Genomic DNA, 57671 nt, shown 5'->3' on the forward strand with positions numbered 1-57671 from the left:
GTCTATCAGCGCATAATGTTTCACGGGCCGCGCCTGCAGGCCGTGAAGTCTATGCATGTTGCTACACCCACCGCTGCCGAAGGTGTGTTGATCGGGTTGCCTCAAGACGATCTTCTTGCCGCCACGCGCATGCCGGAATTCGAAATTGATGCCATAACGCTGGATGCCGTCGGTCAATTGGTTGGTGTCTGGTCAGCGGACCAATTGGATACGGCCTTTCACATTTTCCCGTTCCGTGTGGAGCACGTTGAGATCTTCCGCCAGATGCTTGCCCCTGACGAAGAGGCGACATGCCGCTGTGAAATAAAGCTTTTGAGCACCGATGAGATGCGGTCGGACATCGATGTGGTGACGGCAGACGGACATCTTATGTGCCGCATCAAGGGTTGGTGGGACAAACGCTTTAACCTACCGGATCCGTTCTTCCACGCACGGTTGGACCCTGCTGGAAATGCGCTGTCGCGGATCATTGAGGTCGCACCGCTTGACGGTTTGAAAATCGTGATCACGGAATGCATCAGCGACGGTTTGCTGGCCAACAGCGGGGGAATTTGGGCAGGTGTGTTAGCTGGGCTCGTCCTGTCAGACAGCGAGGCGGCGATTTTGCGCGCCCATAGCGGCTCGGAAACCGAAAGGTTCGACTGGTTGCGCCAGCGGGTCGCGGCCAAGGATGCCATTCGCGCCTGGCTAAGTTCGGGACTATGTCCGGCGGACATCGAGATTGAAAATGTTTCTAACAATCAAATGCGCGTGGCAGCGGGCTGGCCTGCAGATTGGGGGACAGCTCCGCGGATCGTGAGCGCGTGTGTCGGGCAGATGGCTGTCGCTGTCGCGACAGATCCCGGCGAATATGCCAACCTGTACATGGGGGTCGCCAGCCTTGCCGCAGATGGAATGACGGCGGATTTGAGTGCCGCTGACGTGGCCCTGCTGCCGTCCGAGCCAAACCTTCGCGCATCTGCGATTTCCTGCCTGCGCGCCTTGCGACAGGCGATGGGGCAGGGCGCACGTATCACGCAACTCAACACTGCGAAGGAGTATGCCGTTGTGCAAAGACCCGGCACCACCGACCCGCTGAAAGTCCGTTTCGTTGAGGACGGAAAGTCAGGCGTCGTCATCGCCCTTCTCGCAGAAACACATCGAATAAAGGAAAAGGAGTGAGTCCAATGCCAGTTGCCATTGAAACGGCCAAGACTGCGATGCGCGAAATTTTCCATGATCTGGCAGAGGACTTGGAGGAGGAGCCGGTTGAATTCACCGCCGATACCAAACTGGTGGATCTGGGCGTGGAGTCGATCAGCCTGATCTATCTCATCTCGGAACTGCAGCAACACTTCAATCTTGAGGAGCGGTTGTTCCAACACCTGCGTGAAACCGAGCGGCTTCTGGTGGACATGCAAGTTAGCGACATTCTCAACGGTGTTGTCGCGGCATCTGCCGGTCAGGAGGTGAGCAATGCCTGAGAGACTTGTCAAAACGCTGCTCATCGGCCTTGATGGGGCGACCTATGATATCCTCGATCCGCTTGTGTCCGAAGGCGTAATGCCCAATCTCGGTCGGTTGATGGAAGGTGGTAGCCGGGGCATTCTGCGCTCGACAATGCACCCTCTCACACCGCCTGCTTGGGCGACGCTCATGACCGGGCGATCACCCGGCAACCATGGCGTATTCGACTTTATCCGGGTGGACCGGACAAACAGCACGCCGACCTACACCCTTACCACATCCGCCGACCTCAAGGTGCCAACAATCTGGCAGATCGCGTCCGAAGCAGGCATGCGGGTCACGACATTGAACTACCCCACCATGTTCCCGGCCAAACCGATCGATGGTGTGGTCATCCCGGGTTATGTGCCGTGGTCCTATCTTGGCCGTGCAATCTATCCCCGCGAAACATACAAAATGCTGAAAGAAGAAGGCGTTTTCAAAGCACGCGAGATGTCAACTGATTGGCAGCACGAGCGCAAAGCCGTGCAGGGGCTCGCGGAAAATGACCTGCAGGATTGGGTTCAGTTCCATATCACGCGCGAGCGACGCTGGTTCGAGATCACTCTGAAGCTGATGGAACGCGTGCCGAGTGAACTGACATCCGTTCTTTTTGATGGTGTCGACCGTATTCAGCACCTCTGTTACCACCTCATCGATCCGGCGACGCGTGGCGACTATACATCTCAGAGTTCGGTCAGGGCGCGCGACTTGGCGCTGCAGTATTTCCGTGATGTGGATAACTATATTGCCCAGATGGTCGCAAAAGCGGGTGATCAGGCAAGCGTAATCATTGCCTCGGATCATGGGTTTACGCGGTCCGGTGCGCGAATTTTCTATGCGAACAGCTGGCTGGAAAGCTTGGGTTTGTTGAAATGGAAACCCGATGTGCCTTTTGACAATCAAGGGCGTGTGGCACTTGATGAAAATACTGAAGCGACAACGCTTATCGATTGGGGCCCAACCAAAGCCTATGCGCTCAGTTCCTCAAGCAATGCGATCTTCATCCGAGTAGCTTCGGAAGACGATCCGGATGGAGTACCCCCCGAGCAATATGAAGCCTTTCGCGATGATCTGATTTCCAAGCTAAAGAGCCTTGTTGATTCCGCTTCTGGAAAACCGGTCGTTCGCGATGTGTTCACGCGCGAGATGGCGTTCCCAGGCACAGAAAGCGCGCGGGCCCCTGATCTGACCCTGCAGATGGCGGATTATTCCTTTCTTTCTGTGTTGCGCGCGGATGAGCCGGTCAAGGACCGGAAGATCCCTTATGCAACGCATCACCCGGATGGGGTCATAATTGCCAGCGGCCCGGCTATCAAATCATCTGGACGGGTCGAGCCGATGCGCATCGTCGATGTGGCTCCGACGGTGCTTTATTCCTTGGGCCTCGATATTCCGAGCAGCTTCGAGGGCCGGGTGGGTACGGACCTCTTTGATCCTGCATATGTCGCGACTCACGTGCCGGAGATTTCCGATACTGCTGGCAAAGAGTCTGGAACAGACAGCAGCGAAACGCTGAGCGGCGACGCTGAAGAGCAGATTAGAGCGCGTCTTAAAGCGCTTGGATATTTGTGATGATGCCATGCCACGCATAGAAATAGACGGGACAAAACTCCATTATCAGCAAATTGGATCCGGGTCCAATTTGCTGCTTGTCCACGGTCTGTTTTCAAGCATTGGGTTCTGGTGGGGTCCTCTGGCGTTCACATTGGCCAAGAACCATCGCGTCACAGCTCTTGATCTGCGCGGGCATGGGCTGTCAGGCATGACCCAGCGGGGCTACAGCGCAAATGATTTGGCAAAGGACATTCTTGCCTTGGCAGACCATCTGGGCTTGCGAGATATTCATGTTGTTGGACATAGCTATGGCGGTGCGATTGCGCTAGCCGCAGCACTTCAGGCCAGAGATAAGATCATACGCATCACTCTTGCAGATGCCTGGGTCCCCGCCTTGCAGGCTCAGACTTATACTCCCAATCTCAGAAAATGGTCGGCTCTTAAAGAGAAGCTGAAATTGAAGGGCCTACAAGGAGAGGGCGACTGGCCGATGGTGGCGATGGCTTTCCTTGAAGAAATTGCGGAAGCGCCGGACGACACCCTCGCAAATATGCAACGCGGGCAGTATGGGCGTGGCTGGATGCCGACAAAGCACAATTCCAACGCCATACGGCGCTGGCGGCGACTGATGGCAACAACACACGCCTGGAAGGAGTTCTATGCGACAAGCGTGCTAACGAGCGCAGCGCTTCGGAAACTCGAGACACCCGTCCATATAATTTACGGCAAAAAGTCTGGCTACCACCAAACCCGGGACGCATTGCTGAAACACCTGCCGAATGCGACCAATCACGAAGTATCAGGTGGTCACTACTTCCCGCTTCTACAGCCGCGCGGGCTTACTGATCTGATCGCGAACCCGCCGAAAACAGCCGCGCCAAGCGTTCAATTTCATTCGCGTAGAGAGTTGGTCGATCAGTCAATGGAATATGACCGTGGCTAAGGATAACTCATTCGACACACCTGCCGGAAGCGGCGACGGGCTGAACAGCGGAAATTTCCGCCAGTTGGCAAAGAACGGCATAGGCGATCCCGACAATGCTTATGTTCACGGAATGGATTTTTTCGAAGGACGTCTATACTGCGGTATGACGCGCAACTCATTTAAGTTGCTCAGACTTTTCCCGCCGATTGATCCGCCTGCGCTGGATCCCTGGCCCGTGGACGTGCCACCAAAGGTGCAGGACTTGGATATGCAGGGCCAAATCTGGCGTTGGACACCTGGTGAAGACACTTGGGAGATGGCGTACCGTTCACCGATGATCCCAGGCAAGCAAGGCGAGCCTGCACCTCGGGATTTGGGGTATCGCGGCATGACCGTTTTTCAGGGGGACTCTGACCCGAAACCCGTGCTGTACGTTTCAACTATGTCGACAGTGCTGCGCGGGTGCGCAGCCCATGTCTTGCGATCCGAAGACGGGTTGAATTTTGAGCCAGCATCCGAACCCGGGATCGGCAACGACAGGATTTCGACCTTCCGCGAGTTGGTCTCTTTTGACGGTTACCTTTATGCCCCGCCTGCGGGTGAGGGTATCCAGTTCAATTCAAACAGAACTGGCGTGATCAAGCGTTCGAGAGACCCAAAGCCCGGAAACTGGGAAGTGGCCATGGATGTGGGATTTGGCGATCCCAATAACAACGGCGTCTTCATGATGACCCAGGCGAACGGTCAACTCTACGCAGGCACTTTCAATCACTTCCAAGGCTACCAGATTTGGACCACGCCACCTTGCGGTGACGGGCCGTTGCAATGGCGCAAGGTCATAGACCGAGGTGCGTACCGGGGGCCTTTGTCGGAAATCGCAATGGGCATGTGCGAGTTCAACGGGGCCTTGTATGTCGGCAGTTCGATCCAGAACGGCGGGTATGATCGCACCAATCTGGTTGGACCAGGCGCGGGCGAGATTATCCGGATTTGGCCAGATGACAGCTGGGATCTGCTGGTCGGCATGCCGCGCGAGACGCCGGACGGTGTTAAGTACCCGCTCTCCGGGATCGGGCCCGGCTTTGACAACCTGTTTTCTGGTTACACTTGGCGGATGTGCGTGCATGACGGGTGGTTGTATGTTTCGACCTTCGATTGGAGCGTCTTTCTGCAGTATGCGCACCGGCCATCGCCTACATCGCGGCGACTTGTGAATGGTATCGGTTTCGAGCAGCTCGCTCAGATCGGGGGCGGGTTTGAGCTTTGGCGGACCAAGGATGGGATCACGTGGGTTCCGGTCACAATAAACGGGATGAACAACCCCTATAATTATGGCGGGCGAACGATGGTCTCGACACCTGTGGGTCTGTGCGTGGGCACGGCTAACCCGTTCGGGGGTTTGAGCCCGGCGCGCTTTGCATCGCGATGGGAGTATCATGAAAACCCCGACGGAGGAACGGAGGTTTTCCTCGGAAATACTAGTCACGAATCCTACACTGTGCCCGACGCCGCGAAAACCACGGAGGAGGCCTCGGATCAGCAGGCCAGCTCTTTTACCGAGGTGGACTTCGCGATTACCGGCTGCACCGGCTATATCGGCAAACATCTCGTTCCGAAGTTGTTGGAGCGCGGCTATCGGGTGCGGTGCCTGGTTCTTGCAGGCACAGAGACGGAGTTGCCGGAAAGCGATCAGATTGAATTGATCGTCGGAGATTTGGCTAATGTGGATGCGCTGAAACGCTTGGTAAATGGCGCGCGCATCGTTCTCCATATGGCGGCGCGTTTGGCCGGGTCCTGCACGGTACCGGAGCTTCGCGCGACGAACGTGCAGGGTACGCACGACCTGTTGCGCGCTTGCTCTGACTCGCCGGTGCTGGAGCGGTTCGTCTTTTGCAGTTCTGTGGCTGTCTATCAGAACCAGTTCAGTCCGAAAGACTGGCCGATCCACGAATCTCATGCGTTGCGCATAGATGGTGGTCACGACCTCGCCGACTATGGAATGTCCAAGATCGCGGGCGAAAACCTTGTCCGGCATTACGCCAAACATGATGGCTATGCAGGGACTATTTTACGGTTCGCCCTGGTTTATGGTGTTGGCGATCCGATGTTTGATAAAATGGTGCGTGAGTCTGCTCCGGCGCCTTTTTTTGGCAAGGGACAGCAAGGGGATCAGCAACGCCAATTCGTCCATGTGACAGACGCTGTCGAGGCGATACTGCGGGCCTGCTTCGAAGAGAACGCAAAAAACAATGTCTTCAACGTCGCTGGACCGGATGTCGTGACCTATCGTGCGATCGGACGTTTGACCCGCGTATCGATCGGCGCAGCAGTGCGCGAAGACCTGGTACCAGACCAGACCCGAACCTGGAGCCGATACGTGCAGCAATACGACATTTCTACCGCGAAACGTGACCTTGGGTTCTATCCAAATGTTACGACTTTCGAAGGGTTACGAGAAATAATTGAGGCCGCGCAATCGGACGGAGACCTTCCCATTCCCCGATACGAAGCGGGGCACACAGCGCTCCTGACCCAATACGGGATCGGTGGTCTGGCCATGGCACGCGACCCGTTAACGTCATCGTTTGGTCCTGAAACCGGCAATGTGCGGGAAGGGCAAAAGAGATGATGAAATCGAACTCATTAAGACCTCGGTCGGCAGCAGCCGCCAGCACAAGCAAGGAGGAAGTATGATGCCCACTACGAACCAGCAAGGACAATGGGAGCCAAGAGTTGCCCAAGTTCCCCAAAACGATCGTCAGCGAGTGCGGTTCATTCGCGGGCTATTGGCTGATGGTCGTGTCGCAGAAGCTCAGTCCGAATTGATTGGGATGATACAGCATGAACCGAAAAATACACGTCTGAGGGTGATGCTTGCGATCAGCTATATGCGGCAGAACCAGTTGGATGAAGCGGCCAATACCCTTGAAGAGGCGATGCAAACAGATCCGAAGAACCGTTTGGCTCCGTTGCTTGCGGCTTATGTCGGCATGCAGGGCAACGACCCGTCATATTCGGAAAAGAACTTCCACAAGGCGCTGGACCTCAATCCAACCTCCATACAGGCGCTGAGCGGCCTTGCGTCCCTGCACGAGCAGCAAAAGCGTCCGGATGCGGCTATCGAAGTACTTGACCGCGCCTTGGAAACTGATCCGCAATCGGCGGTCGTTCGCCGTCGTATCGCTTCGGTGCTGGCGCGCCAGGACCGCTATGACGAGGCTAAGGCGCATCTGAAATTCGCGCTGGAAGCCAACCCGGCAGACCCGCGGACGACGCTGCAACTTGCAAGGTTGCTACAGCGTGAAGACGACTACGCTTCGGCGATCAAACTCGTCGAAACGGCGCTTGCAAAGAAAGCGGGGAATCCGCTGCTGCTGCAACGATTGGGAGAACTCAAGATTTCGCAAAAGGACTATCAAGGAGCAGAAGCAGCACTCACCGAGCTTGTAGGGAAAGAGAAGGGGCGTCGTCGAAATTCCAATGCCCGGCTGTCGCTTTCGCGGGCGCTGATTGCTCAGAAGAAATTGGAAGCCGCGCGCGAAGTTCTTAGCAAACTTAACCGCCCCGTCCTACGGGGAGCCGTGCAGCGTCTTCATGGAGATGCCTTTGCTGCAGAGGACAGAGGTGACGCCGCTGAGCGCAGCTATCGTGCAGCGATGATGCACATCCGCGATGGGCAGTCTGCGTTGGAAAGGGTCGACCTTGCCAAGGCTGATCTGAAAAAAGTGTCGCAGAATAACAAAGAAGTACTGGCGCTATACATCGCCGAATTCGACGCTCTGCGGGAGGCAAGAAAAGCACGCGCAGAAGGGCAGGCGGAGAAAGGTCCGAACCAGGAACAGTTGGAAGCTCGCGCTCAGAGGCGCCAACGGCGGCGCACGATGCGCCAGCGAATGGTTATGGCCCGTGCGCGAGGTGCACGTAATAGTGGCGGCGGAGGGTTCCAACCCAATTTAGACAACGGATGATTTGGGGTATCGTTAACCGTCAAGCCAGATGTGGCAGTTGAGATGAAAGTACTTGTTACCGGACCTTCAGGAGCCGTTGGTCAATACGTGCTCGAAGCATTGATGCGGACAGACCACCAGGTCCGTGTCTTCGCTTTGCCGGACTCGATGCACCGCATCAATTATCGTGACAGGATTGAAATGGCGCCAGGTGAACTCGCCGACCCGGCGGCCCTGTACGACGCGTTGAAAGATGTTGAGCTGGTCTTTCATACCGCATTGATCAGCCCGCCGCCTGCCATTGATGCGGAGATCCTGGACCACGTGAATGTCGAGGGAACACGCAGTTTGGTTAATGCCTGCCGTGGCAAGGTTTCCCGGCTGGTGATGATGTCGTCCAACAACGTCTACGTGCCGCATCGAACGCCGGATCTCTGGCCTCTGACTGACGACGCACCAAGAGAAGCACATGGCAACCCAGCGCAGCAGGCGCTGGGTGAGAGTCTGATACGCGCGGAGGATATTGTATTTGAGGCCGCCGAGACCGGCGCGTTTGACTACGCGATGCTCAGGCCCACGATCGTCTCCGGTCGCAAAAGCCCATTTGTCGAGAACCTGATCACTCAGTTGATCCGTAATGCCGAAGCGGCTGAATCTTTGCGCCGTATGTGGGACACAATGCAGTGGACGCATGGGGTCGACATCGGCAGCGCGGCCTTGCTTGCTGCAGAGCATCCCGACCTGCGCAATCAAAGAATGCTAGTGGCAAGCGATGAGCCAATCACGGCCTATGACGTTGTCTCATTAATGTGGGAGATCATGAATGTCGGGCGTGATGACAATCCTTATGCCGAAATAGCCTCGCAAAACAATGTTGGTTTGCCAAAGTTCTATCCGGCCAGACTACGCGCGGCTGGTTGGTCTGCGCGCATGACGGCCAAAGACTGCATCCGGGAGGTTCTCGGAAGGCTGGAGTTCTATCATTCCACGGCTGCGAATTTCCCAGCTTATCTGCAGGTGGAATAGATTCTGAGATTACGGAGCGTTGAATTCGGAGTGGACGCATGAAGGTCGTTATATTGGATCGCGGATCGACGCTCGGCGCTATGTTGCAGGCCGCGCTGGAACCGTTGCATTTTAAAGTGGAACGGCATGAACTGCTGGCTGGTCAATCGGTCATCGACGAGATCGACGAAATCCTGTCCGGAGCCAATGCAGTCTTCATTCTCCATCCCGGTGCGAACCTGCCGCACGAAAAGGTGGAAGCGCGGATGACCGAAATCATGTCCGCAGCCGCGCGCGCGGGTGTGCGCCGGGCTATTCTGTTGAGCAACACGGTCGTCTATTCTGACACGGCATCGGGCGACGGTACGATCCGGGAAACTGCACCGATCCATGAAGACGACGAGACGGCGTCCGATGCTGCACGCTTTGCTGTCCGGATTGAGAATGCCTTTTTCGCGGCGGCAGATGACGATCTGGAACGGGTCACTCTACGGGTTCCAACGCTTTATGACCGGGCGGATCCCGATGCAATTTCCGAATTGCGGTCCATTATGATCGAGGGAAAGAAGGCCTGCTTGCCCGGTGCCTTTCAGAGACTGCATCCGGCCGATCTTTGTTCAGCGCTTGTGTCGGCCATGCGTGTATCAAGCGCCAGCGGGCATATTTTTAACATTGCTGAAACGACGGCAATCTCTCCGGACGTGTTGGTCGCCGAATTGCAGCGACTTGGCCGTCTTTTGTCGGATCCGAACGCGACAGAAGATCGAGTCCGCCCGTCTTATCCGTTCGAGGAGCCGAGATTCGCCACTGACAAGGCGAGCCGAATTCTGGATTTCAGGCCGCAGCGCAGCACTTGGTCTTCACTAGCGGAATGTGCGCAGGAGATTATCTTTGACTTGCGCCGGGAGGGTCACGTCGTAGACAACACGCCGAAGTTGCCCGCTGTCATCGCTGCAATTGAGACGCGAAGCAAACCGCTGGAAGGGAAGGTCTGCGTCGTGACCGGAGCAACCTCTGGAATTGGGCGCGAACTGGCCGTACTGCTTTCAAGACTTGGGGCGCATGTTGTTGCGGTTGGCCGAAATACCGAAGCTGGCGCCAGTTTGCTGCAAGAACTCGACGACCGGCCGACCTGCACTCCGGGAGAGTTCTACGCCGCAGACTTGTCCCGATCATCCGAAGTCAAGAAGCTCGCTGAGGCTCTGGTCGAGCGCCATACCGATATCCACGCGCTTTTCAACAATGCCGGGGCATTGTTTGGTTCGCGGGTCATGACACCGGAAGGGATTGAAGCCACTTTCGCCGTGAATTATCTGGCAGCCTTTCACCTGACGACGCGCATTCTTAAGGTCATTTCCAAAGAAGGGCACATCGTCAATCTTTGTTCGGAAGCCCACAGAAGATCCGGGCTGGACTTCGGCGATCTGTTCTCATCGGCCAATTACCAGCCGCTGGAGGCTTATGCGCGTGCGAAGTTTGCGTTGATGATGTTTTCCAACGCATTGACGCAGCGTCTGGAACGGAATGGACCAAGAGTTTTGACCATTAGTCCTGGTGCCGTTCGCACCGAGATACTCAATAGAAATGATTTGAAGGACCGGCCTGAACTTGCGGTATTCAACCGTGCGCGCAATCGCATGATATCGCCAGAAAGGGCGGCAAGTTTCGTCGCTAACCTGATCATTGATCAAGACCTGCGTGCCAAGACAGGGATATACATGGATCAGGACAAAAAGGTTGAGATCGCTCCTGCGACGACCGATCCAGCCGCATGCGCACATCTATGGCGGGTCAGCGAGGCCCTTGTCGAGATGACACTTACCGAACCTGTTCCTGAGGTCAGCTAGTTTTACCAATATGGTAGGCTCGCAGGAAATGATCCATCGCGTCGAGTGTGTTTGGATTGTTCCACTGGACGAATTCGCCGGTCAAACCTTCTGTTTCGGGTGCATTCAGCCACAGTAACAGCCGCGCGGCCAACTCGGGCGGGCGTGCTACCGAAGTCATCATTGCGCTTGGCGCGTTGCGCCCCAGCGTTTCTGAAACCTGCCCGAACAAAGGCGTATCGATCGGACCGGGGTTGAAAGCATTCACTGTTATTCCGGTGCCATTCAATTCAAGTGCGAGCGTTTGAACCATCTGGTTTACAGCCGCCTTGGTCGCTGCGTATGCACCGGTGTCAGGTTGTGGACTAAACGTTGCTGGCGACGACAAAAAAAGCATCCGTCCGTAATGTTGTGCCTGCATGGGCGGAACGATATGTCTGACTAGGTTCAAGGCACCGGTAATGTTCGTCGCGCAGAGCCTCTGCCAGGTTTCTGGTGGTGTTTCCCATAGCTTTTGACCAATGGTTTCTGCCGAACCAGCGATGTTAATAAGGCTGTCAATTCTACCAGTCGCATTAAGTGTTTCCGAGACGAGCGCTTCAGTTGCTGCCTCATCGGACACATCCGCAGCAATTGCCAAAGCTTTGGCACCTTCATCGCGTATTCCGCGAACAACTAGATCAAGTGCCGCGGCATCACGTGCAGTGGCGATCACAACTGCCCCGGCACGCGCCATAACCCGTGCAGTTGCTGCTCCAAGCCCTTGACTGGCTCCGGTCACCAATACGACGCGGCCACTAAGAAACGGTCTCAAATTTTGATCTCCCGTAAAAAAACGACGGTTTACCGAAAGAAGCCTTTGTATTTATGACGGATTTCGAGGCTAAAAAACAAGCGTACTGGGTGAGGTTCGGGGAAAAGCTTGCCTTGATGGGGGAGTCAGATAGACTCTGCAATGAATAAGTGCAGGAGGCTCGGATTTCACCGGTGTTTTGGTAAAAAATGCACCAGTAAATTATTCATTATTCCAAGCCTTCGTAGGGCATGTTGGTTCGTTTAAGTAGGCGTCTTTAACACGAGTTTCAGCGTAGTATGAGCGTATAGATGACAACGATTGATACTACTGTCAACAAACATCCCGACGGCTCCCGGCGATATCATTTAGGAAAAAATGCGCTTGTAAGTTTGATTTCGGATGCCGGAAGTGACGGCGTGGTCGCATTCGTTAAGAACACCGAGACCGGCGCGCTATATCGGATGGGAGAAGAAGAGTTCCTTTTGCTGAATGGGCTCACAAAAGGGTTCTCCCACGAAGGCCTGGCGACAGCGCTCAGTTCGCACTTTCGAATTGTGGTTAATGCTTCGACAGTTGCGCAGTTTGCGGAACAGATGGTTCAAAACGGTATTTTGGTCGCGGTATTGGATTCTGGAATGAAGCCTCCACTTCATCTGGCTCAGTCAATGAAGGTCGCAGCGGAAGATTCAATAGAAGACAGTGACCTCGCGGCCAGCGACTGGACGCTTGATGAAGAGGACGGTTCGCTTGGAGCCACTGTTCAGCCGGATAATTTTCAAGACGAAAACATCTTTTCTGATGATACTGACTTTGACTGGGATGACGACGACGGTTTCGAAGACCGAATATTCGGCGATGAAGACTTGGTCGGCGTCGAGGACATTCCGGCCGAGCCGCAGATATCAAGAGAAGGTACAAGTTCTAAACGCTACGCGATCGCCAACGATGCTGTTACCGAGCGCCAACAGAGTTTTGAACGGGCGAAGAAAGAGCAGCCGAAGATCAAGGACATGGACATTGTTCTGTTCGATCCAACGGGCCTGTTACGTTTTCTGAACCGCTTTTTTGGCTTCGCGGCCTCGATCCTCGCGGGTATCACCGTGCCGCTGGGAATTTTCGCCATTGTTGCTATTTTTCATCGCTTGGACGAGGTGCTCGATACCATTTACGCGTCGCGCCGGGTTATCGGTATCGTTGGCATTCTGGCGATCTCGATGCTTTCGGTTAGTCTTGTGTCGCGACTAGTGATCGGGGCTGTGTTGCAACGTAACGGCAGCGACGTAAAACGCTTTGGCATCAATTTTCTGTTCTTTCTCATCCCCCGGTTCGCAATCGATATGATTGGTGTCAGCAAGTTGGACCGCCATGGAAAAATACAAGTCTATGCCTCTGCTCTACGAACACGTTTTCTGATCTTCGCTCTTTGCACATTGATTTGGGCATTCACTCGTCAATCGGGAAGCAGTCTTTCTCAAGTCGCCGCGATAATCGGGCAGTTTGGACTCTTATCCTTTTTGATAAGTGGTTTTCCTCTCATCAACGGCGAAGGTTATCGGTTGATGTGTGTGTGTTTCAGTCAGCCGATGTTGAGAGAACGTTCAATGGCTTACCTGTTTGGTGTCCGTCGCAAAAATTTTGGGCCGGAAACACCGGGCGAACGCTGGACTTTCATCCTTTACGGCATTGGTTCGCTGCTTACGTCAGCGTTCCTGGTGACGCTTGTCGCGGCTTATGTTTCGACAATGCTAGAAGCCCGTTTCGGTGGCACAGGAGTCATTGTATTTCTCAGCCTCATTGCATTGATCCTAGCCTGGTTCGTTGTAACACGCGGCCGCAGCAAACGTATCCGTCAACAAGTCACGGCCGAAATGGTTGAAGAAAAAAAGGCGGAAGCCATCGCGTTCAAGAGGGTAGGGCGCGGGCAGAACCTTCCTGTGCCGATACCCGCTGGGTTGGAACCGGAGAGAGTGCAAAACCAGCTTCCCGCGAAGGTGCCGAGCCGGAGGATAACGCTCTACCGGCCATTACCCGACGTTTATGGAACCAAAGCAAAGAACAACCGACGCGGAATCTGGCTGCGTCGAATAGTGGTTCTATCGCTGGTTTTGGGCGCTATTTACGTCGCCTTTCTTCCCTACAATTACCAATCAGGCGGCGACTTTGTGATCCTTGCCGATGACAGGGTTAAGGTTGTGGCGCGCGTGCCAAACGAGCTGACCGCCGTAATGGTTGAAGAAGGCGATATCGTAGAAAGTGGCGACATCTTAGCCCTGCAGGATAGTGTTCGTGAAGAACATGCTCTGGCAGTGACAAGGGCCGAACTTGCGAAAGCGCGCGCGCAACTGGAGCGGCTTGAACTTGGCGCGACAGAAGAAGAAATTCAGGTTGCAATAGAGCAGATTGAGCGGATCAGAAGCGAACTGCCATTCTTGGAGGCCGAAGCAGATCGGGCCCAGAAACTGCTGGAACGAGGTGCAATTCCAACTTCACAAGCGGAACGTACGATAAGCAACTTCAATGTTGCAAAGGCCGAATTGCGGTCAGCCGAGGCCAATCTGAACCGGGTTGCTGCCGAAGCTGAAGCATCCGAAATAGCCATGGTACAGGCCGATGTAAACCGATTGCAGTCGGAGCTGGCCTTTAACGAAACCAAGCTGGGCTACACTAAGATTGTTGCGCCGGTTGCCGGGCGCGTGGTCTTTCAAAGTGAGGAGCCAGTGCCCGGGCAATTCCTGGAAACCGGCGATCTGCTGATGGAAATCGAAGACCACACCGTCGCACGCGCCGAAATCAAGGTGCCTGAGGCTGATGTGAGCCTGATTGAGGTTGGTGAAAAGGTACGACTGAAGGCTTGGGCAATGCCGGACGAAGAACGTGAGGGGGTGGTCTCTGCCATCGCACCTGTCGCCGAGACCGAAGAGTTCGGGCAGGTCGTGCGTATAAAAACATTCATGTCCAATGAGAATGGGTTGTTCCGGCCGGGCATGACTGGATATGCCAAGATCGACGGCGAAGAGATGCGGGTTTGGGAAGCCTATTCGCGTTTGCTCGTGCGGTTCTTCCTCATAGAGATTTGGGGGTGGATTCCGTAGGTGCAGACCGGTTATTCCCGGTTTCGGTAAAGCGCGGGATCGACAACCTGCGCCATCGCGTGTTTGTCGAGGTCAGCCCCCAGAAATTCGGAGATTTTGGTAACCTCCTCAAATGGGTCTTTCAGGATATTTCCGTAGTCCGCCACGTGCATTTCGATGTTCTGCTGCGTCGCTACCCAGTTTCGGAAATTGATGACCTCGGACTGAAACAGCTGAATGATCGTTTGGCGCTGTTCTCGGCCGCTATCCAGCCCCTCGCGTTCCAGCATCTTTTCCTGCGAGCGTACGACCTCGGCCAGGTCGCGCTGCATGAATAGGATCCGATATGGTACGTCGTGCGGAAGATCATAGACGAGTTTGTAGATGATTTTCAGCGCCTTGCCGTGCATCCCCGGCACCCAACTAGAATCCTTCTGCAAATCTTTTACCGGCTCGAATTCGTAGTAGCCCAACGGATTGTCATCGTTCGGCCGACGCAATTTGTCGGTGACCGGAGGAATGCCCCCGGCTTCCAACATGCGCATCATCATGGACGTGCCAGAGCGCGGTAATCCGGAAACCACGGTCAAGAAACCTAATGATGAGTTCATCAAATTGTCCTCAGATCACTTAATACTTGGCTACTGGCAACTCGAATCCACGCCGAAGCGTGTCATGTCTGGCGATCATGGATAGCCAAATAGCCGCCTGCTTGCTAGTCTGTCAGCAGTTCCAAGTCATTTTAGGTCGTAAACATGAACAATGATTCAGCGGAAAATGATTTTGATGAAGACCAGCCTATAGACCCTGAAGCGCTGCGATCTGGCGCGGCAGGACAAGGCTATGTCGGATTCGACAGCAGTATCGGAACTCAGGGGAGCGCCAGAGGGGAGCGTCGGTTCGCAGGGGCAACGCCGGGTAGTTTCGGCAGGCAACCCCAGGGCGGTGGTTTCCAAGGCGCCGGCGGCGGCTTTGGCGGACGTGGTTTTGGGATGGGCGCGGGCGCAGGCGGTTTTGGCGGCAGGCAACCCCAGGGCGGTGGTTTCCAAGGCGCGGGCGGTGGCTTTGGCGGACGTGGTTTTGGCCTGGGCGCAGGCGGTTTTGGCGGTAGGCAACCCCAGAGCGGCGGTTTCCAAGGCGCAGGCGGCGGCTTTGGCGGACGCGGTTTTGGGATGGGCGCGGGCGCAGGCGGTTTTGGCGGTAGGCAACCCCAGAGCGGCGGCTTCCAAGGCGCAGGCGGTGGCTTTGGCGGACGTGGTTTTGGGATGGGCGCGGGCGCAGGCGGTTTTGGCGGCAGGCAACCCCAGGGCGGTGGTTTCCAAGGCACAGGCGGCGGCTTTGGCGGACGCGGTTTTGGCCCGGGCGCGGGCGAAGGTGGCTTCGGCGGCAGGCAACCCCAGGGCGGTGGTCTCCAAGGCGCGGGCGGTGGCTTTGGCGGGCAAAGTACTCCGGCTGGTCGAGGTGGTGACGCCTGGGTCGGGCCGCAACAGGGCAACGTCGGCCCGGGAAGACGACGTGCATTCTTTCTTTGGCTGATGTCGCGCAGGCGCGCCGGAGCGAACGCACGAGCTGGATTTGATGGGCCGCAAGGACCAGGTTCTGCGACAGAGTTTGGCAGGCAACAGGACGCCAATCAGGGCGGTGGACATTTTGGCGCGCCACGATTTGTCAGTGCCCAAGCAGGATTTCGTGCGCGTGCCGCCCAAAATGGCGCGATTGATGACAACCTTCGCGGGTTCGAAGATCAGATTATCGAAGGTGACCTGGGCCCGGAGAATTGATTTTTAGCATCGGCGGCAGCTGTGCTCTCAAATCAGCCTCTAAGCTAGATCAGGAAACGAACCAGAAGTGTCCGCGTTTGATCGGGTCCAACGTCGACAGGCACCCGAGTTGCATCGAATACATCAATCGGACGTTTTCTCGTAATGCTGGTGTATTGGAGTTGATGATATGAAACAGATTAGCAAGCTGTCATCAAGCGTCAGACTTCGAGATGCATTTCCGCGTTTTACGTTGGCGCTAATAGCGTTAGCGCTTGCGTTTTTGGCTACGCAAGCATCCGCGCGCCAACTCGATTTCAACCTGAAGGTCGATGGGGTTACGCGGACGGCTAAGGCTTATGTTCCGGACGGCTCGTCACCACAAGCGGGCTGGCCGATCATCGTTGCGTTGCACCCGGGCTTTGCTACTGGTGAAATCATGGCGAAAACGAGCCGCCTGCATTCTCAAGACGGTTCCAGCAACTACGTAGTCGTGTATCCGGATGGAGTCCGCCGCAGCTGGAATGCTGGTGAATGCTGTGCGGCGGCTCAAAGAAGGCAAATCAACGATGTCGGCTACATTCTCTCGCTGGTAGAAGAAATCGGCAAACAAATCCCGCTCAACGGTAAAGTCTTTCTGGCCGGGTATTCGAATGGTGCTCTGATGGCTTATCGGATAGCCTGCTCAGCACCGGACCGCATTACAGCCTTTTCAGTTTACGCCGGCGCTTACACGATGAACACGTCCAGCTGTAATCCGGCGCACACGGTGCCATTGCTCCATCTGCACGGCGAGTTGGACGCTGTCGCACCTCTCAGAGGTGGCGAAAGTGTGATCGAAACTGCTGGGAAACGATCGTCGGTGCTTCAAAATATTGACTACTGGGTTCGCCTCGGCAATTGCGATCAAAAGCAAAGCAGTAGCTTGGTTCAGGGGGCGAATTGTACGCGCTATTCCGGTTGTAAACGTGCCAGCGAGACACTGTTCTGTATTTACCCTGGACAAGGCCACTACTGGCCTGGTGCCAAACCTACGCGTTTCGGTGAGAATAGGGGGCTTGGACCGGCCCGCACCGATATTGATGGTGGCAGCGCAATGATCCGCTTCTTTGACAAGTACAGATGATCCACTGGGGCCTTATTGTCTTTCAGCAGTCGCTGATCAGTGTTCTCTTACCACGACTGCGCGTTGATCGGATATTTAAAGAGGTGCGAATGACGTGAATGCGTGAACCGATTTTCATTCTTGGGCCCGGGCGGTCATTCACCTCTGTGATCGGGTCGATGATTGGCCAACATCCCGAGCTTTTCGGTCTTCCCGAAACCAATCTTGGGACGGCTGATACGGTTGAAAGGTGGTATCGGATACTCCCGGGTATGGATGCGTTTCCGGCTGGTGTCCTTCGGCTTCTGGCACATTTGCATCACGGTGAACAAACGGTTGACGCGGTAAACGAGGTTGATGTGTGGCTTCGGTCGCGGTCAGGCATGTCCACCCAGGGTGTTTACGAACACGTTGAGGGCCTTCTGGGAGATCGCCAAGTCGTCGACAAGAGCCCCCTTCATTCGACCACAGATGCCTGTCTCAGGCGTTTAAGGCGGATCGCTCCGAACGCCAGATACATCCGCATCGCTCGACATCCGTATTCGAACGGCAAGTCCATCGTCGCGACAGAATGGTATCTTGAGGGGTTGAAGGCTTGGGGGTCGAGCGGGTGGGATCGGCGCACGAACCCGCCGACTCTTGACCCGCAATTCCATTGGCTTGATGTACACGATCGGATCGACAGATTGTTCGCGTCGCTTCCCAGCGAAAGCTACCGAACGGTCAGGGGAGAGGACTTGCTGGCCAAACCCGAACCCGTTTTAAAACAGATCGCCAATTGGCTGAATATCGACGACTCCGACCTTGCAATCGAAGCGATGTTGCATCCTGAGCGTTCTCCTTTCGCCACTGAAGGCCCCCCGAACGCCAGGCTCGGAAATGATCCGGGTTTCCTGGCGGATCCTACTCTGCGACCTTTCTCACCGCCAAAAGTGCCACTGACTGCGCGTCTGCCTTGGCGAGGCGATGGAGAAGGCTTTGTACCGGCCGTTGTAAATCTGGCGCGGCGGTTCGGTTACGCAGACGATCCCATTCCCGCGCCGGAACTCCCGCAGGGATTCAATGGGAGCTGGGGACCCTTGGTAGCCATTGAGCCGGACGGACAGGGCTTTCCTATGGCGCACGGAAATCTGTTGGATAGTTCTTACGTTCCATTGACGCCGCTGCGGGAAATTCGGGGCATTGAAACCAAGCCAGACCCAAAATGCGGCGGGGGAAATTTTGGGGCGTACACTGCCACGGATTATGCGCTTGCAGTGTTCGACAGCCCACACGAGGTGCCGTTAGAAGCAATCGACCTTGAGACCGGCAAAGTCATTTGGCAATCTGACCTGGGTGACTTTCCGGCCATCAAAGATGGGTTGCGAGGTCGATTCATCGGCGGTGCCCTGCTTGCAAAGCTCCAGTTCTCAAATGGGCGGACCCGGCGCTGCATATTTGTTGGCAACCGCGCGGAGATCAGGTGTATTGGTCTGGACGGCAAGACAATCTGGAAACGTGAGACCGCCGATATCGTGAGTGAATTGGGCTCGACCGCGCGCGGCCATGGAACACCACGTTGCCTGCGCTACACAACGGACAACGAATTGCTGTACGGAACGCGTAACGGCTATTTGGTGAAACTTGATCCTCTGTCCGGTCAAACGATTGACGTCGTGGACCTGAAAACAAAAGTGCTCCATGAAGGAAAGGTTGTTGAGGGGCGGTTCGACGTTCGGCAGTCGATAGTTGTTCATGGCGATCACGCCTATCTTCAGGCAAAGTTTTCGCCAGAGACCGAGGTCGCGTCACCCCAAGCACTTCCTACTGCCCTGTTTCGTCTGAAAGTTTCGCGGACTGCGAACGGGGCCGTGGAACACTTGCCTGATTTCGTATCGGAAGAGGATGTGCCGACATATGCCGTTGTCGGCTCTGTCGGTGATCGCAGGGTTGGTGGTTCTCCTTGCGCGCGTGTTCGTGAGGACGGGAAACTCGTGATCTTCACCAACGAATACCCGTCAAACCTGCGGAACAGCCACGGAATGCGGGATGCCTTTCAGCTTAGCGCCATACGTGATGACGGAGATGCCCTTACACATCAGTGGCATTGTATACTTAGGGAAAAAGGAGACGCAAAGGTGACCGCTGCACCGGCACTCGACCCGGTAAGTGATACGCTTGTTGTTTCGAACAGAATAATGATGCACCTGTTCGCCAACGCTTCTTACCGTGAGGGTGTCATCGCGCCAGACCTTAGCTTAGCGCCCCTAGACTGCTTGGAACCGGACATGCGAAAACACGCCACGCATGCCGAATTTGCCAGCCCAATCACGATCGCTCGTGACGAGGGCGAAAATGGGTTCGTGGCCTATGTCGGACTCGCGGTAAGGAGACCTCAGATGCGCCGCGAGTACGCTATCCTGTCCGCATTGCAAGTGCAGCCTGGTCCTCTTTTGAGCGTTACCCCTCTGTGGAGTCGGTCGATCAATGTGGATGATGCCGGAAACGCACTGCCAGCGGCCAGATCCTTCGCGCAACCGGCGCTCTTTTCGGGGAAAGGATCGGGCAAACGCAGCAAAGGCATATTAATGGGAATGCGCTTCGATGGGTTGTCGGTCTTTCGCTAGCCGTGAAATTCGCGAAACTGCGTAACTACATCTGAGAGGGTTTTGTCAGAAGAAACTTGCGTGAGACGGGGAGGGCAGTTTCGCAGCGTCCTGGCAAAACCAACCTATCGCCATTTCGCTATGGTATCTCGACGAGATGTTCAGGAAAATCAACGGCGAATGGCACTATCTGTGGCGAGCTCTGGATCACGAAGGTAAAGTCCTGAAGGGCTTTGTCACAAAGACGCAGGACAAGAAGAGGTTAATCCTATAGCTCACCTCTTTCCGAAACGTTCAATCCGATAATCGAATAGAAGGGTAAACTGAAGACGCAAATCTCTTCCTGTTTCACTAAATCTACGTAGCATCGGAGATCCGCGACAGCATTAACCTTAGCGACAGTTCACCGTCTTCGATCTAAGCCAGCAACGAAATCAGATAAGCGCCTGGAGGGTATTGCCAAGTTGTACGTCGGGCTTGAACTGTAATGTCAATCCCATGAAAATTCCAAGCAATATGGTGTCCTTGAAGGGCTTTCGCTATCCCGTGAGATCATTGCTTAGGCCCATTGGGCTTATATCGGTTTGGCAGCTTGCCTAATCCAATCGGCGAATTTCCTAACGCCGAGTTTGTTGCGCGTCAGCGGATTGAGCACAAGACTGTAGGCAAATCCACGCAGCATAGGACCGGGAATTTGACGGTAGCGGCCTGAGCTCAGACCTTCATCCACAAGTGCGCTGCTGGACAACAGCAGCCCCAGCCCCTGATCCAGCGCGTTAAATGCCGAGCTTTCATCGCTGAAACGGGTAATGCGGTCCGACGGGAACGGTTCCCCGGCTTCCTTGAACCATTGTTCCCAGGTTGGGCCGCACATGTCCGGATTGCGCCAGCGATACCCCAAGAGCCGACTGTCTTGCAAACCCATGTCTGGGAACTCCGCCAGGCCGACGGGGACATAGTGGTCATAGAACAAAACTTCCGCTTCTTCGTTTGCGGCGCCCTTCGGACCATATCGGATCGCCAAATCCAACCGGTCAGCCCGCAAGTCCAAAACCTCATCGTCGGTTTCAACCTCGACCCTGACCTCGCCGTGCTTGTCGAAGAAATCTGCCAAGCGCGGAACCAGCCAGCGTTCTGCAAACGCATGCGTGGTCGTGATCCGGACCAGCGATTGCTCGACGTCTTTGTCGAGCATTTCGAACGCCTCACCCAAGGTATCAAATGCCATCTGCAGCTTGGGGGACAACTCCTGCCCGGCGGTGGTGAGCGTGATCTGGCGGGGGCGACGCTCGACCAGCTGGAACCCGAGGTAGGCTTCCAAGTGCCTGATCTGGTGGCTGACGGCGGTGGCGGTGACGCCCAACTCTTCCGCGGCTTCGGCAAAGCTAAGCCTCCGAGCGACTGCCTCGAAGGCGCGAATTGCGTTTAGCGGCGGTAGCTTACGCATAGTATCTCTCGTTTGCGAAAAAATATCTCAGCATGGCCTGAGGAATGGTCATTTGTTTTCTTGCCCGCTCTTTCTGAAACTCGTGAGATGAAAAAGGAGGAAGAGATGACACACAGCATTATCACCTCACGGAGGCGGTTGATCAAGGGGGGGCTTGCTGCCGCGGCAGTGCTCGCCAGCCCAACAGTTCTGCGCGCACAGGGTCAACGCGAGTTGTCGATGCTCACCTGGGCCGGCCATGCCGACCCCGACGTGATCGGCGCATTTGAAGAAGAGCACAATGTTCGCATCCGCGCCAAAGAGTATGTCGGCGGTGACCAGATGCTGGCACAAATTGCACAGTCTCCAGCGGGAACTTACGACGTGGTCCTGGCGGATGCGGAATATGTAGTGCAATTGCAGCAGGCGGGTTTCATCGAGCCGCTGGCCGCCGAGGACTACCCGTTTGATGACTTCTTTCCGGAGTTCCAGAATTTCCGCGGCCACTGGTTCGACGGCGAACCCTATGCGGTTTTCCTACGGTTCGGTTTCCTTGGGCTTTCCCACAACCGCGCCGCGATGAGCGAAGCGGAAGCCCGCAGCTACCGCAGTATGTGGGACAGCCAACATGAGGGTCGGATCGGCCATTTCGACTGGCATTTGCCCAACCTTGGCGCGTTGAGCCTTCTAAATGGCAACGCGTCGCCGTTTGACCTCGACGAACAACACTGGACGGAACTGACCGATACGATGATGTCGCTCCGGCCGCAGGTGCGCGGGTTCTATGATTACGGCGGCATGTTGTCCGCGCTGCGCTCAGGTGAGGTTGCCGCGATCCCCGGAATCGGCGACTGGATCACCGGTGTGCTGGCCCGCGATGGCGCCGATGTCACTACGACCATCCCCGAAGAAGGCGGCCTGCAATGGACCGAGTCGCTGTCGATTGGCGCAGGCTCCAAAAATCAGGATCTGGCCCGGACCTTTATCCAGTACATGATGTCTCCGGAAGGTCAGGTGAAAACCGCCACGCTCAAGGCCTATCCGGCCATGATTCCCACAAAGGCGGGTTGGGCTCGGTTGAACGATGAACAACCGGGCGAGGCACAGCGCCAGAACATGGTGTTGAACGGGCCGAACGCGCTGGATGAAATCCGCGCCGGGCGTATCCGTTTGCGGGAACTTCCGGTGCAGCAATCGCTGGAAACCTGGAACGACGCCTGGACGCGCTACAAAAACGCCTGATGCAGGTCTGGCCCCTGCTTTGTAGCGGGGGCCGCAGCCCTATCGGAGATACCGACATGACTTTCCCTGCTATCCCGGCCCGTAATTCGGGGCGCCGGTACCAATCCCTGTTCCAGCGCGCTTGGCAGGCCCTGTGGGTGTTGCCGCTGCCCGTCTGGCTACTTTTGTTTTTTGCAGTGCCGCTCGGCTTGCTGGTGGCGATTTCCTTCTGGTCGGTGGTGAATTACCGGCTGACACCGGACGCAACGCTGTCGGCATGGCGCTATGTTCTAGGTCTGGATTTCCTCTGGGCCAGCTTCTGGCGCAGCTACGGGCTGTCGCTGTCCAGCGCGGTCGCGATTTCGCTGTTGGCCTTTCCAGCATCCTACGCGATGGCCTTTGTAGCCACTCCGCGCCAGCGACTGATCCTCTTGGGATTTGCGATTGCACCGTTTTTTACCAGCTATCTTGTCCGTATCTATTCCTGGCAGGTGTTCCTTGCCGAAGGCGGCGTGATCTCTTCCATTGTTCAGGCGTTTGGCGGTAATGGGGAAAGCCTTCTCAACACCTATTTCGCGTTGTTTATCGGCCACGCGACGCTGGCCTTGCCGGTCGTTCTCATCCTGCAAACCATCGCGCTTGCCAATGTTGACAGGACCGAAATCTCTGCTGCGGCCAACCTTGGTGCGCGTCCGGGCGCGATCCTGTTCCGCGTCATTCTGCCGGCTGCCCGGCCCGGTCTGACACTGGGGCTGCTGTTTGCCTTTCTGCTGTCATATGCAGAGTTCGTCAGCGCAGCCTACCTGGGCGGCGGCACTTTTCAGACACTGCCGATCCTCGTGACGGACCTTGTCCGAGCCGGTCAGCAATGGCCACGCGCTGCTGTTGTATCGCTGCTGATGATCGCCAGCCTGCTGGTCACCGCCTTCGTAACCGTCCTCTGGGCGTACCGCGAGAAAGGATAAGATATGCCCCCGCATTTAAAACATTCCTTGCCAAAAGCCTTCTGGATCGCCGGGCTCGCAGTGGTCTTCCTGCTGCTCTACGCGCCGATCCTTTCAGCGGTCCTGTTCTCCTTCAGCGCCGACCGCTTCCCGAGCCTTAATATGTCTGGGTTCAGTACCGAATGGTATACGCAAGTCCTAACAGACCGCGCCATGTTGGAGGCCCTTTGGAACAGTCTTACGGTTGCCGGGCTCACCGCGTTGATCGCCACGGCACTAGGCTTTGCCGCAGCTTATGCGGACTACCGCTTCAGGTTCTTTGGCCAGAAGGCCGTGTTGGCCCTGGCTTTGCTGCCGCCGACGGTACCGCTGGTCATCCTCGGGCTGGCCATGCTGGCCTTTTTCTCTCGTATCGGTATCGCAGGCACGTTGATGGCCGTGGTCGCCGCCCATGTCGTGATTGCCGCACCCTTTGCAATGGCGATATGCCGGTTGCGGTTGGCACAGCTGGATGAGACGCTTGAGATTGCAGCACAAAACCTCGGCGCGCAGCCGTATTCCGCGCTCATCCGCATCGTGCTGCCGCATACGCTGCCTGCCATTCTTGCCGCCTTCCTCATCACGTTTGCCGTCTCGTTCGACGAATACGTGATCTCATGGTTCACAGGCGGGTTGAACCAGACCATTCCGGTTGCGGTTCTCAACACGCTTCAGGGTCAAGTCGACCCGACCATCCACGTTATCGGCACAATGAGTTTTTCCGTGACGCTGACACTGGTTCTGATCGCCCTTGCCGTGGTCCTGAGCCAAAGCGGCGGCGCCATGTCCAAGGAGGAGACACAATGACCAACGCGCATCTGAAATTGGACGGGCTTGCCAAGTCCTACGGCCGCTTCGTCGCCGTCGAAGAGTTTTCGCTTGATATATCCGAGGGGGAGTTCATTGCAATCATGGGTCCGTCAGGCTGTGGCAAAACCACGACCCTGCGCATGCTTGCCGGGCTTGAAACCGCAAACCGCGGCCAGATCACGCTTGCGGGTACTCGGATCGACCAGTTGCCCGTGTGGGAGCGTGAAACACCTCTGGTCTGGCAGAGTCTGGCGCTGTTTCCTTTCATGACCGTGCGTGAGAACGTCGAATTCGGACTGAAGATGCGCGGGGTTTCCCGGGCAGAACGCCGACGTCGCGCCGATGACTGGCTGGAGCGGCTGGGCATTTCCAGCTATGCGGATCGCAATGTCGCGCGTCTTTCAGGTGGTCAGCGCCAGCGCGTCGCCCTGGCCCGCAGCCTTGTGCTGGAGCCCAAGGTGCTGCTCCTGGACGAACCGCTCTCGGCCCTTGACGCCCATATGGCGATCAAGATGCAGGGCGAGTTGAAAAAGCTGCAACGCGAGCTTGGCATCACCTTTGTCTATGTCACCCACAGCCATTCCGAGGCCTTCTCGCTTGCTGACCGCGTGGTCATCATGAACGCCGGTCGGGTTGAACAAATCGGAAGCCCGCAGGATATCTTCTTACGCCCCCGCAGTAAGTTTGTCGCACAATTCGTCGGCGGGATCAGCCTGCTGGAAGGCCGTGTGTCAGACAAAGAGGATGGCAAACGCTTTCTCGACACACCGGACGGCAAAGTCCGGCTTGCCCACGGCGCCGGGCTGGCTAAAGGCGCCACGGCGGATCTGGCCGTTCGGGCGGACAGGATCTCCGTTACGGTTGAACCGGGCTGGGGCGAAAACGAAATCGCCTGCACTCTGATCTCAGAGGAATTTGCCGGGGCTGTCGTCAATTTGCACCTTGAAACCGCGTCGGGTCACAGCCTTGTGGCGCAACTTCAGCAGCGGGATCTGGAGCAGTTGGACGCAAGCATCGGGGCGCGGGTCTATGCGTCTTGGCACCCCGACGACGGTTTTCTGTTGGAAAGTACGCGACAATCGGGATCGAGCCCCAGGGTGAGGGCTGCATGAGGTTGGTTCTCGACGATAACCTGGGCGCTCTGCACCGGACAGGATCGCAGGCGCTCGACAGCGACCGCCGATTGCTGGCCACTGCGGCCATGGTCGAAACACTGCTGATGCAAAAGGAAACCTTGACATGATCCGCAACCCGATCCGATGGCCGAACGGCGCCCGCTGTGCCTGTGCGATTACGTTCGACGTGGATGCCGACAGCCTGATCCACATTGCCCGTCCGAACGACGGGCACCGCCGTCTTTATCCGATCAGCATGGGCCGCTATGGCCCGAATGCCGGTGTACCGCGTATTCTTGAAACCTACCGGCGGCTGGGGCTCAAGCAGTCGTTCTTCATGCCCGGCTGGGTGATGGAACAATACCCCGAGACGGTCGAGGCGATCATGGCCGGTGGGCATGAGATCGGCCACCACGGTTATCTGCACGAAGACCCCGCCGAGCAGAGCGCCGATGAACAGACCTATTGGTTTGAACGTGCGCTTGACGTTCACCGCAAGATGACTGGCAACACCCCGCGCGGCTATCGCGCCCCGGTCTACAATGTCACGCCCGAGGTGCTGTCGCTCGCCGTGAAGCATGGACTGACCTATGAAAGCTCGATGATGGCAGATGATCTGCCCTATCGGATCGACACCGCAAACGGATCTCTCTACGAATTGCCGGTGCATTGGGGCAGCGATGACTGGCCGCCTTTCGCGCATTTTGACGAGATCGGTTACAAGATGCCGGTTATGTCGCCGCGCCGCGGGTTGGAAGCGTCGTTCGACGAGTTTGAGGCACAATACGAGGCCGGAGGGCTCTGGATCGGCATCTGGCATCCGTTCCTGACCGGGCGGCTGGCTCGCTGGCGGGTGGTGGAGCAGTGGCTCGAAGATGTGCTGGCGCACCGTGACGTGTGGTTTGCGCCGCTGGAAGAGATCGCAGCCTATGTCGCAAAGCTGGAAGCCGAAGGGTCTTGGCAGCCGCACCGTGAACCGGCAGCCCCCTACGGTCATCCCGTCCTGCAGGAGAAAGAATGATGGATATCGCCTATCCGCCTTTTGATGCCGCGCGGCCCGATGGTGAAAACCCCAGCGCTCATGAAACGCTGGCGCCTGATGGCCGTCTAAGCCCGGAAAAAACCTATACGATCCCAGCCCGTCAGGGGCGGGCAATTCGCGTGCAAAAAGGAGAGCTATTGTCGGTCATTAATCGCGACGGCAGCCAGATCGGCGATTTCTGGGCCTTTGTCGAAGGTGATTGCAACGAATATCTGTCGATGGAACACTTGCGCCCCACGCTGCGTTGCATCTCGCCACACCCCGGCGATGCGCTGGTGACCAACCGGCGCCGCCCGATCCTGACTTTGGTTGAGGACACCTCGCCCGGTGTTCACGACACGCTTGTCGCGTCTTGCGATATTCACCGGTATGCCCAACTTGGGCATCAGGGATATCACGACAATTGCACTGACAATCTGCGCATGGCGCTGGCGGCAATCGGTTTGCGCCCGTCATCGGTGCCGTGCCCGCTGAACCTCTGGATGAACACGCCGGTCGTCGAAGGTGGTGCGATGGAGTGGCGGGCCCCAGTCTCTGCCGCTGGCGATCATGTGCTATTCCGTGCGGAAATGGATGCCGTGGTGGTGATTTCCTGCTGCCCGATGGATCTTTTGCCTATCAATGGCGAGGATGCGCAGCCGCGAGCGTTGGAGGTCATGCTACACCGCATTGGTGGATCAATCACTCCGCGCAAAACCGTTTGACTGGAAAGGGTATTGTCACATTAACTTTCGTCCGGTTGCTTATGCCCGCAGTTGGGCGTAGGTGACATCGATGAAGTCATCGTCTTACAAACGCCATCGGCTTCCTCCTCAGATTATCGCGCGCGCGGCGTGACTATACGTTCGCTTCAATCTGAGCCTTCGGGAAGTTGAGGCGTTGTTGCCGCGGCGCGGGATCAATGTGTATTGCGAAACTGTACAGCGTCGGGTCATCAAATTCGGGCCGGCCATAGCTCGAAACTTCCGGCAGAGGTACGGCCGTCCAGGTGATATCCGGCATCCGGATGAAGTCGCCGTGAGTATCTCAGGTCGCCAGCATTGGCTTTGGCGCGCGGTCGATTAGAGTGGCGTCGTACTGGACGAAATCCTCCAATCGAAACAGGACAGACGGGCGGCAGAGAGGTTGTTGCATCGCCTGATAAAGCAACTTGGTTTCAGTCCCAAGCGGTTCATCACGGACAAAATGCGTTCATATGGCGCCGTCAAGCGAGTGGTCGCGCGGGGTTCGGACCAGAGGTCGTGCAAAGGTCTCACCAATCGAACTGAAAACAGTCATCTCCGTTTCCTATAGCAAGAAAAGACAATGCAAAGACATCGCTCTCCAGGAGGGTTGCAAAGGTTTGTGGCTACCCATTCAGCCGTTCGGAGTTGCTTCAATGTCCCAGCTTGCCGCCGCTCAGCCTTAACAATCTGATATCACCGCCTCGAGGCCCTTGACGCCTGTAGTGCCGCTACTTGAGCCGCTTAAAACCGGACATCAGATTCCTCAGTGATCCAAGGTTGGGGAGCAGCGCAAGCCATCCATGCACTCGCAACTGACCCGAACCACCCGATGGAGGGCAAACCAAACTGGTGTTTAAAGTTTCGTATCGAACTCTACCAATGCTTGTACTTTTTGCTTTAGGTGAACAATAACTAGTCCAGTCCCAAAATCGAGCACAATACGGAGATAATACCAGCGTTCTATCGTCATTTGCGCCACATTTTTGCCTTAAAGAAGCGCCCAAATTTAATTGTTTGAATGTAAATATTTTTGACGCAGCTGCGTCTTTGGGTAACGAGATGAAGCAACGGATCGCGGTGAGCATTGCACCCGCAATCAGAATTGAAGCTTTTGAACGGGTTGATTTCAGTGAAAAGCCCCGTTGGGCCAGCTTTGGGCAAGTCCGTAAACTTGCCTCGTACCGACCCCTGAAAGCTTGTTTTGTCCATCTTGATCGCTGGATGAAAATCCAAGCCCTCGTGCATTTGATGGAGACCTCTTTTCGACCCCCTTTTGTTTTCGACGCAAGCTCTTGGGGGTAAGCAATGAAGGTAGAGTTGATCAAAAACTGGCAGGCAATTGTCAATCTGAAGACGCAATGGCACTCGGTGTACAAGTCAGACCCAGAGGCATGCTACTTCCTGTCACATGAATGGCTGTTCGGAACCAAAGAAAGCATTGGGCGCGGCGGCTTTGTCATCGGTGTTCGAGAAGCCGATGAAAGTTCCGATTTTGTCGCGTTTCTGCCTGTCCGACTGTACACCAAGAACGATAAAAACGGCTTTTACAATGAGGTGGACCTGATCGGAGCCGGAGTCTCGGATTATCACGGATTCATCTGCAATCCGGAATATGAAGAGAAAGCCATTGTAGCTTTTGCGGACATGCTGAACAGGATGAATTGGCGGCGGTTTCGACTTCGCTATACCCCGACTTCCAAACGCAGATTACAGATTTTCCTGAACGCCTTTTCCGGCGAGGTTCTTGAGCTCAAGTCTCTTGGTATGCACGATGAAAACGGTATCAACCTTGGAATTTGCCCCTACACCTTGCTCCCCGATGATTGGGATGAGTATCTAGCAAAGAACGTCAGTTCAAACACCCGCCACAAGATCAGGCGCTATTTGCGCCAAGTGGAAGGATCAGAAAGCTTTTATTTCACACACACGACTGCTGAAACGCTTGAGCGGGACATTAAAATATTGAACCGGCTATGGACCGAGCGGTGGGGAGAGAGCAAAGGCGACGAACTGCCTAACATTCAGCACACGACGCGTCGGATACTGCGTTCAGCCTTTTTTACAGACACGCTTTTCTTCCCCATTCTCTGGCAGAATGACAACCCGCTTTGCGCGCTTGGTATCTTTGTGGATCACGAGAAAAAGACCTACAATTTCCATATCGGCGGTCGTGACACCTCGTTCAAAGGCCCGCTCTCACCGGGTCTTGTTACTCATGCCTATGCCATCCGGCACGCAATTTCCCAAGGCATGCAGCAGTATGATTTCTTGCGCGGGAACGAGCCATACAAGTACTCCTTCTGCTCCGAAGAGCGACATCTCAGGTCGCTGATTATTGTAACCAAATCTGGCCGGAACATGGGGGATAAGCTGGAACGAGGCTGCCTTCGATACGTCTGGAAGAACACACTCAGGCTTTATCGAGAGGGCGATCTTGCGGCCGCTAAGCGCGGGTGTTCTCAGATTCTGAAATCGGATTCGAACCAACCCAACGTTCTTTATTTTTATGGGTACACGCTTGCCCAGCTTGGCGATCATGACATCGCGTCTCGGGCTTTCCTAAAAGCGTTGCAACGCAATCCGGAATCGCCGAAGCTTTGGCTTCGGTTGGGACGTTCCATGATCGCGCGACAAGCGCAATCAAGGGAAGCGGCACGACATGGCAACGGTGGGCTGGATTCACTATATGACGCATCGACCCTCTTGCGGCACATTGCGCGGATTCTGTCCAAGCTTAATTTGGCCGATCAGGCCGTGGCTGTTTCCGAAGCTGCAGTGAAACTTGATCCCGAAGACACTGATCTTACCGCGGCCCTTGCCAAGGCGCTGAGCGGGCGCAAAAGTCGTGCCGTGAGCAAGAGGCCAGATAAACAGTCTAACAAGAAAAGGTTATTGAACCGACGGCTAGGAAAAAACACACAGCCGTCAGTAATAAATCCAGTCAGACACAGGGGAAGCCAAGGATCGCCGCGGCTTTGATCTTTGATGACCATTGACACCCGATGGCGCGTTGATCTGTTTGCATGTAATGTGGTCCGCAGCGGACAATTGCAATCCCGTCGCTGCTCAGGTGCTATCGGGGGCGTCGATTCTGGGACAGGGAGCGTTCTGTAATACATCGAAAACCAAACCGCCGATCCCACCGACGCCAGCCAGTAGTTGTTCAGACTTCCGGGTCGGCACTTTTACAGAAACAGACGGCGGCCGCTTGTGCGACCCTAGCGGATAACCAGCCCCTGTGTCGGTCTTTACCATCGGCTTGCTTGGTTAGCCTTCCGAGCTTTTGGGCAACTGATTGGAATGGATTGTGGGCCGACGGGTCGTTTCAACTAAGTGTGCCCACTTAGGACTACGCTGCCTCTTTCGGCTCTGGTTCCTGTGGTTTCCGGACAAATTTTTAGCCGTTGGTACAAAACACCATGGAGGCGTATTCCTCTTGGATTTTGCGATCTTTTGTAGAGCGTCAGCAATGTGCTTCTGCTCAGCAGCCTTCAGTTTGCTTTCTCTGACAAGTTTAGTGTTTGAAAACATTGGTTGAGAGACGACCAATGACATAAGTCGAAAACCTAATTTCCTAATGTTGTTTTCCATTTTTAGAACCTGAAATCTGAGTGCGAAAAAATATCGAAAAAACTGAAGCTATATTAACCGATGGAGGCAGAACATATTGCGAACACCCCAGTGAGTCCCGGTTATTGGCGTCATATTGATGCTGTAACGCAATCAAAGAAGACTGTTAGCGCCTGTTTGTTTCCATATCCTAAACAAAAAATGTTCGAGCGGTTCTACAGCTCTTGTCAGAAGAAATCAGACTGGGGCGGGCAGATGGCTTTCGTAGCCTCAGTCAACGACTGAACGATCGCCCTTCGCCCACTTTTCCCTTCTTAAATATACTTCTGAGTCTGCGCCCGAAGCGCTGATGGCAAAGGTGCTGACATGATACAACCTGCCAATCAGGATGAAACACATCCAGGCTGCATTCGGAATGCTCTGCATTTCAGGTTTTGGCCGAAATAAAGCAGAAGAACAGTTCAAACAATTTGGGCAAGCAGAGATTTTGCGCCATAGTTTGACTCAATGAGGCATGTCGGCCGTCAATCGTGGGCGTGGGCGTTATAGTGATCCAAGCTTTTTGGACTGATTGAATGATCAAGTACTATCTTCCGGTCGCAATTGGCGCGATACTAATTGCCTTTTGGGCCAGTCCTGACGTGCAGGTAATTGCAGCCGGCATTGCCATTTTTCTGTTCGGCATGCTGATGCTGGAAGACGGGTTCAAGCTGCTTGGCGGCGGCACACTGGAACGGATGCTTCAGCGTGCGACAAAATCCGTTTCGCGATCTCTTTTGTTTGGCTTCGTCTCTACTTCGCTGCTGCAATCCAGCTCATTGGTTTCAGTCATCACGATTTCATTTTTGAGTGCTGGCCTCATTTCTCTGATCGGTGGAGTAGGGATCATATTCGGGGCCAATATCGGGACGACAACGGGTGCGTGGTTGGTCGCTGGTCTGGGCTTGAAGGTGAATATCGCCAGCTATGCGATGCCGATTATCGGTCTTAGCATCATCCTTGTCTTCCAGAAGTCGAAGGTCCTGCGCGGGATTGGCTACGTTTGTGGTGGTCTGGGCTTTTTGTTCCTGGGTATTCACTACATGAAAGAGGGTTTCGACGCGTTCAAGGACCAAGTGGACCTTATCCGATTTGCCTTGCCGGGATTTTGGGGGCTTCTGGTCTATTGTCTGTTGGGTACTGTCGCGACAGTGATCATGCAGTCGAGCCACGCGACGATGGTGCTAACGCTCACTGCGCTCGCCGCCTCGCAAATAAGCTATGACAATGCACTGGCCCTGGCGATCGGGGCAAACATCGGCACCACGATTACGGCGATCATAGGCTCGATCAGTGCCAATTTTCAGGGCAAGCGCCTCGCATTGGCGCACTTGATCTTTAATACAGCCACGGCGTTGGTTGCTTTGGTTTGCATTGTTCCGCTGCGTGAGTTGGTTGACCTGATAAGTGGTGCCGTCGGCATCGGTGCCGAGGACTACACTCTGAAGTTGGCGGTGTTCCATACGATATTCAACGTACTCGGTGTCTTGCTTATGCTGCCTTTGATGCAAAGGCTCATCACCTTTCTTGAGAGAAGTATTGTCGAGCCAACCCCAGACGTCAGTCAACCGCGTTACCTGAACGATGCAGTCGACGATTTCCCGCAGACTCTTGAAATTGCGCTTCGAAAAGAAGTTTTGCACCTCTACGACAACGCAATGACGGTAATCCTCCATGGCCTGAACCTTCATCGGCAGGATGTTCTTGGCGCGAAAAGCGTTGCAGAGGTGGTTCGAAACAGCCGAACCCCGACTGACATGGATATTGAGGAAAGTTACCAGCGCAAGATCAAGACCCTCTATTCCGCAATTGTAGAGTTCTCGACGCGGGTCGGTGAAAAACGTGTCGAACCAGATGTAGCGGAACGGGTCTATGCACTGCGGGATGTTTCCGGCGAAATCGTGCAAGCCGTCAAGTCCGTCAAACACCTGCGAAAGAACGTTTTACGGTATTCGGTAAGGCCCACCGGCAGCGCGACTGACTTGTATGATGGTCTTCGCACCGAAATAGCGAGGATACTGGTCGAAATTCAGAAGCTGGAAGAGACGGACCCCGAGGAACGAAGCACTCTGTGGCTTGATCAGGAACGTGCACAAATCGAAGAAGACGCCCAGACTGCTGCGCGCCGTGTCGAAGAGTTTATTCGGAAAGGCCAGCTTACGCCTGCTGCGGCAACTTCATTCCTCAACGACTCGGACTATGCCTATAGCGCGATGCGAAAGCTGATCGAAGCTGCAAGAACCTTCTATATCGAACGAGACAACGCAATGGCCGAGGTCGAACGGCTACTGGCCTTGGAAGAAGAAGAACTTGGTGAGAGTAGATCGGAGAATGACAAGCCATCAAATGAGGCCAGTTCCGAAAAGCGTCACAGGGAAGTCGTAGAAAGCAAGTAGCATTCTGCAGGCGTGAGCGATCTGCGAGGAGTATTCAGATGGCATTAAAAAAACTTGCCGAAAAGCTGGCGGAGTACAACTCGCGCCTTGAGGCTGGCAAAGCAGAGAAAATTAAATCCAGTCATGTTCAAAAAGTGCTTAAGAAGTTGCGCAAAAAGGCAGCGGATCTTGAGGCTGAAATTGATGCAGAAAAAAACAGTGATAGAAAATCTCGGTTGGTTCGAAAACTCGGAACGGCGCAAGAGAGCGTAAAGCGGGCAGAATGGTTGTTGAGGGAGATCGATTAACAAAAGGGTCGCCGATTTAAAAATCGGTTGGACACCGGCAAAGAGCCCTCGCTCGCAGGGCGGACTATGCAAAAAACCATATACCGGTGCCCGGTGTCGCCAGACTCCATCTGCCGAGCGCTTCAGACTTCACCATCCCTTGACGCGCGTATCACAGCACCAACTTGCATGAGTTGATCAGACAGAGGGTTTGTCCGCCTCCAAACCAAGCCGATTTTTCGAGACGGCCGCGCGCGCGGGAACCGAGCAACCGACACGTCGGCAGATCGCGTCTCTAACTCAACGGCCATTTCCGGGATCAGAGTAACTCCCATGCCAGCGCCGACCATCTGAACCAGCGTTGACAGGGAACTTCCCTCCATCAATTCACTGGGTTTGTTTTCACCAAATTGGCAGAACGAGAGCGCTTGATCGCGAAAGCAGTGGCCTTCCCCCAATAATAGCAGGCGCATCGTTCGCAGTGTCTCTGGGCTTGGAACGGGCTTATCTGCATCCATCGGCATGCGGACAAGCACGAATTCCTCTTCGAAAAGGGCAAACTCTGTAAGTGCTGGTTCCGAGATCGGCAGGGCCACAACCGCAAGATCAATGCCGCCCTCTTGGATTTCCTCAATCAGGGTTGCCGTCATCGCTTCGCGAAGACGAAGGTCAAGCTTTGGAAACTTGCTTTTCAACGCGGCGATTATGGTCGGCAGAAAGTAGGGGGCGACCGTAGGTATGATTCCAAGTCGCAGGCGTCCTGCCAACGGGTCCTTCGATGCGCGGACAAGGTCTTCCAACTCGTCCACCGAAAACAGAATTTGCCGCGCCTTTTCGAGCAAATCTTCACCCAGTGGAGTGAGGCGGATGTCGCGGGGCAGTCGCTCGACCAGCGGCGCGCCGAACAGGGCTTCCAACTCCTTGATCTGAAGGGACAACGCAGGTTGCGATATAGAACAGGCTTTCGCAGCCCGACCGAAGTTTCGTTGCTTGGCCAAAGCGTCGAAGTACCAAAGCTGTTTTAAGGTCACCGCTATCATGAGCTCAGCTTATCAGAACCTTTTGAATATCCAATTGGAGTTTATTGCGAGTCGTAGTTAGAATTGTTCTAGTTGAAGACCAAACTCTGCGCTCCAAGCAAATTAACTCCAGGGAGAGAACTATGGACGGCAACAATATCGATCCTGCCGGCGGATGTCCTGTCATGCACGGTGGCAATACCGGGCTAGGTAACAGCGTCACCAAGTGGTGGCCCAAAACACTGAATCTGGACATTTTACATCAGCACGGTGCGCGCACGAACCCGATGGATCAGGGATATAACCATCGCGAAGCCGTAAAGGCGTTGGACTATGAAGGCGTCAAAGCCGACGTGGAAGCCCTTATGACAGACAGTCAGAGCTGGTGGCCAGCAGATTGGGGGCATTATGGCGGCCTGATGATCCGGCTCGCATGGCATTCCGCTGGTACATATCGAATGGGTGATGGTCGCGGCGGTGCCGGGTCGGGCAATATACGCTTCGCGCCTCTGAACTCATGGCCGGACAACGCGAGTCTTGATAAAGCGCGGCGACTGCTCTGGCCGGTAAAGAAGAAATATGGAAATGCACTCAGCTGGGCCGACCTGATTATCCTGGCTGGCAACATGGCCTATGAATCCATGGGGCTAAAAACGTTCGGCTTTGCTTTTGGCCGCGAAGACATCTGGGGCCCCGAGCAAGACGTGAACTGGGGCGTGGAAAATGAATGGCTCGCGCCGTCTGAAAACCGCTATGGCGATCTGGACGATACGTCGACACTGTACAATCCGCTGGCCGCAGTTCACATGGGTCTGATCTATGTGAACCCCGAGGGTGTCAACGGCAACCCTGATCCAGCCCGTACCGCCCTGCATGTGCGTGAAACTTTTGGTCGCATGGCGATGAACGATGAGGAAACCGCAGCGCTAACTTGCGGCGGTCACACCGTTGGCAAAGCGCATGGTGGAGGTGATCACGCCCATATCGGCGCAGAACCTGAAGGTTGCCCCGTTCATGCCCAAGGGTTCGGCTGGGACAACCCCGGAATGGAGGGGAAAGCGACAAACGCCTTCACTTCAGGGATCGAAGGTGCTTGGACCAAGCACCCGACCCAATGGGACATGGGCTATTTCGACTATCTGTTTGACTACGAATGGGAGTTGACCAAATCGCCCGCCGGAGCCAACCAGTGGAAGCCGGTCGACATGCCCGAAGACGAAATGCCGATCGATCCGACAGACCCCTCTGTTCGCCGGATGCCGATGATGACCGATGCCGACATGGCGATGAAGGTTGATCCAATCTACAACGAGATCTGCCAGAAGTTTCGCGCTGATCCAGAGTATTTCGCAGACGCATTTGGTCGTGCCTGGTTCAAGTTGACCCACCGCGACATGGGACCTAAGGCGAACTACTACGGTCCGGATGTTCCGGCGGAGGATCTGATTTGGCAAGATCCAATCCCGGCTGGCTCTACATCCTACGACACGGATGCCGTGAAGGCCAAGATCGAAGCGAGCGGTCTTTCGGCGGCGGACATGATCGCGACGGCTTGGGACAGCGCCCGGACTTTCCGTGGGTCTGACAAGCGTGGTGGCGCAAATGGCGCCCGCATCAGGCTGGTACCTCAGAAAGACTGGGTGGCCAATGAGCCCGAGCGCCTCGCAAAAGTTCTGGATGTTCTGGAGCCGATCGCGGCCGAGACTGGTGCATCGGTGGCCGATGTCATCGTGCTCGCCGGCAACGTGGGTCTTGAACAGGCAATCAAGGCGGCTGGTCATGATGTAGAAGTCCCTTTCTCGCCAGGACGCGGTGACGCGTCTGATGAGCAGACAGACGCCGAAAGCTTTGATGTGCTTGAGCCGCTCGCCTGCGGGTTCCGTAACTGGCAGAAAGAAAAATACGCAGTTGCACCTGAAGAGCTGTTGCTTGACAAGGCTCAGCTCCTTGGGCTCACAGCCGCTGAAATGACTGTATTGATTGGTGGCATGCGTATGCTGGGGGTAAACCATGGCGGCTCCAAGCACGGTGTGCTCACCGACCGCGAAGGCCAGTTGACCAACGACTTTTTCGTCAACCTGACGGACATGAGCTATAGCTGGCATCCGGTTGACGATGGCACTTATGAGATACGTGACCGTGCAACCGGAGCCGTGAAATGGACGGCAACCAGTACGGACCTTGTCTTTGGTTCAAACTCGATCCTCCGAGCGTATGCCGAGGTGTATGCCCAAGACGACAACGCCGAAAAATTCGTACGCGACTTCGTGGCGGCGTGGACCAAGGTGATGAACGCTGATCGCTTCGACTTAGTGCATTGAGCCAGCGAAACGTTCGGGCAGCGTTGCTGCCCGAATGACTTGGTAGACTAAGAAGAAAGCTACGTAGCTTGCGGAAATAAAGCTCATTTTTGCAAGGCTGAGGTTCAATTTCATTGAGATTTATGACCGGGCCAAGCATGTGAGAGGTGGTCCTGCAATTTGGGCCAGATTTTTGTCCGATTAAGCTATAGCGTGGGTTTCATGTCAGGCGGCGGCTTTCCAGGGTCTGGTTTGCCCTACTGGAAATGTTATTTGTAACAAAAACAAGAACGATCTAAGAAACATCTGATTTCAGCATCTGGCACGCCGACGGGCGCAGCTTTGTGAGAATGGAACTTGACCGACATGATTGACCTGAGTGGCCTGACGCCCCTGCGCGAAAGCCGCAATTACAAGATTTTTCAACACCCTGAGATCGAAGGGGCGTTGCTGAAGGTCCGGGTGGACGAGTCTATTCGCAAACACGCGGTGCCCCGTTATGCAGAGTGGCGCTATGGCAATCTGCGGCAGTGGAACCGTGAGGCGAACGAGTATCTAGCCGCGTTACACCGCGGGTGCCCTGAAATCGAGCGGTTGGCGCGGTTTATGGGATATGCGCCAACCTCATCTGGTCCGGCCCTTGTAGTAGAAAAGCTGACTGGCCCGGATGGAAAGCTTGCCACGACGTTGCATGCTGAAAAACTCGCTGTTCGGAAAGATAAGGCGGCGACTCAACGCCTGCGTGACGAGTTTTTGGAACTGATGGATGACCTCGAACGGGGCCAGATTGTCGTTGGTGACATGGGTTTTGAAAATATCGTGCGCGCGCAGGAGCGGGGCGGAAAGCTGGTCGTGATCGACGGGCTTGGGGAACGTGTGATGTTCCCACTTGCATTGTTCAGCAAGTGGGCTTTTCACAAGTCAATCGCGCGTCGCAGGGCGCGCATGTCCAGAGCGTTCCAGCTTTAGGCTAATTTGCAAAAGCCTAACGAAAGCAAGCCGATTGTGAATTTTTTTCCGGTCTGCTCAGCCCGTATCATTGCAAACTTGCGTTGGTTCGCAAGCTTTCAGTGACCTTAATCGTCAGTGGCCACACTGTTGCCGACTTGGTAGTCTTGACCGTGAGAAATTTGTTCTAGTGACCAGTAAAAACTGTTGTGGAAACAGTAATTTGAGAGTTGGTGTTGATGCGCCTTTGCTGTCAGCCATATCTGCGGCTCACAAAGCTGAGCGCATCGCTGTCATGACGGCATGATGCAGCGACCCGGCCGAGGATCGCGGGCCGTAGATGCTGTAGCTCTCGGATGTCCGACACAGGACAAAACAGCCGATATGGTGGATTGCGCACCGCGCTGCGCTGTCGTCGGTGATTTTACGCAGGTCGAGCTGGCAAAGAAGCTCCAGAACCGATGGGATACCGGTGCCGGTCAGATCAAACCGAGTCCAGCCGTCTGTCTGCTCGGTGACTGAGGCGGCATCACCCAAGGCTTTCTTGGCTTGATCAGCAAGGTCTTCGTGCGTGTCAAACGAAGCCTCAAGCATCCACTGATCGACCCCGGCCCAGAACGCACAAATCGACGCCCCGGCCCAACGGCCAACCTCTGGCGCTGGCGCATCAATTAACTTTGCCAAGGCTTTGGCAGACTTGCCTTCTTTTCCCATTCGTGACGCGACCGAGGCAAGGGCCACGCCCGGTACCTCGGTGCATGTGACACTGCCGATGGTGTCGACGCGCGGCTCGGTTCCGCCAAGGGCGGTTATCGCAACAAGATCATGCACGCAGACGCTCTCCTTCAGGATCGACGAAATGGGCCGAGACGAGTTCCACCTCAACCGTCAGATCAGTTAGCGGCGAGACGAGGCGCATCTTTTCGCCCAGCCGCTCGGCTCCGTTCTTCACAAGGCCCAAACCGATATTGCTGTTGAGGATTGGCGAATAGACTGCCGAGGTGACATAGCCCTGATCATTGGCCGCATCAACGGGGCCATCTGCATTCATCAGATGCCCGCCCGCAGTAATCTTGTCCTCGGGCTGCACAGGCTTGATCCCCACCAGCCTCAGCACATCCGGTTCGACCAGAGCCTCACGTTCGGACAAGACCGAGCCGATGCTGTCCTTTTTCTTTGAAACCATCTTGCCCAGCCCAAGGTTCAGCGCCGTGGTGGTGCCATTCAGCTCATTCCCGGCCGCATGCCCTTTTTCCACGCGCATTACGCCCAATGCCTCTGTGCCGTACGGCACGACGTTGAACTCTTCGCCTTCGGCCATCAGACGACGCATCAAGGCGTCTCCATAGCGCGACGGCACGGCGATCTCATAGGCCAACTCACCCGAGAACGAGATACGGAACAGCCGCGCCCGTAGGCCACCGCAAACCGTAATGTTGCCGCAGGCCATAAACGGGAATGCCTCGTTTGAAAGATCAAACTCAGGGTCCACGATTTTTTGCAGCAGCTTGCGCGCGTTGGGTCCGGCGACGGCGAATTGCGCCCACGCTTCGGTGGTTGATATCAACTGCACATCCATGTCCGGATACAGGCATTGGCGTACAAATTCCATGTGGCGATAAACGCTTACGGCGTTGGCCGTGGTTGTGGTGACGACGAAGTGATCCTCGGCCATGCGCGCGGCAGTGCCGTCATCCATCACCATGCCGTCCTCGCGCAGCATCAGGCCATAGCGGGTTTTGCCCACAGGCAGCTTGGCAAAGCCGTTGGCATAGATGCGGTTCAGGAACTCGGCCGCGTCGGTGCCCTGCACGTCGATCTTGCCCAGCGTCGTGCAATCGCAAACCCCAACCGAAGCCCGGGTTTCGCGCACCTCGCGATCGACCGACTGTCGCCAATGAGTTTCGCCGGGCAGGGGGAACCACTGCGCCCGCAGCCAATTGCCAGCCTCGACAAACACGGCACCGCGTTCCTTGGCCCAATAATGCGACGGCGTCAGGCGGGTGGGGTGGAACTCTTGCCCTTTCATCCGACCGGCAAATGTGGCAATCGGAATCGGAGTATAGGGCGGACGGAAAATAGTAGTACCCACTTCGGGGATCGACTTTCCCGCGACCTCGGCCATGATTGCCAGACCAGTGATGTTCGATGTTTTGCCCTGATCCGTTGCCATGCCCAGCGTAGTATAGCGTTTCAGGTGCTCGACCGAGCGGAAACCCTCTTGGTAGCTCAGCTTCACATCCTTGACGGTCACGTCGTTCTGTTGATCTACCCAGGCGCGTTTGCACCCTTCAACGTACCAGAAAGGTTTTTGTTTGACAGGAGCATCCTCGGCCTCTGGCAGATCGGGCAGGGCACCTTTGCGTTCCAGTGCCTCGGCTGCACCTTCGGCGCCGGATTTCAGCGCGCCATATGTTGTCATTACCCCGTTTGCCGCGCCAGCGACCGAAAGGCCGACTGGAAGGTCGGCGCCGGGTACAAAAGCTGCGAGGTCGTCGTTCCAGACCGGGCGTCCGCGTTGGTGGCAGGTCAGGTGGACGTTTGGGTTCCATCCTCCGGACACGCCCAGCGCGCCGCAATCCAGTGTGCGGGACGAGCCGTCGGACAAGGTCACCTCAACAAAGGTCAGCCCCAAGCGCCCCTTGGTATCAGTAACCTGCGCGCCTTTGAGAACCTCGTAGTCATAGCTGCCGGGCGCGTCTTCACGCACATCCACAACAGCGGCGATCTTAACGCCCTTGGTGTGCAAGTCAGCAGCAGTGCGGTGCCCGTCGTCATTGTTGGTGAATATTGCCACACGCTGCGATGGCGTGGCTGCAAACCGATTGGCATAGGTCCGCATCGCGCTTGCCATCATGATGCCGGGCCGGTCGTTATTCTCAAATGCAATCGGGCGTTCCGTTGCCCCCGCACAGAGCAAAGCTTTTTGGGTGTAGATGCGCCACAGGATTTGCCGCGGTTTACCATCGGGCAGGGTGGGCAGATGATCCCCGGTTCGCTCAACCGCGCCATAGATCCCGTGATCAAACGCGCCAATCACCGTGGTGCGCGGCATCAGCCGGACGTTTGGCATGGAAGACAGCTCGGCCACGACCTGTGCGGCCCAGTCTGGGGCGCTGTGATCACCAACCGCGAAGCTTTCGCTGTTCAGACGCCCACCAAGGGCAAAGTCCTCATCCGCCAGAATGACATCTGCCCCAGCGCGCCCGGCGGTCAGAGCCGCCATAAGACCGGCAGGTCCCGCACCAATGATCAGCAGATCGCAATGACGGAACCCTTTGTCGTACTCGTCTGGGTCATCCTCCATCGAAAGTGATCCAAGGCCAGCCGCGCGACGGATCATCGGCTCGTACAGTTTTTCCCAAAACGCAGCGGGCCACATGAAGGTCTTGTAGTAGAAGCCCGCCGAAAGGAAGTTCGAAAACAGATCGTTCACCGCTAAGGCGTCGAACTTCAGGCTGGGCCAGCGGTTCTGTGACCGCGCCTCTAGCCCGTCGAACATTTCGATCGTCGTGGCACGGGTATTCGGCTCCTTCCGGGCACCGGTGCGGAGTTCGACCATGCCATTGGGTTCTTCGGAGCCTGCGGTCAGCAAACCCCTTGGGCGGTGGTATTTGAAGGACCGCCCGATCAGCCTCACGTCGTTGGCCAGCAGGGCCGAGGCTAGCGTATCGCCGGGATGCGCGGTGTAGCTGCGATTGTCGAACCGAAAAGTCAGAGAGGTGTTGCGGTCGATCTGACCACCACCAAGCCTGTTGCTCTGCGTCATTTGGATCGCCCCCGTGCGCGGGCCACATCGCGGGCCAGTTCCACCTTTGAAATCTCATGCGTCAGCGTGTTGCGCGTGACAACCAGCCAGGATCGATCACCGGCCTCATGATACCAAAGCTCCTGATGCTCACCGGCAGGGTTGTCACGCAGATAGCCGTATTCATAGAACGCCTCAGACGCGTTTTCGGCCTGCCAATCGGGACGGTCAATCAGGGATGCGTCGCCCAGATAGGTAAACTCCGATGCGTCCCGCGGACCCAAAAGGGGATGGTTGATTATCATTATTCTGTTCCCCTCAGTGCAGGTTGGGCTGATTGCCCACACCTTTTTCGTCGATCGTCCTCCCGGTGCGAAAACGATCAAGGCGATAGGCCGTTGCAACCGGGTGCGGCTCATCCCGCGCCAGCAAGTGCGCGAAGCAATGGCCCGAAGCTGGGGTCGCCTTGAACCCGCCGTAACACCAGCCGCCGTTGAAGTAGAGCCCCTCGACCGGGGTGCGGTCGATTATGGGCGAGCCATCCATCGACATGTCCATCACGCCGCCCCACATTCGTAGCAAGCGGGCGCGGCCGATCATAGGCATCAGCGCCATGCCGCCTTCGCAGACATCTTCGACCACCGGCAGGTTCCCACGCTGTGCATAGGTGTTATAGCCGTCAATATCGCCGCCAAAAACCAGCCCGCCCTTGTCGGACTGACTGACATAGAAATGGCCCGCGCCATAGGTGATGACACTGGGCAGAACCGGCTTTAGACCTTCGGAGACAAAGGCTTGAAGTACATGGCTTTCGATGGGCAATCGCATTCCGGCCATACTCATCACGCGCCCTGAGCTTCCAGCGACTGCGCAGCCGACCTTGTTGGCGCCGATAAAGCCTTTGGTGGTCTCAACGCCAAGGCATTTGCCGCTCTCGATCCGCAAACCCGTCACTTCACAGTTTTGGATGATGTCGACGCCGTACATATCCGCAGAACGCGCAAACCCCCAGGCCACCGCGTCATGTCGGGCAGTACCAGCGCGCCGCTGAACCAATCCGCCTTTGATCGGAAATCGAGCGTCGTCGAAATTCAGATAAGGGTGCTCGTTACGGACTTGGTCAGCATCCAAAAGCTCAGCATCGGCACCGTTCAGGATCATCGCATTGCCGCGACGGATATAGGCGTCGCGCTGACCGTCGGTGTGGAAAAGGTTGATGATCCCGCGCTGGCTCATCATCGCGTTGTAGTTCAGGTCCTGCTCAAGGCCTTCCCACAGTTTCATTGAGAACTCATAGAACGGTTCATTGCCGTCCAGCATGTAGTTTGAGCGGACAATCGTCGTGTTCCGCCCGACATTGCCGCCACCAATCCAGCCCTTTTCAACCACGGCCACATTTCGTTGACCGTACACCTTGGAAAGGTAGTGCGCCGTCGCCAAGCCGTGCCCGCCGCCGCCAATGACAACAATGTCGTAATGCGGTTTGGGTTCGGGCTCACGCCAGACCGGTTTCCAACCTTTGTGGCCGGTAAGCGCCTCTTTGATGACTCGGAAGCCGGAATATCGCATGAATCGGACCTTTTTCGACACAATCCAATAATTTGTAGCCTTTGGGTATGCTCGGATGCGACATCGATTTGTCTGAATCAGACTTTAGTGGCGCCTCTTTTCTGGCAGAGCTTTGAGAACCCAAATCAGACGCCCCGTATCAACACCACGCGAGAGCCGATAGCGAATCCGATTTCGATGCGCTAAGCCTTTGCAAAAACAAGGTTGCGCTGATGAAACTAGAAAAACCGAATTTTGCGGCCCCTAAGGATGCCGATGCTCGAAAGGCGATCCCACCGGTTGTCTGCTACCCGCCCGAGACGTTGGAGAAACCGGATTTGAGTGCACTCTCCAACCTGCGGAAGGGTGCGCGAAAGACTGCTGAGGTCACAGTGGCCCCAAGGGACGCCGCGTGTATAGATGTGCCAGCGGGTGCATTCATCAGGGTTGTATCTGTGGATGGCCCGCAGGTCGGTGATCTGAACATGTGGCACACGCACGACCTGACCGAACGTTTCTATTCCGGTAAAACCCGCGCGCTTCACGGGACACATCTGTCGTCCGGAGATCGCATGTGGTCGAGTTTTCCAAACATGCGTCCAATGGCGACCGTTGTGGATGATACGCTGGACTGGTACGGGTTCGATGAATTCGGCGGCTCGGTCCATGATGTCATCGGCACGCGATGTGATCCCTATACGGGGCGGCTGCTATCGGGCGATGATTACCACTATTGCTGCCACTCGAACCTGACGCGTGCGTTGTCAGGCCATTGCGATCTGCCGCTGCACGAAGCTGAGATGCTTGTACATGACGTTCTGAACGTATTCATGTGCACTGGCTTCACCCGCGACACCGGGCAGTATTTCATGAAGGCCAGCCCCGTTCGACCCGGTGACTATCTTGAGTTCTTTGCCGAGATTGACCTGATCGTAGGTTTGTCGGCCTGTCCCGGTGGCGATTGCTCGTCCGAACATTCGTCGGATGCGGCAGCCTGTTATCCGCTTGTGATGGAGGTCTATGACCCCGGAGAGGAAGCGCGCGCGGCGCATGTGCAACCGGCGCGCTCGGCTTACGATCGCTCGCACGGTACCCGTTAGGCGATCAGACGACGACCAAGGCGGTTGAGCATTTGGCGACACAGGTCGAGCTGTTCGATCTCAATATACTCATCCGCCTTGTGGGCCTGCAGGATCGACCATGGCCGCGCGCGGCGTTTTTACAATCATCAGGGGTTGAGCTGTGCCGTTCCGGACCAATGAAACGGGTGGTGTACTCGAAAAAGCCCTTGTGCACTTCGAGAACCAACATCTAAAGGCACGATGGCGGTGTAGTCCCCCCAATCGTCGCCCACGCCCGAGATTGCATCATGGTAAATCTGCGCGACCAACTCATTCTTTCGCAGCCCCGGTTCAATCCGCTCCAAATCCCCGTCGATCACATGTTCCGCGATACGAGCAGCTTTGCCATCAACGACAGATACGCCTTGGCCGTGTAATAGTAGTTGTCCAGTTCAACACCGATACGGCCCGTTTCCAACCCGCAGACGCGGATCAAGGCTGCGAGATCCTGCATCGGGTGACAAACGGTGGATTGCACGTAGTGATCGGCATAGCCGCGAATCCGTTCATCCGGCATCCACACTGTACGGCGGGCGCCGTTGGCGTCCTCGTTACGGCCCCACCAGATTGGGTCATGGTCGTACAGCACCAGAACGCCTTGATGAACACAGAAAGACCAGCCGTCATACCCGCTCAGCCAAGTCATGTCTAACGGATCTCCGACAAACAGCACATCCAGCCCGGCGGCGGCCATGGCGCCCCGCGTCTTTGTCAATCTGCGGTCGTATTCTGATGCGTGAAGGCCGGGTTGGCGTGGACCGCAGGCTGCTCCGGTAGTTGAACGTGTTGTGTTGACAGAACTTGACGGATGCGGTCACGTCACTGGGCAACAGGGGAAAGACGTTCACTTGAAAATCGTATCCAATCCACACCGTGGCGGCCAGAAACTGATTGAGGCAGCACCTTACCCTTCGACTAACGCGGGACGTGTCGCTGATCTGCTCAAGAAATGCCCGGCAGCCGCCGAGACGCCCTTGCTTTCTATCGACGACCTGGCCGATGTGGGCGCGCTTTGGGTTAAAGATGAACGTGGTCGCATGAACTTGGGGTCGTTCAAGGCACTTGGGGCGGCTTATGTCATTGCCCGCCATGCGGCTGACCGGAGTGAGAGCCCGAACGAAACCATTCTTACAGGGCGCACTTATGTCACGGCCAGTGCGGGCAATCACGGGATGAGCGTCGCTGCAGGTGCGCGAATTTTCGGGGCAAATGCCGTGGTGTACATCGCAGATACGGTACCCGAGAGCTTTGCTGATCGCTTGCGCGCCCAGAATGCGCAGGTGGCCCGACAGGGTGCAGACTACGCCGCCAGCATGAATGCCGCCAGCAACGCCGCAGAATTCAATGGCTGGACGTTGCTTTCGGATAGCTCGTGGGAGGGGTATTATGATCTGCCGCACACGCTGATGGAGGGCTATCTGCAAATGGCCGCCGAGGCGTGCAATCAATGTCCGCAGGTACCCACCCATATCATGTTACAGGCCGGTGTCGGCGGTTTGGCCGGGGCAGTTGCGGCCTATGTGCGGACGGTCTGGGGCGATGCGCCACAGATCATAGTGGTCGAACCCGATGCGGCCCCCGCGCTGCAAGCGAGCATTGAGGCTGGGGCATGCGTTTTTGCCGACGGACCTGACAGCGTTATGGGGCGGCTTGATTGCAAAGAGCCGTCGCACATTGCGTTGAACGGTTTGGCGCGGGACGCCGATAGTTTCCTGACCCTGTCCGATGAGCAAGTGACCGAGCATCTGCCGGCCATGGCATCCGCGGGTATCGCTACGACCGCGTCAGGTGGGGCAGGGGTCGCCGCTGTCATGAATCCCGACGTGCGTAAGTCATTGGGTATCGATCCCAACGCGCGTGTGCTGTGCTTTCTGTCGGAGACCGCGGAATGAGGGGGTTTGAAACGTCTGAATTTCAAGCAAGGGTCGAACGCGCGCAAAGCCGAATGGTTCAGGCTGAGCTTTCGGCGCTTTTGTTGACGACCGAGCCAGAGGTTCGTTACTTCTCCGGTTACCTGACCCGGTTCTGGGAAAGCCCGACGCGCCCTTGGTTTCTGATCGTGCCCGTAACGGGCAAACCCATTGCCGTCATTCCGTCCATCGGCGCTGCTTTAATGGCGCAAACCTGGGTTCAGGATATCCGCACCTGGAGCGCGCCTGATCTAACGGACGACGGCGTCAGCCTTTTGGTCGACACCCTGACCGAGATTTGCCCGGCGGACGCTGTGATCGGTCTTCCGGACGGACATGAAACCCATGTTCGCATGCCGTTGGGTGATTTTCATCGGTTGCAGCGGGGGTTGGGCACTCGGCGTTTGGGAAGTGATCAAGGCATTGTTCGCGCCCTCAGAATGGTCAAATCCCCTGCGGAGATAACCAAAATCGAAACGGCATGTGCCATCGCGGGGCGGGCCTTTCAGCGCGTGCCAGAAATAGCTGGCGAGGGTGTAGCGCTGGATGAGGTGTTCCGCCGGTTCCAGATGCTGTGCCTTGACGAAGGTGCCGATTGGGTGCCGTATCTTGCAGGCGGGGCGGAGCAGGGTGGTTACACCGATGTGATCTCTCCGGCCCGAGCAACCGGTTTAAGGTTGGGGGATGTTCTGATGCTGGATACGGGCTTGGTTTGGGACGGCTATTTTTGCGATTTCGACCGCAACTGGTCCGTCGGTCAGGCGACAAGGCAGGTCCGGGACGCCTACGCAACGCTCATCGAAGCATCTGATGCGGCTTTTGAAGCGGCACGCCCGGGGGCAACGGCCGCCGATCTTTTCAATGTCATGAACGCGATCCTGTCCCGAAACAGCGGCGATACCGGCGCGGGGCGCTTGGGTCATGGGTTGGGAATGTCACTGACCGAATGGCCCTCTTTGATCCCCTCTGATCATACGGTTTTGGAACCTAGTATGGTCCTGACGTTAGAGCCCGGCATTGCAGTCGGCGACAAAATCCTGGTCCACGAAGAAAACATCGTCATCAGCGATGGGGCACCCCGTTATATCAGTCCCCGCGCAGGTTCGGAGCTGCCACAGATATGAGCTATTTGCCCTACATACTGGACGAGGATGATCCAAACGCGACGCCAATGGGTTTGATCGTTTTGCAAACCGACGAAACAATCGAGCCTGAGTTCAGCGCCCATTTTTCGGATATAACCTGCCCAATCTACGTCTCACGAATACCAAGCGGGGAAAGTGTTACTACGAATTCCCTGTCAGAAATGAAGATGGCTTTACCAGCGGCTGCAGACCTTTTGCCGAAGGCGCGCCCTTACAGAGTTATTGGCTATGGGTGCACCTCTGCCAGTTCGGTGATTGGGTCAGATCAGGTCGAACGCTTGGTTCAATCCACGTGCAACGTGGCTGTGGTTACCAATCCACTGCGGGCGGCATCTGCAAATGCAGCCCACTTGGGCGTTGCGCGATTTGCGTTGCTCTCGCCGTATATCGAAGAGGTGAACGAACCCCTTCGACGGGCTTTCGCGGAAAACGGCGTTTCGATGGATGTTTTTGGCTCATTCGGAGAGGCCGAGGAATCGAAGGTCGTGCGTATTTCACGGCAGTCCGTTGTAGACGCTGCGCTTAAACTTGGGGCGGATTCACAAGTTGAAGCTGTTTTTATAAGCTGTACGAATTTAAGAACTTTTGATGTCATTCCTGAGGTTCAGGAACGGCTTCGAAAGCCTGTTTTGTCCAGCAATCAAAGCCTTGCGTGGCATATGCGGCAACTGAACTCAGCAAAGTGAAGAGGCGGTTACCGCCTCGATTTGCATTTCGGCTGCCTAATCTGTAACCCTACTATCAAATATTGGTTGCAGGTCGCACCCTGCATGCCATTGAATAACGCCAATGGGTCTTGAGATTCGGGTACACCGGACACCAAAGAGACCGCACAGGGAGCCAAGTCGGTATATGACCAATGACGCAGCGTTCGTCGAGTTTCAGCGTGTCCAAAAATCCTATGATGGTGAAGTCCTCGTTGTAAAAGACCTCAACCTTTCAATGCCGAAAGGTGAGTTTCTGACCATGCTTGGCCCGTCCGGGTCCGGTAAGACGACTTGCCTAATGATGCTGGCGGGCTTCGAAACAGCCACGTACGGAGAGATCATGTTGGACGGGCGCCCGATCAACAACATTCCTCCGCACAAGCGCGGGATTGGGATGGTGTTCCAGAACTACGCCCTGTTTCCGCATATGACCGTGGCCGAGAACCTCTCGTTCCCGTTGGAAGTGCGGAAGATCGGCAAGGATCAGCGCGAAGAAAAGGTCAAACGCGCACTGGACATGGTGCAGATGGGTGCTTTTGGCAGCCGTCGCCCGGCGCAACTGTCCGGTGGCCAGCAGCAGCGGATTGCACTTGCCCGCGCACTGGTGTTTGAGCCCGAGCTGGTTTTGATGGACGAACCGCTTGGCGCGTTGGACAAGCAACTGCGTGAGCATATGCAGTTTGAAATTACCCGTCTGGCGCATGAGCTTGGGATCACTACCGTCTACGTGACGCATGACCAGACCGAAGCGCTGACCATGTCAGATCGTGTTGCCGTATTCGATGACGGCCGAATTCAACAATTGGCACCGCCGGACCTTCTGTATGAAGAGCCAGAAAACAGCTTCGTGGCGCAGTTTATAGGCGAAAACAACACGTTGGATGGGGTTATTAAGTCGATCGATGGCGATACCTGCGTTGTGAAGCTTGATGATGGCTCTGAGATTGATGCAAAGCCGGTGAACGTTCATACTGCGGGTGAGCGGACAAAGGTTTCCATCCGGCCCGAACGTGTCGAATTCAACAAGGACCGTCTGCACGCCGATGCGCATACACTGAAAGCAATGGTGAAAGAGTTCATTTATATGGGCGATGTGTTCCGCTTTCGTCTTTCAGTTGCAGGGAATGATGATTTCATTATCAAAACCCGCAACGCTCCGGATGCGATCAAACTGAGCCCGGGTCAGGAGGTCGAGATCGGCTGGCTGGCCAAGGACTGCCGGGCGCTGGACGCCTGAGCCAAGACTCACCCGCACGCTCTGCCCGCACGTGTGGGATAATCTGATGATCGGGTTGCCTCGTGCTCCGGTCTTTTGGTTAAAATTAACGGGTGTAATAGGGAGTTTACTATGAAAGTAACAAAATCCACTCTTCTAGCCAGTGCGGTTGCTGCGATTGCAGGCAGTGCAATGGCCGAGGAGATGACGCTAGTGTCCTGGGGCGGCGCATATCAAGCCTCGCAAACAAAGGCTTACGCTGAACCCTTCATGGAGATGAACCCGGGATTGACGATCGTTTGGGACGAAAGCTCGCCCGAAGCGGTCGCCAAGCTGCGCGCAATGAACGAAGCCGGTAACATCACCTGGGATCTGGTGGACGTTGTCGCTGCTGACGCAATCCGCCTGTGCGACGAAGGTCTGGCGATGGAATACGACCCGGACGAGCTGCTGGCGGCGGCACCGGATGGTACTCCGGCATCAGAAGACTTCGGCGATCTTCTGGTCAGCGACTGTTTCATTCCGCAGATCGTGTATTCGACAACGGCGGCCTATCGTCCCGACCTGCTGCCGGATGGGGCACCAGCGCCTGACTCGATCTGCGCCATGTTCGACATGGAGACCTATCCAGGTAAGCGGACGTTGGAAAAGCGCCCAATTAACAACATGGAATGGGCGCTGATCTGTGACGGTGTAGCAAAGGACGATGTCTATGACGTTCTGGCGACCGAAGAGGGCCAACAGCGCGCGCTGGACAAGCTGGGAACAATCAAGGATCAGGTTGTATGGTGGGGCGCTGCTGCTGAGCCGCCGCAGCTTCTGGCCGATGGCGAAGTTGTTATGGGCACGTCCTACAATGGCCGCTGGTTCTCGGCGATTGAAGAGCAAGATCAGCCCTTCGAAATGCTCTGGGATGCGCAGGTGTTCGATCTTGACGGTTGGATCATTCCGGCCGGTCTGAGCGAAGAGCGTTTGGCGCGTGTCAAAGAATTCGTAAAGTTCGCAACCGACACGCAGCGTCTGGCGGATCAGGCCAAGTTCATCTCGTATGGTCCGGCACGTGCGTCGTCGGCACCATTGGTAGGTCAGCACGCTGAGCTTGGTATCGACATGGCTCCGCATATGCCGACTGATCCTAACAACGCGAAGAACACGTTCCTCTATAACTACGAGTTCTGGGCAGACTATCGCGACGATATCGACGCCAAATTCCAAGCGTGGCTGGCACAATAAGCCGGTAATTAAATGCACGGTCGGGGCCTATCTTGGCCCCGACCCACCAAAAATCAAGGGACGCAGATGACTGACGCTACTCAATCCGGCCCGATGTTGGCCGCGGATGGCACGCCTCTGAAAAAATCGCTGGCGCGTTCATTGCGACGTCGCAAAGTTCGGGCTCTGGCCCTGATTGCGCCCTTGTTGCTGTTTGTCTTGCTCTCGTTTGTGATCCCGATTGTTTCGATGCTGTTCCGATCAGTTGAGAATGGTATTGTTTCGGAGACACTCCCACTGACAGTGGTCGAGCTTAGAAACTGGGATGCTGACAGCGGGGAACTGCCGGACGAAGCACTGTACGCCGCTTTCGTAAAAGACATGATTGCTGCTGTTGAGGCTAAAGAACATACACGGCTTGGTACGCGTTTGAACTACGAAGAAACGGGTATGTCTTCGATGTTCCGTAAATCTGGCCGAAACATCAAACGTTTGGACCCCGAAGCTGATGCGCCGTTCAAAGAAAAGCTGATCGATATTCACGAAGGCTGGGGTGAAGTTGAGACTTGGCGTACGATCAAAACGCACGCGGTTCCAATCACCAATGGTTATTTCCTGAATGCCATCGACATGCGCCGCACGCCCGAGGGACCAAGGGCGCAGCCGGAAGATAAGCAGATTCTGGTCAAACTATTTGGCCGTACACTGTTTATGTCTCTTATCATTACTGGTGCCTGTATTTTGCTGGCCTATCCGGTCTCGTATCTATTGGCGACGTTGCCGATGCGGGTTTCGAACCTGTTGATGATCCTGGTTCTGTTGCCCTTCTGGACCTCGCTTCTGGTGCGAACATCCGCGTGGAAAGTCATGCTGCAGCAACAAGGGGTGATCAACGAAACGCTGGTCTGGCTAGGGTTTGTCGCAGATGATGCGCGGCTTGTGATCATCAACAACCAGTTCGGCACGATTATCGCGATGACGCATATCCTGCTGCCATTCATGATCCTTCCAATGTATTCTGTGATGCAGACGATCCCGCCGTCCTACACCCGCGCGGCCAAATCCATGGGCGCAACCAACTGGACGACGTTCTGGAGGATTTACTTCCCGCAATCCATACCAGGCATAGGGGCCGGATCGATCCTCGTGTTTATTCTGGCCATCGGCTACTACATCACGCCTGAGATCGTGGGCGGCACCAAGGGTGTCTTTATCTCGAACCGGATCGCCTACCACATCTCATCTTCACTGAACTGGGGATTGGCGGCAGCTTTGGGGACAATCCTGCTGGCGGTCGTTCTCTTGCTCTACTGGTGTTACGACAAGATTGTCGGCATCGATAACGTGAAACTGGGGTAAAGATCATGGCTGCACTCACACCAATATCCCGCAAGCCGTTATCTATGGTCCTGCCTTCAGTTGCCATCGCCGGAGGGTTCGTGGGCATGTTCGTCGGTGCCGGGCAGGGCAATGTCCTGCTGGGCATCCTCTTGGGTGCTGTACTGATGGCAGGCCTTGCTTGGGTCTATATCGCGGTGCTCGACAATGAACGCGTTGCACGCTGGATTACGATCCTTGGACTGACGGCGGCTGGATATTTCTTTGCCGGATTCACTGGATTGGTCATCGGGCTGTTGGTCGGCTGGTTCTTTGCCTTCTTTATTTTCTGGTTGTACGAGGGACGCTATCGCCAGAAACTGCTTCCATATCTGACCGGTCGTCAGGTATTCGGACATTATTTGTTCCGCGTAGTCTGCGGGGCGATTTTTGTGTTCCTGATAACACCGATCCTTGTCGTTCTGCCGCTGTCTTTCAACGCACAGGACTTTTTTACCTTTACGCCCGAAATGCTGCGCCTGGACCCTGAAGGGTATTCGCTAAAGCATTACGAAGATTTCTTTACCAACAATGAATGGCAGCGCAGCTTCAAGAACTCGCTGATCATTGCGCCGATTGCGACAGTTATCTCTGTGTCTTTAGGAACACTTGCAGCGATTGGCCTAAGCCAATCGCACGTGCCGGGGCGTCGGGCAATCATGGGTATCCTTATCTCGCCCATGATCGTTCCCTTGATTATCTCGGCCACGGGTATGTTCTTTTTCTACAGTGACATAGGTCGTTTTCTTGAAGGAACGCTGGGGATGGACAAGAACTTTGTCGGATATGTCAAAGTTATTCTTGCTCACGCTGTTCTTGGTATTCCGTTTGTTATCATCACTGTAACGGCCACTCTTGTCGGATTTGATCAATCGCTTACACGGGCTGCTGCCAATATGGGCGCGGGACCGGTCCGTACGTTCTTCAAAATCCAGATGCCTCTGATCTTGCCGGGTGTGATCTCGGGCGGCTTGTTTGCTTTTATCACCTCGTTTGATGAGGTTGTGGTGGTTCTGTTTGTAGGCTCTGCCAGCCAGAAAACACTGCCTTGGCAAATGTTTACCGGCCTTCGTGAACAGATCAGCCCGACCATTCTTGCTGTTGCAACTATCCTTGTGGTGATCTCGATCGCGCTGCTGACGACAGTTGAATTGTTGCGGCGTCGGTCAGAACGTCTGCGTGGTCTCAGCCCGGCTTGACGCGACTCGCAAGGTGATCTAGCGATTTCTTCATGCATTCCGGCCACGATGGCGTCGTGGCGCAAGGCGGAGTGCATGGCTCTCGGTTCCCGAGGCCGCTTGTCCTGAACGCCGGGACTTGTGGCCGGGCGGTGCCTGTCCGGCATTGAGGAGAGACCAGATGATCGACCTGAACAATCGCCCGGAATTTTTCACGCGCCACAATGGCGACAAGGCGCCTTTGCCTTTCAGCAAAGCGGAATATGCACGGCGTCTCGCTAACCTGCGCGCTACGATGACGGCGCGCGATATCCCGGCGGTGTTGCTAACATCGATGCACAACATCGCTTACTACTCGGGCTTTTTGTATTGCGCGTTTGGCCGACCCTATGGATGTGTCGTGACGCAGGACAGCTGCACCACGGTGTCCGCGAATATCGACGCGGGCCAGCCGTGGCGGCGCTCGGTCGGGGAAAACGTGATTTATACCGACTGGCAGCGGAACAATTACTGGCGCGCTGTTGCGAGCCTATTGGGGTCGGCTCGACGCATCGGGATCGAGGCTGACCATATTTCATTGGCTATGCGCGACACCGCGCTGGACATGTTGGGCGGGCCGGAACTGCTAGATATCGCACCCGACACGATGGCCTCCCGCATGTTAAAATCAACGGAAGAGATTGATCTGATCAAGGGTGGTGCCAATACTGCGGATATTGGCGGCGCAGCCATTCACGCGGCTATTCGCGAGGGCGCTACGGAAATTGAGGTCGCCATGGCCGGACGCGACGCGATGGAGTCGGAAATTGCGCGCGCCTATCCGAATGCTGAGTACCGGGACACCTGGGTGTGGTTCCAGTCCGGTCTGAATACTGACGGTGCGCATAACCCGGTTACGAAACGCGCGCTGCAAAAGGGCGATATCCTGTCGCTGAACACGTTTCCCATGATCTCGGGCTACTACACGGCTCTGGAACGGACTTTGTTCTTGGGCGAACCCGACGCGGAAAGCCTGCGCATTTGGCGGGCCAATATCGCTGCACATGAGCTGGGTCTGAGCCTGATTAAACCGGGTGCAACCTGTTCGGGTATCTGTGCCGAGATCAACCGATTTTTCGCGGAGGAGGGCCTTCTGCAATACCGTTCGTTCGGCTATGGTCACTCCTTCGGAATTCTTAGTCACTACTACGGTCGCGAGGCTGGGCTTGAACTGCGTGAGGATATCGACACGGTTCTTGAGCCCGGCATGGTCGTCTCAATCGAGCCGATGTTGTGGATCCCCGAGCGCGAACCCGGTGCCGGTGGCTATCGAGAGCATGACATTCTTGTTGTGCACGAAAATGGCGCAGAGAATATCACCGGGTTCCCTTATGGACCCGAACATAACACGATCAGTGCCTGATCTAACCGGTCGATAATTAGTCAGCCTTGGTCCGTGATCTTATGAATCAGGGCTGACTTCGCCTTTGGTGGGGTTGATTGTCCGGTTTGGCGATGTGTATCTGACGACAGTGTTTGAAAGGACGTGCCGTGGGACAATACGATCTGCCATCGCAAACAGGTGTGTATTTTATCAACCTGGATCGGGTCCCTGCACGGGCCGCATTTATGCAAGATCAGTTCACTCTGACCGGATTAGTCGGCGCGCAGCGTTTCAGCGCAGTCGACGGGCAGCAGACCGGCGCATTGGACGGCAACGGGTACGTTCCTGGAACCGGCACACGTTGGGGCCTGACGAAAAGCGAAGTCGCCTGTTTCGAAAGTCATCGTGCGCTTTGGCAAACTGTCGTTGATCAGGGGTTGAAAGCTGTCGCCATTTTTGAAGATGACGTGGAAATGTCTGCTGAGTCTGGGGCGGTCATCGCTGCGCTGTTAAGCAATGGGGCGGATTTCGACCTTATCAAGCTCGATTACTCACCACGCTCTATGCGGTTCGGGCCGTTACAGAGCATCGCGGATGTTCCGGTTCGGCCGATGCTTGAAATGGCACCCAGCTCGGCTGCTTACATTGTGACACAAGCGGCGTGTCGCAAACTGTTGTCATGGTCAGAGAGATATTCGGACCACCTTGACGACTTTATTTCTCTGCCGCGCCCAAATTGGAAAATATATCAGTGTTTCCCGGCTATTGGGGTGCAGGTGATTTGGTCGAAGCAGCAGGACCAAACAGCAGAACCCGTCAAGATCAGCGAGAGGTCGCAAGACCAGAAAACCAATAGTGGCTTGGACAAAGGACCCATGTGGTTCCGAATTCGGCGCGAGTTGCGAGCCGCCAAACGCAAGCTGTTCTGGCGCGCAGGTGGCGAGTCTCGCTTAAAAGCGCAGGGCGGTTTTATCGGGTTTATTCCCTGCGCCGATGATTTAGGCGTTTGAATTAGTCATCCCAACCGTTTTGCATGCAACTGGGCTTTCTTCAGCTAAACTGCGTGCAAGCGTTAACAAATTTGCGCTTTTGATATAAACTCATAGTGTTGTTTGTGATTAACGCATAGGTGTGCGGCGTGGGTCAGACAATTTACGAAAGATACGGCGGGTTCAAAACGATCAGCCGGATCGTGATGACATTCTATGAAATGGCCTTGGATTCTGACCAGATCGGCGGCCATTTTGAAGATATAGACATTCCGCGCCTAATAGATCACCAGACCAAATTCGTCTCTTCTTTGGTTGGGGGGCCTGCGTCTTTCAGCGACGAAAGGATTGAGGCGGTCCATCGAAATCTGAACATTTCACACGCAGATTTTGACGAAATGGTCGAGCTTTTCACAGAAGCTTTATCCATTCACGGGATGGAGGACTCAGATATCAAGACCGCGCTGAACGCAATCGAGTCAAAACGCTCGATCATTGTCACCCGTGACACGGCATGAGCATTCTCGCCATAAATGAACAATTACTTCGTGCGATAGGGGTCGGGGTTGCGGTTGTTCGGGCCTCGGATTTTAGCTTTGTTTTTCAAAATGGGCCTTTCAGTGATTGGTTCGGAACCCCGGAAAAGGGGCAAACGCTTTTGGACCTGCTACCGTCTCTGGATTCGCGAGAGCTGGATGACGTGAAGCAATCCGGGCTTCGGTACTCGGTTGAATTGCAGATAAAACCAAAGCGGAGAACCCTTATCCTGGCGACGACTGTCTCGCTGGCGAGCGGTTTGTCCGAGCAGGTACTGGTGATTGAATGCCAAAACATCACCCGCATCCGCGAGTTGGAAAGCATGATCGACAGTTACTCGACCATGGTGGAACGCAACACGCGTGAGCTGGAGCGTGAGAAAGAGCGCGTCGAACGCCTGTTGTTGAACCTGATGCCGCGCGCCGTGTACGAAGAATTCAAAACCTTTGGCGTTGTCACTCCGCAGCTATATGATCAGGTCTCGGTCGTTATGCTGGATTTTGTCGGCTTTACCGATTTTGCAGCCAAAACTGATCCAACAGTCACGCTGAGTGAACTGAATGACATCTTTACTGCTTTCGACCGTATCGTTGAACAGTTCGGGTGCGAGCGGATCAAGACAATAGGTGACGCTTATCTGGCCGTCTCCGGCATGCCGGATGCAACACCGGACCATGCCACGGCGGTAGCGCATTGCGCCGTACGGTTCCTTCGGTACCTCGAGCGCAGGAATGAAAGTCACCCTCACAAGTGGCAAGCGCGGATCGGTTTGGGCATGGGTGCCGCCGTGGGATCAGTCGTAGGGATACAGAAATATGTCTATGACGTCTTCGGCCCCGCGGTGAACATTGCCGCGCGATTGCAAGTCTTTGCAAACCCAATGCATATTGTGGCCCCGGAAGAAATGAAATACGCGCTGATTGACGAGTTTCAGGTCTCGGATATCGGGCGTGTGGATATCAAGGGCATGGGTGAGATGAACCTGATTAATGTCTCTTCGGGTCTGAGTGTGCCGATGCGGAAAAGCAGGTTCTGATCCTCAGTCGTCTTGCGGTACCAGCCCTAAACCACGCAAGTAAATACCAATGCCGGATTCCAACAAATCTTCGGGCGGAAAGGGAGAGCTGGCGCCGGTATTCCGGGCATACAATTCAACCACGCCGTGGCTCATGGCCCAGACATGAGCACTGAACATCGAAGCTGGCGGGCGCTTTTCAGGAGGGATGTGTTGCGACAGGTCAGCAGCGGCCTTCTCCAGAACGGATTTCGCCCGGTTTGCCGCAAGTGACAATTCGGGCGTACGGTTCACCGAAATACCACTTTCGAACATGGCGATGTAATGGCCGGGGTGCTTTCGGGCAAATGCCAGATAGGCGCGGCCTGTCGCCTCGAACGCGGCCAGGGCCGAGGGCTGCCCTTTGTCGTAGGCGTATTGCATCAGGTCCGCAAACATCTCAAACCCTTGACGCGCAGCCTCGGCTATCAGGTCCTCGCGTCCGTGAAAATGACGATAGACTGCGGCAGGTGTTACACCAGCTGTTTTCGCCGCTTCCGACAAGGTAAAGCCGGTTGGGCCTTTTTCTTCGATCAGAGACAGGGCCGCCTCGATCAGGGCCTGTTTCAGGTTCCCGTGGTGATACCCGCGTTTTGTCATTCCTGTTTCAGGTGCCCTTGTTGTTTAAGCCTTCGGGAGTCCGG

General features: G+C 55.7%; 46 protein-coding genes and 3 pseudogenes (1 of these 49 only partly in view). 38 read left to right on the forward strand and 11 right to left on the reverse strand.

The genetic code is table 11. The annotated features are described in order from the left end of the window. The 8 genes from AVO44_RS07825 to AVO44_RS07860 all read left to right on the forward strand — a co-directional run. Window positions 1-1161, forward strand: the 3' end of a protein-coding gene (locus tag AVO44_RS07825) for a type I polyketide synthase (RefSeq protein WP_068334960.1). 3531 nt of this gene lie to the left of the window's left edge; the window shows 1161 of its 4692 coding nt (coding positions 3532-4692); its start codon lies off the left edge, out of view; the stop codon is at window positions 1159-1161. Between the two features lie 5 nt (window positions 1162-1166). After that, on the forward strand, window positions 1167-1463 hold the full coding sequence (locus AVO44_RS07830; protein ID WP_068334963.1) for an acyl carrier protein: 297 nt from the start codon (window positions 1167-1169) through the stop codon (window positions 1461-1463). After that, window positions 1456-3060 carry an alkaline phosphatase family protein gene (locus AVO44_RS07835; RefSeq protein ID WP_068334966.1) on the forward strand — a complete coding sequence of 535 codons (1605 nt, stop codon included), beginning with the start codon at window positions 1456-1458 and terminating at the stop codon, window positions 3058-3060. Before AVO44_RS07830 ends, AVO44_RS07835 begins: the two co-directional genes overlap by 8 nt. A 7-nt stretch (window positions 3061-3067) precedes the next feature. Then, window positions 3068-3985 (forward strand): alpha/beta fold hydrolase, encoded by a 918-nt coding sequence (locus tag AVO44_RS07840; RefSeq protein WP_157769947.1) that lies wholly within the window; start codon window positions 3068-3070, stop codon window positions 3983-3985. Continuing rightward, the gene (locus AVO44_RS07845) at window positions 3978-6596 is read left to right on the forward strand and encodes an NAD-dependent epimerase/dehydratase family protein (RefSeq protein WP_233421948.1); all 2619 of its coding nucleotides are present in this window, start codon (window positions 3978-3980) and stop codon (window positions 6594-6596) included. The genes AVO44_RS07840 and AVO44_RS07845 overlap by 8 nt, the downstream gene beginning before the upstream one ends. Window positions 6597-6660: 64 nt before the next feature. Then, window positions 6661-7935: a tetratricopeptide repeat protein gene (locus AVO44_RS07850; RefSeq protein WP_169794841.1), complete on the forward strand. Its 1275-nt coding sequence runs from the start codon at window positions 6661-6663 to the stop codon at window positions 7933-7935. Window positions 7936-7977: 42 nt separating this feature from the next. Next, entirely contained in the window at window positions 7978-8940 is a 963-nt protein-coding gene (locus AVO44_RS07855) for an NAD-dependent epimerase/dehydratase family protein (protein WP_068334975.1), read from the forward strand. Window positions 8941-8978: 38 nt separating this feature from the next. Next, the gene (locus AVO44_RS07860; protein ID WP_068334977.1) at window positions 8979-10766 is read left to right on the forward strand and encodes an NAD-dependent epimerase/dehydratase family protein; all 1788 of its coding nucleotides are present in this window, start codon (window positions 8979-8981) and stop codon (window positions 10764-10766) included. Here AVO44_RS07860 and AVO44_RS07865 read toward each other — a convergent pair. Next, the gene (locus tag AVO44_RS07865; RefSeq protein ID WP_157769949.1) at window positions 10759-11559 is read right to left on the reverse strand and encodes an SDR family NAD(P)-dependent oxidoreductase; all 801 of its coding nucleotides are present in this window, start codon (window positions 11557-11559) and stop codon (window positions 10759-10761) included. The genes AVO44_RS07860 and AVO44_RS07865 overlap by 8 nt on opposite strands. A gap of 290 nt (window positions 11560-11849) precedes the next feature. Between AVO44_RS07865 and AVO44_RS07870 the strand changes: the two genes are divergently transcribed. Then, entirely contained in the window at window positions 11850-14633 is a 2784-nt protein-coding gene (locus AVO44_RS07870; RefSeq protein ID WP_068334984.1) for an RND family efflux transporter, read from the forward strand. 11 nt (window positions 14634-14644) lie between these two features. Here AVO44_RS07870 and AVO44_RS07875 read toward each other — a convergent pair whose 3' ends face one another. After that, window positions 14645-15223, reverse strand: coding sequence for a sulfotransferase family protein (locus AVO44_RS07875; RefSeq protein WP_068334986.1), 579 nt, complete (start codon window positions 15221-15223; stop codon window positions 14645-14647). A gap of 232 nt (window positions 15224-15455) precedes the next feature. On the opposite strand from AVO44_RS07875, the gene AVO44_RS21280 reads away from it, so the two are divergent. From AVO44_RS21280 to AVO44_RS20650, 4 genes and pseudogenes are all read left to right on the forward strand, one after another. After that, complete coding sequence (locus tag AVO44_RS21280) at window positions 15456-16148, forward strand: hypothetical protein (protein ID WP_169794842.1); 693 nt, start codon at window positions 15456-15458, stop codon at window positions 16146-16148. A 414-nt stretch (window positions 16149-16562) separates the two neighbouring features. Continuing rightward, window positions 16563-17498 carry a CE1 family esterase gene (locus AVO44_RS07890; RefSeq protein ID WP_068334996.1) on the forward strand — a complete coding sequence of 312 codons (936 nt, stop codon included), beginning with the start codon at window positions 16563-16565 and terminating at the stop codon, window positions 17496-17498. Window positions 17499-17596: 98 nt separating this feature from the next. Next, a complete protein-coding gene (locus AVO44_RS07895; RefSeq protein ID WP_068334999.1) occupies window positions 17597-20083 on the forward strand; it encodes a sulfotransferase family protein in 2487 nt (828 codons plus the stop codon). Between the two features lie 121 nt (window positions 20084-20204). Continuing rightward, a pseudogene (locus tag AVO44_RS20650) lies at window positions 20205-20321 on the forward strand (DDE-type integrase/transposase/recombinase); the annotation flags it as partial. A 315-nt stretch (window positions 20322-20636) separates the two neighbouring features. On the opposite strand, the gene AVO44_RS07900 reads toward AVO44_RS20650, so the two are convergent. Beyond that, the gene (locus AVO44_RS07900) at window positions 20637-21509 is read right to left on the reverse strand and encodes a LysR substrate-binding domain-containing protein (RefSeq protein WP_068335002.1); all 873 of its coding nucleotides are present in this window, start codon (window positions 21507-21509) and stop codon (window positions 20637-20639) included. Window positions 21510-21614: 105 nt separating this feature from the next. Here AVO44_RS07900 and AVO44_RS07905 point away from each other — a divergent pair, with 105 nt between their 5' ends. From AVO44_RS07905 to AVO44_RS21800, 8 genes and pseudogenes are all read left to right on the forward strand, one after another. Then, window positions 21615-22730: a polyamine ABC transporter substrate-binding protein gene (locus AVO44_RS07905; protein WP_205626533.1), complete on the forward strand. Its 1116-nt coding sequence runs from the start codon at window positions 21615-21617 to the stop codon at window positions 22728-22730. A gap of 56 nt (window positions 22731-22786) precedes the next feature. Next, the gene (locus AVO44_RS07910) at window positions 22787-23674 is read left to right on the forward strand and encodes an ABC transporter permease (RefSeq protein WP_068335324.1); all 888 of its coding nucleotides are present in this window, start codon (window positions 22787-22789) and stop codon (window positions 23672-23674) included. A gap of 3 nt (window positions 23675-23677) precedes the next feature. Next, a complete protein-coding gene (locus AVO44_RS07915; protein ID WP_068335007.1) occupies window positions 23678-24499 on the forward strand; it encodes an ABC transporter permease in 822 nt (273 codons plus the stop codon). After that, window positions 24496-25614 (forward strand): ABC transporter ATP-binding protein, encoded by a 1119-nt coding sequence (locus AVO44_RS07920; RefSeq protein ID WP_068335010.1) that lies wholly within the window; start codon window positions 24496-24498, stop codon window positions 25612-25614. Before AVO44_RS07915 ends, AVO44_RS07920 begins: the two co-directional genes overlap by 4 nt. Then, the gene (locus AVO44_RS21705) at window positions 25611-25745 is read left to right on the forward strand and encodes a hypothetical protein (protein WP_267885764.1); all 135 of its coding nucleotides are present in this window, start codon (window positions 25611-25613) and stop codon (window positions 25743-25745) included. Before AVO44_RS07920 ends, AVO44_RS21705 begins: the two co-directional genes overlap by 4 nt. Then, window positions 25742-26638 carry a polysaccharide deacetylase family protein gene (locus AVO44_RS07925; RefSeq protein WP_068335012.1) on the forward strand — a complete coding sequence of 299 codons (897 nt, stop codon included), beginning with the start codon at window positions 25742-25744 and terminating at the stop codon, window positions 26636-26638. The genes AVO44_RS21705 and AVO44_RS07925 overlap by 4 nt, the downstream gene beginning before the upstream one ends. Next, window positions 26638-27363, forward strand: a complete 726-nt coding sequence (locus AVO44_RS07930; RefSeq protein WP_068335020.1) for a DUF1989 domain-containing protein — start codon at window positions 26638-26640, stop codon at window positions 27361-27363. Before AVO44_RS07925 ends, AVO44_RS07930 begins: the two co-directional genes overlap by 1 nt. 70 nt (window positions 27364-27433) lie before the next feature. Continuing rightward, window positions 27434-28075, forward strand: a pseudogene (locus tag AVO44_RS21800) (IS6 family transposase). A gap of 275 nt (window positions 28076-28350) precedes the next feature. Here the strand turns inward: AVO44_RS21800 and AVO44_RS07935 are convergent. Then, complete coding sequence (locus tag AVO44_RS07935; protein WP_169794843.1) at window positions 28351-28593, reverse strand: hypothetical protein; 243 nt, start codon at window positions 28591-28593, stop codon at window positions 28351-28353. 96 nt (window positions 28594-28689) lie between these two features. On the opposite strand from AVO44_RS07935, the gene AVO44_RS07940 reads away from it, so the two are divergent. The 3 genes from AVO44_RS07940 (at window position 28690) to AVO44_RS07950 (ending at window position 33676) form a co-directional block, all read left to right on the forward strand. Continuing rightward, window positions 28690-30363 (forward strand): GNAT family N-acetyltransferase, encoded by a 1674-nt coding sequence (locus AVO44_RS07940; RefSeq protein ID WP_068335027.1) that lies wholly within the window; start codon window positions 28690-28692, stop codon window positions 30361-30363. Window positions 30364-31529: 1166 nt separating this feature from the next. Next, window positions 31530-33389, forward strand: a complete 1860-nt coding sequence (locus AVO44_RS07945) for a Na/Pi cotransporter family protein (RefSeq protein ID WP_082677427.1) — start codon at window positions 31530-31532, stop codon at window positions 33387-33389. 38 nt (window positions 33390-33427) lie between these two features. Beyond that, window positions 33428-33676 carry a hypothetical protein gene (locus tag AVO44_RS07950; protein ID WP_068335030.1) on the forward strand — a complete coding sequence of 83 codons (249 nt, stop codon included), beginning with the start codon at window positions 33428-33430 and terminating at the stop codon, window positions 33674-33676. Between the two features lie 122 nt (window positions 33677-33798). Here AVO44_RS07950 and AVO44_RS07955 read toward each other — a convergent pair whose 3' ends face one another. Next, window positions 33799-34695, reverse strand: a complete 897-nt coding sequence (locus AVO44_RS07955) for a hydrogen peroxide-inducible genes activator (RefSeq protein WP_068335033.1) — start codon at window positions 34693-34695, stop codon at window positions 33799-33801. A gap of 122 nt (window positions 34696-34817) precedes the next feature. On the opposite strand from AVO44_RS07955, the gene katG reads away from it, so the two are divergent. Continuing rightward, complete coding sequence (gene katG / locus AVO44_RS07960; protein WP_068335036.1) at window positions 34818-36995, forward strand: catalase/peroxidase HPI; 2178 nt, start codon at window positions 34818-34820, stop codon at window positions 36993-36995. A gap of 345 nt (window positions 36996-37340) precedes the next feature. Continuing rightward, the gene (locus AVO44_RS07965; RefSeq protein ID WP_068335039.1) at window positions 37341-37943 is read left to right on the forward strand and encodes a YrbL family protein; all 603 of its coding nucleotides are present in this window, start codon (window positions 37341-37343) and stop codon (window positions 37941-37943) included. 249 nt (window positions 37944-38192) lie between these two features. Here AVO44_RS07965 and AVO44_RS07970 read toward each other — a convergent pair whose 3' ends face one another. Genes AVO44_RS07970 through AVO44_RS07985 form a run of 4 tightly spaced genes read right to left on the reverse strand, consistent with a single transcriptional unit; the run spans window position 38193 to window position 43239 of the window. After that, window positions 38193-38753, reverse strand: coding sequence for a sarcosine oxidase subunit gamma (locus AVO44_RS07970; RefSeq protein ID WP_068335042.1), 561 nt, complete (start codon window positions 38751-38753; stop codon window positions 38193-38195). After that, complete coding sequence (locus AVO44_RS07975; protein WP_068335045.1) at window positions 38746-41691, reverse strand: sarcosine oxidase subunit alpha family protein; 2946 nt, start codon at window positions 41689-41691, stop codon at window positions 38746-38748. Before AVO44_RS07975 ends, AVO44_RS07970 begins: the two co-directional genes overlap by 8 nt. Continuing rightward, window positions 41688-41975 carry a sarcosine oxidase subunit delta gene (locus tag AVO44_RS07980; protein WP_068335048.1) on the reverse strand — a complete coding sequence of 96 codons (288 nt, stop codon included), beginning with the start codon at window positions 41973-41975 and terminating at the stop codon, window positions 41688-41690. Before AVO44_RS07980 ends, AVO44_RS07975 begins: the two co-directional genes overlap by 4 nt. A 13-nt stretch (window positions 41976-41988) precedes the next feature. Continuing rightward, window positions 41989-43239 (reverse strand): sarcosine oxidase subunit beta family protein, encoded by a 1251-nt coding sequence (locus AVO44_RS07985; RefSeq protein WP_068335051.1) that lies wholly within the window; start codon window positions 43237-43239, stop codon window positions 41989-41991. Between the two features lie 212 nt (window positions 43240-43451). On the opposite strand from AVO44_RS07985, the gene AVO44_RS07990 reads away from it, so the two are divergent. Continuing rightward, on the forward strand, window positions 43452-44318 hold the full coding sequence (locus AVO44_RS07990) for an urea carboxylase-associated family protein (RefSeq protein ID WP_068335055.1): 867 nt from the start codon (window positions 43452-43454) through the stop codon (window positions 44316-44318). Window positions 44319-44530: 212 nt separating this feature from the next. Here the strand turns inward: AVO44_RS07990 and AVO44_RS20660 are convergent. Then, window positions 44531-45054 (reverse strand): annotated as a pseudogene (locus AVO44_RS20660) (aminopeptidase P family N-terminal domain-containing protein); the annotation flags it as partial. A gap of 133 nt (window positions 45055-45187) precedes the next feature. Here AVO44_RS20660 and AVO44_RS08005 point away from each other — a divergent pair. The 11 genes from AVO44_RS08005 to AVO44_RS08055 all read left to right on the forward strand — a co-directional run bounded on the left by AVO44_RS08005 (window position 45188) and on the right by AVO44_RS08055 (window position 57009). Next, entirely contained in the window at window positions 45188-46231 is a 1044-nt protein-coding gene (locus tag AVO44_RS08005) for a pyridoxal-phosphate dependent enzyme (protein ID WP_068335326.1), read from the forward strand. Next, entirely contained in the window at window positions 46228-47373 is a 1146-nt protein-coding gene (locus AVO44_RS08010) for a M24 family metallopeptidase (protein WP_068335068.1), read from the forward strand. The genes AVO44_RS08005 and AVO44_RS08010 overlap by 4 nt, the downstream gene beginning before the upstream one ends. Further along, window positions 47370-48080 carry a maleate cis-trans isomerase family protein gene (locus tag AVO44_RS08015; protein ID WP_068335071.1) on the forward strand — a complete coding sequence of 237 codons (711 nt, stop codon included), beginning with the start codon at window positions 47370-47372 and terminating at the stop codon, window positions 48078-48080. The genes AVO44_RS08010 and AVO44_RS08015 overlap by 4 nt, the downstream gene beginning before the upstream one ends. A gap of 166 nt (window positions 48081-48246) precedes the next feature. Continuing rightward, a complete protein-coding gene (locus AVO44_RS08020) occupies window positions 48247-49338 on the forward strand; it encodes an ABC transporter ATP-binding protein (protein ID WP_068335074.1) in 1092 nt (363 codons plus the stop codon). Between the two features lie 111 nt (window positions 49339-49449). After that, window positions 49450-50550 carry an extracellular solute-binding protein gene (locus tag AVO44_RS08025; RefSeq protein ID WP_068335077.1) on the forward strand — a complete coding sequence of 367 codons (1101 nt, stop codon included), beginning with the start codon at window positions 49450-49452 and terminating at the stop codon, window positions 50548-50550. Window positions 50551-50616: 66 nt separating this feature from the next. Continuing rightward, complete coding sequence (locus AVO44_RS08030) at window positions 50617-51888, forward strand: ABC transporter permease (RefSeq protein WP_068335080.1); 1272 nt, start codon at window positions 50617-50619, stop codon at window positions 51886-51888. A gap of 5 nt (window positions 51889-51893) precedes the next feature. Further along, window positions 51894-53105, forward strand: a complete 1212-nt coding sequence (locus AVO44_RS08035; RefSeq protein ID WP_068335083.1) for an ABC transporter permease — start codon at window positions 51894-51896, stop codon at window positions 53103-53105. A gap of 160 nt (window positions 53106-53265) precedes the next feature. Further along, a complete protein-coding gene (locus tag AVO44_RS08040) occupies window positions 53266-54486 on the forward strand; it encodes an aminopeptidase P family protein (RefSeq protein WP_068335085.1) in 1221 nt (406 codons plus the stop codon). A 128-nt stretch (window positions 54487-54614) separates the two neighbouring features. Beyond that, the gene (locus AVO44_RS08045) at window positions 54615-55457 is read left to right on the forward strand and encodes a glycosyltransferase family 25 protein (RefSeq protein WP_068335087.1); all 843 of its coding nucleotides are present in this window, start codon (window positions 54615-54617) and stop codon (window positions 55455-55457) included. Window positions 55458-55585: 128 nt separating this feature from the next. Continuing rightward, a complete protein-coding gene (locus AVO44_RS08050; RefSeq protein WP_068335090.1) occupies window positions 55586-55954 on the forward strand; it encodes a group I truncated hemoglobin in 369 nt (122 codons plus the stop codon). Further along, window positions 55951-57009 (forward strand): adenylate/guanylate cyclase domain-containing protein, encoded by a 1059-nt coding sequence (locus tag AVO44_RS08055; RefSeq protein WP_068335093.1) that lies wholly within the window; start codon window positions 55951-55953, stop codon window positions 57007-57009. Before AVO44_RS08050 ends, AVO44_RS08055 begins: the two co-directional genes overlap by 4 nt. 3 nt (window positions 57010-57012) lie before the next feature. Here the strand turns inward: AVO44_RS08055 and AVO44_RS08060 are convergent, their stop codons facing one another. Further along, on the reverse strand, window positions 57013-57627 hold the full coding sequence (locus AVO44_RS08060) for a TetR/AcrR family transcriptional regulator (protein WP_068335096.1): 615 nt from the start codon (window positions 57625-57627) through the stop codon (window positions 57013-57015). Window positions 57628-57671: the final 44 nt, after the last annotated feature.

Origin of the sequence: Ruegeria profundi, from assembly GCF_001507545.1 — a bacterium.
GTDB classification, from domain to species: domain Bacteria; phylum Pseudomonadota; class Alphaproteobacteria; order Rhodobacterales; family Rhodobacteraceae; genus Ruegeria; species Ruegeria profundi.

Bases quoted from the DNA above. Each gene is read 5' to 3' on its own strand.
- AVO44_RS07830 (WP_068334963.1), top strand. From the start codon at position 1,167: ATGCCAGTTGCCATTGAAACGGCCAAGACTGCGATGCGCGAAATTTTC.
- AVO44_RS07835 (WP_068334966.1), top strand. From the start codon at position 1,456: ATGCCTGAGAGACTTGTCAAAACGCTGCTCATCGGCCTTGATGGGGCG.
- AVO44_RS07840 (WP_157769947.1), top strand. From the start codon at position 3,068: ATGCCACGCATAGAAATAGACGGGACAAAACTCCATTATCAGCAAATT.
- AVO44_RS07850 (WP_169794841.1), top strand. From the start codon at position 6,661: ATGCCCACTACGAACCAGCAAGGACAATGGGAGCCAAGAGTTGCCCAA.
- AVO44_RS07855 (WP_068334975.1), top strand. From the start codon at position 7,978: ATGAAAGTACTTGTTACCGGACCTTCAGGAGCCGTTGGTCAATACGTG.
- AVO44_RS07860 (WP_068334977.1), top strand. From the start codon at position 8,979: ATGAAGGTCGTTATATTGGATCGCGGATCGACGCTCGGCGCTATGTTG.
- AVO44_RS07870 (WP_068334984.1), top strand. From the start codon at position 11,850: ATGACAACGATTGATACTACTGTCAACAAACATCCCGACGGCTCCCGG.
- AVO44_RS07875 (WP_068334986.1), bottom strand. From the start codon at position 15,223: ATGAACTCATCATTAGGTTTCTTGACCGTGGTTTCCGGATTACCGCGC.
- AVO44_RS21280 (WP_169794842.1), top strand. From the start codon at position 15,456: ATGTCGGATTCGACAGCAGTATCGGAACTCAGGGGAGCGCCAGAGGGG.
- AVO44_RS07890 (WP_068334996.1), top strand. From the start codon at position 16,563: ATGAAACAGATTAGCAAGCTGTCATCAAGCGTCAGACTTCGAGATGCA.
- AVO44_RS07895 (WP_068334999.1), top strand. From the start codon at position 17,597: ATGCGTGAACCGATTTTCATTCTTGGGCCCGGGCGGTCATTCACCTCT.
- AVO44_RS07900 (WP_068335002.1), bottom strand. From the start codon at position 21,509: ATGCGTAAGCTACCGCCGCTAAACGCAATTCGCGCCTTCGAGGCAGTC.
- AVO44_RS07905 (WP_205626533.1), top strand. From the start codon at position 21,615: ATGACACACAGCATTATCACCTCACGGAGGCGGTTGATCAAGGGGGGG.
- AVO44_RS07910 (WP_068335324.1), top strand. From the start codon at position 22,787: ATGACTTTCCCTGCTATCCCGGCCCGTAATTCGGGGCGCCGGTACCAA.
- AVO44_RS07915 (WP_068335007.1), top strand. From the start codon at position 23,678: ATGCCCCCGCATTTAAAACATTCCTTGCCAAAAGCCTTCTGGATCGCC.
- AVO44_RS07920 (WP_068335010.1), top strand. From the start codon at position 24,496: ATGACCAACGCGCATCTGAAATTGGACGGGCTTGCCAAGTCCTACGGC.
- AVO44_RS21705 (WP_267885764.1), top strand. From the start codon at position 25,611: ATGAGGTTGGTTCTCGACGATAACCTGGGCGCTCTGCACCGGACAGGA.
- AVO44_RS07925 (WP_068335012.1), top strand. From the start codon at position 25,742: ATGATCCGCAACCCGATCCGATGGCCGAACGGCGCCCGCTGTGCCTGT.
- AVO44_RS07930 (WP_068335020.1), top strand. From the start codon at position 26,638: ATGGATATCGCCTATCCGCCTTTTGATGCCGCGCGGCCCGATGGTGAA.
- AVO44_RS07935 (WP_169794843.1), bottom strand. From the start codon at position 28,593: ATGGACAAAACAAGCTTTCAGGGGTCGGTACGAGGCAAGTTTACGGAC.
- AVO44_RS07940 (WP_068335027.1), top strand. From the start codon at position 28,690: ATGAAGGTAGAGTTGATCAAAAACTGGCAGGCAATTGTCAATCTGAAG.
- AVO44_RS07945 (WP_082677427.1), top strand. From the start codon at position 31,530: ATGATCAAGTACTATCTTCCGGTCGCAATTGGCGCGATACTAATTGCC.
- AVO44_RS07950 (WP_068335030.1), top strand. From the start codon at position 33,428: ATGGCATTAAAAAAACTTGCCGAAAAGCTGGCGGAGTACAACTCGCGC.
- AVO44_RS07955 (WP_068335033.1), bottom strand. From the start codon at position 34,695: ATGATAGCGGTGACCTTAAAACAGCTTTGGTACTTCGACGCTTTGGCC.
- katG (WP_068335036.1), top strand. From the start codon at position 34,818: ATGGACGGCAACAATATCGATCCTGCCGGCGGATGTCCTGTCATGCAC.
- AVO44_RS07965 (WP_068335039.1), top strand. From the start codon at position 37,341: ATGATTGACCTGAGTGGCCTGACGCCCCTGCGCGAAAGCCGCAATTAC.
- AVO44_RS07975 (WP_068335045.1), bottom strand. From the start codon at position 41,691: ATGACGCAGAGCAACAGGCTTGGTGGTGGTCAGATCGACCGCAACACC.
- AVO44_RS07980 (WP_068335048.1), bottom strand. From the start codon at position 41,975: ATGATAATCAACCATCCCCTTTTGGGTCCGCGGGACGCATCGGAGTTT.
- AVO44_RS07985 (WP_068335051.1), bottom strand. From the start codon at position 43,239: ATGCGATATTCCGGCTTCCGAGTCATCAAAGAGGCGCTTACCGGCCAC.
- AVO44_RS07990 (WP_068335055.1), top strand. From the start codon at position 43,452: ATGAAACTAGAAAAACCGAATTTTGCGGCCCCTAAGGATGCCGATGCT.
- AVO44_RS08010 (WP_068335068.1), top strand. From the start codon at position 46,228: ATGAGGGGGTTTGAAACGTCTGAATTTCAAGCAAGGGTCGAACGCGCG.
- AVO44_RS08015 (WP_068335071.1), top strand. From the start codon at position 47,370: ATGAGCTATTTGCCCTACATACTGGACGAGGATGATCCAAACGCGACG.
- AVO44_RS08020 (WP_068335074.1), top strand. From the start codon at position 48,247: ATGACCAATGACGCAGCGTTCGTCGAGTTTCAGCGTGTCCAAAAATCC.
- AVO44_RS08025 (WP_068335077.1), top strand. From the start codon at position 49,450: ATGAAAGTAACAAAATCCACTCTTCTAGCCAGTGCGGTTGCTGCGATT.
- AVO44_RS08030 (WP_068335080.1), top strand. From the start codon at position 50,617: ATGACTGACGCTACTCAATCCGGCCCGATGTTGGCCGCGGATGGCACG.
- AVO44_RS08035 (WP_068335083.1), top strand. From the start codon at position 51,894: ATGGCTGCACTCACACCAATATCCCGCAAGCCGTTATCTATGGTCCTG.
- AVO44_RS08040 (WP_068335085.1), top strand. From the start codon at position 53,266: ATGATCGACCTGAACAATCGCCCGGAATTTTTCACGCGCCACAATGGC.
- AVO44_RS08055 (WP_068335093.1), top strand. From the start codon at position 55,951: ATGAGCATTCTCGCCATAAATGAACAATTACTTCGTGCGATAGGGGTC.
- AVO44_RS08060 (WP_068335096.1), bottom strand. From the start codon at position 57,627: ATGACAAAACGCGGGTATCACCACGGGAACCTGAAACAGGCCCTGATC.